General features: G+C 46.7%; 54 protein-coding genes (2 of these 54 cut by a window edge). 47 read left to right on the top strand and 7 right to left on the bottom strand.

The window, feature by feature from the left end:
- From ACKTT9_RS15490 to ACKTT9_RS15500, 3 genes are all read left to right on the top strand, one after another.
- Window positions 1-543, top strand: the 3' end of a protein-coding gene (locus tag ACKTT9_RS15490) for an ABC transporter permease (RefSeq protein WP_157324658.1). Its footprint begins 636 nt before the window's first position; 543 of the gene's 1,179 nt are visible here — the last part of the coding sequence; the start codon falls outside the window, past its left edge; its stop codon occupies window positions 541-543.
- A gap of 23 nt (window positions 544-566) precedes the next feature.
- A complete protein-coding gene (locus ACKTT9_RS15495) occupies window positions 567-2,741 on the top strand; it encodes a hypothetical protein (RefSeq protein WP_407872251.1) in 2,175 nt (724 codons plus the stop codon).
- 1,008 nt (window positions 2,742-3,749) lie between these two features.
- Entirely contained in the window at window positions 3,750-4,328 is a 579-nt protein-coding gene (locus tag ACKTT9_RS15500; protein ID WP_407872252.1) for a nitroreductase, read from the top strand.
- 46 nt (window positions 4,329-4,374) lie between these two features.
- Here the strand turns inward: ACKTT9_RS15500 and ACKTT9_RS15505 are convergent, their stop codons facing one another.
- Window positions 4,375-4,944 carry a beta-class carbonic anhydrase gene (locus ACKTT9_RS15505; protein WP_407872253.1) on the bottom strand — a complete coding sequence of 190 codons (570 nt, stop codon included), beginning with the start codon at window positions 4,942-4,944 and terminating at the stop codon, window positions 4,375-4,377.
- A 50-nt stretch (window positions 4,945-4,994) separates the two neighbouring features.
- Window positions 4,995-5,318, bottom strand: a complete 324-nt coding sequence (locus ACKTT9_RS15510) for an iron-sulfur cluster biosynthesis family protein (RefSeq protein ID WP_407872254.1) — start codon at window positions 5,316-5,318, stop codon at window positions 4,995-4,997.
- Between the two features lie 154 nt (window positions 5,319-5,472).
- On the opposite strand from ACKTT9_RS15510, the gene ACKTT9_RS15515 reads away from it, so the two are divergent.
- From ACKTT9_RS15515 to ACKTT9_RS15595, 17 genes are all read left to right on the top strand, one after another.
- Window positions 5,473-6,993, top strand: a complete 1,521-nt coding sequence (locus tag ACKTT9_RS15515; protein WP_407872255.1) for a carboxypeptidase M32 — start codon at window positions 5,473-5,475, stop codon at window positions 6,991-6,993.
- Window positions 6,994-7,141: 148 nt separating this feature from the next.
- A complete protein-coding gene (locus ACKTT9_RS15520) occupies window positions 7,142-8,155 on the top strand; it encodes an ABC transporter substrate-binding protein (RefSeq protein ID WP_157324668.1) in 1,014 nt (337 codons plus the stop codon).
- Window positions 8,156-8,199: 44 nt separating this feature from the next.
- The gene (locus ACKTT9_RS15525; protein WP_407872256.1) at window positions 8,200-8,970 is read left to right on the top strand and encodes an ABC transporter ATP-binding protein; all 771 of its coding nucleotides are present in this window, start codon (window positions 8,200-8,202) and stop codon (window positions 8,968-8,970) included.
- The gene (locus tag ACKTT9_RS15530; RefSeq protein WP_407872257.1) at window positions 8,967-9,809 is read left to right on the top strand and encodes an ABC transporter permease; all 843 of its coding nucleotides are present in this window, start codon (window positions 8,967-8,969) and stop codon (window positions 9,807-9,809) included. Before ACKTT9_RS15525 ends, ACKTT9_RS15530 begins: the two co-directional genes overlap by 4 nt.
- A gap of 69 nt (window positions 9,810-9,878) precedes the next feature.
- A complete protein-coding gene (locus ACKTT9_RS15535; protein WP_407872258.1) occupies window positions 9,879-10,838 on the top strand; it encodes an aromatic acid exporter family protein in 960 nt (319 codons plus the stop codon).
- 114 nt (window positions 10,839-10,952) lie between these two features.
- The gene (cotE, locus tag ACKTT9_RS15540; protein WP_127451622.1) at window positions 10,953-11,519 is read left to right on the top strand and encodes an outer spore coat protein CotE; all 567 of its coding nucleotides are present in this window, start codon (window positions 10,953-10,955) and stop codon (window positions 11,517-11,519) included.
- Window positions 11,520-11,627: 108 nt separating this feature from the next.
- Window positions 11,628-13,097 carry a putative amidoligase domain-containing protein gene (locus ACKTT9_RS15545; protein WP_407872259.1) on the top strand — a complete coding sequence of 490 codons (1,470 nt, stop codon included), beginning with the start codon at window positions 11,628-11,630 and terminating at the stop codon, window positions 13,095-13,097.
- A gap of 205 nt (window positions 13,098-13,302) precedes the next feature.
- The gene (gene mutS / locus ACKTT9_RS15550) at window positions 13,303-15,927 is read left to right on the top strand and encodes a DNA mismatch repair protein MutS (protein WP_407872260.1); all 2,625 of its coding nucleotides are present in this window, start codon (window positions 13,303-13,305) and stop codon (window positions 15,925-15,927) included.
- A gap of 50 nt (window positions 15,928-15,977) precedes the next feature.
- Window positions 15,978-17,417 carry a S41 family peptidase gene (locus tag ACKTT9_RS15555; protein WP_407872261.1) on the top strand — a complete coding sequence of 480 codons (1,440 nt, stop codon included), beginning with the start codon at window positions 15,978-15,980 and terminating at the stop codon, window positions 17,415-17,417.
- 6 nt (window positions 17,418-17,423) lie between these two features.
- On the top strand, window positions 17,424-19,445 hold the full coding sequence (mutL, locus tag ACKTT9_RS15560) for a DNA mismatch repair endonuclease MutL (RefSeq protein ID WP_407872262.1): 2,022 nt from the start codon (window positions 17,424-17,426) through the stop codon (window positions 19,443-19,445).
- Between the two features lie 109 nt (window positions 19,446-19,554).
- Window positions 19,555-20,226 carry a class I SAM-dependent methyltransferase gene (locus tag ACKTT9_RS15565; RefSeq protein ID WP_407872263.1) on the top strand — a complete coding sequence of 224 codons (672 nt, stop codon included), beginning with the start codon at window positions 19,555-19,557 and terminating at the stop codon, window positions 20,224-20,226.
- Window positions 20,220-21,188, top strand: a complete 969-nt coding sequence (gene miaA, locus ACKTT9_RS15570) for a tRNA (adenosine(37)-N6)-dimethylallyltransferase MiaA (RefSeq protein WP_407872264.1) — start codon at window positions 20,220-20,222, stop codon at window positions 21,186-21,188. The genes ACKTT9_RS15565 and miaA overlap by 7 nt, the downstream gene beginning before the upstream one ends.
- A gap of 66 nt (window positions 21,189-21,254) precedes the next feature.
- On the top strand, window positions 21,255-21,494 hold the full coding sequence (gene hfq / locus ACKTT9_RS15575) for an RNA chaperone Hfq (RefSeq protein ID WP_127451633.1): 240 nt from the start codon (window positions 21,255-21,257) through the stop codon (window positions 21,492-21,494).
- A 143-nt stretch (window positions 21,495-21,637) separates the two neighbouring features.
- Window positions 21,638-24,235: a PBP1A family penicillin-binding protein gene (locus tag ACKTT9_RS15580; RefSeq protein ID WP_407872265.1), complete on the top strand. Its 2,598-nt coding sequence runs from the start codon at window positions 21,638-21,640 to the stop codon at window positions 24,233-24,235.
- A 41-nt stretch (window positions 24,236-24,276) separates the two neighbouring features.
- A complete protein-coding gene (locus ACKTT9_RS15585) occupies window positions 24,277-24,987 on the top strand; it encodes a peptidylprolyl isomerase (protein ID WP_407872266.1) in 711 nt (236 codons plus the stop codon).
- Window positions 24,988-25,042: 55 nt separating this feature from the next.
- Complete coding sequence (locus ACKTT9_RS15590) at window positions 25,043-25,735, top strand: alpha/beta hydrolase (RefSeq protein WP_407872267.1); 693 nt, start codon at window positions 25,043-25,045, stop codon at window positions 25,733-25,735.
- The gene (locus ACKTT9_RS15595) at window positions 25,707-26,414 is read left to right on the top strand and encodes a YdcF family protein (protein ID WP_407872268.1); all 708 of its coding nucleotides are present in this window, start codon (window positions 25,707-25,709) and stop codon (window positions 26,412-26,414) included. The genes ACKTT9_RS15590 and ACKTT9_RS15595 overlap by 29 nt, the downstream gene beginning before the upstream one ends.
- An 88-nt stretch (window positions 26,415-26,502) precedes the next feature.
- Here the strand turns inward: ACKTT9_RS15595 and ACKTT9_RS15600 are convergent, their stop codons facing one another.
- The gene (locus ACKTT9_RS15600) at window positions 26,503-27,372 is read right to left on the bottom strand and encodes an SDR family oxidoreductase (RefSeq protein ID WP_407872269.1); all 870 of its coding nucleotides are present in this window, start codon (window positions 27,370-27,372) and stop codon (window positions 26,503-26,505) included.
- Between the two features lie 38 nt (window positions 27,373-27,410).
- Window positions 27,411-28,211 carry a GNAT family N-acetyltransferase gene (locus tag ACKTT9_RS15605; RefSeq protein ID WP_407872270.1) on the bottom strand — a complete coding sequence of 267 codons (801 nt, stop codon included), beginning with the start codon at window positions 28,209-28,211 and terminating at the stop codon, window positions 27,411-27,413.
- Between the two features lie 157 nt (window positions 28,212-28,368).
- Between ACKTT9_RS15605 and ACKTT9_RS15610 the strand changes: the two genes are divergently transcribed.
- The 14 genes from ACKTT9_RS15610 (at window position 28,369) to ACKTT9_RS15675 (ending at window position 41,351) form a co-directional block, all read left to right on the top strand.
- Window positions 28,369-28,848 (top strand): N-acetyltransferase family protein, encoded by a 480-nt coding sequence (locus ACKTT9_RS15610; protein ID WP_407872271.1) that lies wholly within the window; start codon window positions 28,369-28,371, stop codon window positions 28,846-28,848.
- A gap of 16 nt (window positions 28,849-28,864) precedes the next feature.
- A complete protein-coding gene (locus ACKTT9_RS15615; RefSeq protein ID WP_407872272.1) occupies window positions 28,865-29,866 on the top strand; it encodes a lipoate--protein ligase in 1,002 nt (333 codons plus the stop codon).
- A 37-nt stretch (window positions 29,867-29,903) separates the two neighbouring features.
- On the top strand, window positions 29,904-30,530 hold the full coding sequence (locus tag ACKTT9_RS15620) for a histidine phosphatase family protein (RefSeq protein WP_407872273.1): 627 nt from the start codon (window positions 29,904-29,906) through the stop codon (window positions 30,528-30,530).
- 26 nt (window positions 30,531-30,556) lie between these two features.
- Window positions 30,557-30,859: an antibiotic biosynthesis monooxygenase gene (locus tag ACKTT9_RS15625; protein ID WP_315949476.1), complete on the top strand. Its 303-nt coding sequence runs from the start codon at window positions 30,557-30,559 to the stop codon at window positions 30,857-30,859.
- Window positions 30,860-30,996: 137 nt separating this feature from the next.
- Window positions 30,997-31,965, top strand: a complete 969-nt coding sequence (locus tag ACKTT9_RS15630; RefSeq protein ID WP_315949477.1) for an AAA family ATPase — start codon at window positions 30,997-30,999, stop codon at window positions 31,963-31,965.
- 170 nt (window positions 31,966-32,135) lie between these two features.
- Window positions 32,136-33,617 carry an FTR1 family protein gene (locus ACKTT9_RS15635; RefSeq protein ID WP_407872274.1) on the top strand — a complete coding sequence of 494 codons (1,482 nt, stop codon included), beginning with the start codon at window positions 32,136-32,138 and terminating at the stop codon, window positions 33,615-33,617.
- 28 nt (window positions 33,618-33,645) lie between these two features.
- Window positions 33,646-34,806: an imelysin family protein gene (locus tag ACKTT9_RS15640; RefSeq protein ID WP_407872275.1), complete on the top strand. Its 1,161-nt coding sequence runs from the start codon at window positions 33,646-33,648 to the stop codon at window positions 34,804-34,806.
- A 23-nt stretch (window positions 34,807-34,829) separates the two neighbouring features.
- Entirely contained in the window at window positions 34,830-35,111 is a 282-nt protein-coding gene (locus ACKTT9_RS15645; RefSeq protein WP_407872276.1) for a twin-arginine translocation signal domain-containing protein, read from the top strand.
- Window positions 35,056-35,364, top strand: a complete 309-nt coding sequence (locus ACKTT9_RS15650) for a Dyp-type peroxidase (protein WP_407872277.1) — start codon at window positions 35,056-35,058, stop codon at window positions 35,362-35,364. The genes ACKTT9_RS15645 and ACKTT9_RS15650 overlap by 56 nt, the downstream gene beginning before the upstream one ends.
- Window positions 35,365-35,547: 183 nt before the next feature.
- Entirely contained in the window at window positions 35,548-36,876 is a 1,329-nt protein-coding gene (hflX, locus tag ACKTT9_RS15655) for a GTPase HflX (protein ID WP_407872278.1), read from the top strand.
- Between the two features lie 32 nt (window positions 36,877-36,908).
- Window positions 36,909-38,129, top strand: a complete 1,221-nt coding sequence (locus ACKTT9_RS15660) for an aminotransferase class I/II-fold pyridoxal phosphate-dependent enzyme (protein ID WP_407873047.1) — start codon at window positions 36,909-36,911, stop codon at window positions 38,127-38,129.
- Between the two features lie 96 nt (window positions 38,130-38,225).
- Entirely contained in the window at window positions 38,226-38,636 is a 411-nt protein-coding gene (locus ACKTT9_RS15665) for a MerR family transcriptional regulator (protein ID WP_127451665.1), read from the top strand.
- Window positions 38,637-38,674: 38 nt separating this feature from the next.
- The gene (glnA, locus tag ACKTT9_RS15670) at window positions 38,675-40,015 is read left to right on the top strand and encodes a type I glutamate--ammonia ligase (protein WP_407872279.1); all 1,341 of its coding nucleotides are present in this window, start codon (window positions 38,675-38,677) and stop codon (window positions 40,013-40,015) included.
- 97 nt (window positions 40,016-40,112) lie between these two features.
- Window positions 40,113-41,351 carry an aminopeptidase gene (locus ACKTT9_RS15675; protein ID WP_407872280.1) on the top strand — a complete coding sequence of 413 codons (1,239 nt, stop codon included), beginning with the start codon at window positions 40,113-40,115 and terminating at the stop codon, window positions 41,349-41,351.
- Window positions 41,352-41,667: 316 nt separating this feature from the next.
- Here the strand turns inward: ACKTT9_RS15675 and lexA are convergent, their stop codons facing one another.
- Window positions 41,668-42,285, bottom strand: a complete 618-nt coding sequence (lexA, locus tag ACKTT9_RS15680) for a transcriptional repressor LexA (protein WP_127451671.1) — start codon at window positions 42,283-42,285, stop codon at window positions 41,668-41,670.
- Window positions 42,286-42,432: 147 nt separating this feature from the next.
- Here lexA and ACKTT9_RS15685 point away from each other — a divergent pair, with 147 nt between their 5' ends.
- The 3 genes from ACKTT9_RS15685 (at window position 42,433) to ACKTT9_RS15695 (ending at window position 43,983) form a co-directional block, all read left to right on the top strand.
- Complete coding sequence (locus ACKTT9_RS15685; protein ID WP_407872281.1) at window positions 42,433-42,825, top strand: LysM peptidoglycan-binding domain-containing protein; 393 nt, start codon at window positions 42,433-42,435, stop codon at window positions 42,823-42,825.
- Between the two features lie 140 nt (window positions 42,826-42,965).
- Window positions 42,966-43,148 (top strand): DUF896 domain-containing protein, encoded by a 183-nt coding sequence (locus ACKTT9_RS15690; RefSeq protein WP_407872282.1) that lies wholly within the window; start codon window positions 42,966-42,968, stop codon window positions 43,146-43,148.
- Between the two features lie 43 nt (window positions 43,149-43,191).
- Window positions 43,192-43,983: an HAD family hydrolase gene (locus ACKTT9_RS15695; protein ID WP_407873048.1), complete on the top strand. Its 792-nt coding sequence runs from the start codon at window positions 43,192-43,194 to the stop codon at window positions 43,981-43,983.
- 76 nt (window positions 43,984-44,059) lie between these two features.
- Here ACKTT9_RS15695 and ACKTT9_RS15700 read toward each other — a convergent pair whose 3' ends face one another.
- Entirely contained in the window at window positions 44,060-44,599 is a 540-nt protein-coding gene (locus ACKTT9_RS15700; protein WP_407872283.1) for a 1,2-dihydroxy-3-keto-5-methylthiopentene dioxygenase, read from the bottom strand.
- 217 nt (window positions 44,600-44,816) lie between these two features.
- Here ACKTT9_RS15700 and metH point away from each other — a divergent pair, with 217 nt between their 5' ends.
- The 10 genes from metH to ACKTT9_RS15750 all read left to right on the top strand — a co-directional run bounded on the left by metH (window position 44,817) and on the right by ACKTT9_RS15750 (window position 56,752).
- Window positions 44,817-48,254 carry a methionine synthase gene (gene metH / locus ACKTT9_RS15705; RefSeq protein ID WP_407872284.1) on the top strand — a complete coding sequence of 1,146 codons (3,438 nt, stop codon included), beginning with the start codon at window positions 44,817-44,819 and terminating at the stop codon, window positions 48,252-48,254.
- A 109-nt stretch (window positions 48,255-48,363) separates the two neighbouring features.
- Complete coding sequence (gene rnz / locus ACKTT9_RS15710) at window positions 48,364-49,293, top strand: ribonuclease Z (RefSeq protein WP_407872285.1); 930 nt, start codon at window positions 48,364-48,366, stop codon at window positions 49,291-49,293.
- Window positions 49,294-49,578: 285 nt separating this feature from the next.
- Window positions 49,579-49,929, top strand: coding sequence for a CidA/LrgA family protein (locus ACKTT9_RS15715; RefSeq protein WP_407872286.1), 351 nt, complete (start codon window positions 49,579-49,581; stop codon window positions 49,927-49,929).
- Window positions 49,919-50,608: an LrgB family protein gene (locus ACKTT9_RS15720; RefSeq protein WP_127451683.1), complete on the top strand. Its 690-nt coding sequence runs from the start codon at window positions 49,919-49,921 to the stop codon at window positions 50,606-50,608. Before ACKTT9_RS15715 ends, ACKTT9_RS15720 begins: the two co-directional genes overlap by 11 nt.
- 160 nt (window positions 50,609-50,768) lie before the next feature.
- Entirely contained in the window at window positions 50,769-51,539 is a 771-nt protein-coding gene (locus ACKTT9_RS15725; protein ID WP_407872287.1) for a GNAT family N-acetyltransferase, read from the top strand.
- A gap of 16 nt (window positions 51,540-51,555) precedes the next feature.
- Complete coding sequence (locus ACKTT9_RS15730) at window positions 51,556-52,503, top strand: lysophospholipid acyltransferase family protein (RefSeq protein WP_407872288.1); 948 nt, start codon at window positions 51,556-51,558, stop codon at window positions 52,501-52,503.
- Window positions 52,504-52,535: 32 nt separating this feature from the next.
- Window positions 52,536-53,531 (top strand): metal-dependent hydrolase, encoded by a 996-nt coding sequence (locus ACKTT9_RS15735; protein ID WP_407872289.1) that lies wholly within the window; start codon window positions 52,536-52,538, stop codon window positions 53,529-53,531.
- 212 nt (window positions 53,532-53,743) lie between these two features.
- The gene (locus ACKTT9_RS15740) at window positions 53,744-54,313 is read left to right on the top strand and encodes a prepilin-type N-terminal cleavage/methylation domain-containing protein (RefSeq protein ID WP_407872290.1); all 570 of its coding nucleotides are present in this window, start codon (window positions 53,744-53,746) and stop codon (window positions 54,311-54,313) included.
- Complete coding sequence (locus ACKTT9_RS15745; protein WP_407872291.1) at window positions 54,297-54,845, top strand: type II secretion system protein J; 549 nt, start codon at window positions 54,297-54,299, stop codon at window positions 54,843-54,845. The genes ACKTT9_RS15740 and ACKTT9_RS15745 overlap by 17 nt, the downstream gene beginning before the upstream one ends.
- Before the next feature lie 11 nt (window positions 54,846-54,856).
- Window positions 54,857-56,752, top strand: a complete 1,896-nt coding sequence (locus ACKTT9_RS15750; protein WP_407872292.1) for a hypothetical protein — start codon at window positions 54,857-54,859, stop codon at window positions 56,750-56,752.
- Window positions 56,753-56,805: 53 nt separating this feature from the next.
- Here the strand turns inward: ACKTT9_RS15750 and ACKTT9_RS15755 are convergent, their stop codons facing one another.
- Window positions 56,806-57,671 carry the end of a DUF5057 domain-containing protein gene (locus ACKTT9_RS15755; protein ID WP_407872293.1) on the bottom strand. The gene runs 4,711 nt beyond the window's last position, so the window shows 866 of its 5,577 coding nt (coding positions 4,712-5,577); its start codon lies off the right edge, out of view; the stop codon is at window positions 56,806-56,808.

Consider the following 57,671-nt stretch of genomic DNA (forward strand, 5'->3'; position numbering starts at 1 on the left):
CGTACGACCTACGTCGAAGCCCCAACCAAAGAAGATATTTACACAGCTCAAGAAACGATGAAGCAATATTTGACTTATAAATTCAAAAGCGATACGGGCTTCGTGCTAACGAATCAGGATGAGCTGCTCAAGGCACGGACTGAAGCGACGAACACACTTACGAATCAATTAGTAGCTGTCGCACTTATTTCCTTGCTCGTCGGCGGTATCGGAATTATGAACATTATGTTGGTGACGGTCAGTGAACGGACGCGAGAAATCGGGATTCGTAAATCCATCGGTGCCAAAAGGCGCAATATTTTGCTCCAATTTCTTGTCGAAGCTGTCGTCATCAGTGGGCTTGGCGGACTTATCGGGCTTGGATTAGGGATCGGTTTATCCTACGCACTGCCTTATTTCAGCCCGAAACAAACGACTAGCCTCTCCCTGGATATTAGTTTATACGCCTTTTTATTTTCCGTATTGGTCGGTGTTATCTTCGGTTTATATCCGGCCAACAAAGCATCCAAACTGCGTCCGATCGACGCCTTACGATCTGATTGATGAACATAAGAGGAGGACTACCTGTGAAGCAACATCTTAAAATGAAACGCTTGCTTAGCCGCTCAGCACTGATGCTAACGGCTGCAAGCTTCCTAACACTACCTCTGGCCACATCGGCTTTCGCTGGCAAGGAAGGCGTCTTCCTGAGCGATTCCGTCTACTTTACATTAGACAAGGTTTCCTTGTCCTCAGGAGCGGACGACGGTTCCCTTCGTTTCTCTCTTGGGCTGAACAATAACAGCGCTTCGCCCGTGGATTTTAACAATTATGGTGTCAAAGTTATGGATACGAATGGGGTTTCCTATACAGCTAAACTGAATGAGAAAGTCAACGGCCGTGTGCAAGCAGGGGAAACCGGCACTTTCAAATTCAGCTCCGAAATACCGGCGAATCTGACACCTGGTCAACTGAAAGTGGATATCTTCGAATGGAATTACAATACGATGCACGACATCGGTGCTTTATCCGTAGAAGCCGCCATGGATGAAGCGGGACAGTCCGTGGTGCAGCAAACCGTCATCAACCTTCAAGAGGTAGATACTACCTTTGCGGATGATGCGCTGGTGACAGCTCAGCTGGGTAATAGTTACAAAGTTTACAAAGACGGTGCCTGGTTGGTTTATACAGACTTAACGTTGGAAAATTTAAGCAATACGACCCTTAAGCTGCCGGATGCGCTTGAGCTTAATTTGCAAGATAACAAGGGATTGACTTACGTCTCTCAGTTTATTTCGGGATCAGGTCAAACCTTGCTGCCGCAGCAGCCTGTTAAAACAACCATTCAAACAGCGGTTCCGGCATCCCTGGATGCGAGTGGGCTATCCCTGCTTTTCTCGCCAAAAGGTAAAGTGAAAACGACGGTGCTTGGGTCATTGAATGTAGCCAAATCATTCGTGGTTGGCAAGATCGGCGACGACACCCAATACCCGGATGCAGATTTAGAGGGGCTACATATCACTACAACGTGGGCCGCGGCCAGCAAACAATCGGATGGGCTGCATCTTCAAGCCAATGTTACATTGACGAACAAAAGTGACGGCATCATAACGATTCCTAACTTGTCTGCTTCGTTTCAAGCACTTCGCGGCAGTGTGGCGGTTACGTCTTCGGATAATGCCGCTCGGACGTCCTACTTATCGCCAAATGAATCGACGACCTTCCGTTTCTCTGGTATTTTGCCAGCCGGTCTGAGCACAGATGCTTTGCAGCTGGTCGTTTCAGAGAAACAAGGTACGGCGAATAACAGTACGCAAACGAACACAGGAACGGGTACGGATACAGGTGCTGGTTCAGGTTCTTCCGATACAGGGAATACAACAAATACAGGCAATTCCGGTAATTCTGGCAATAGCAAAACAGCGTCGCTGCCGGTTTCAATCACGACTCTGGCGGGAGCTGGACAAGGCGGGGAGAACTCCTCTTATACTTCGGCGGAAGATTACACGCTCGGTACGCCATTCAAACTGTCGTCCAATACGCTCATTGACTCGAATATTGATGTATCGCTTGTAGAGCTTGGAATGAGTGAGAACACGGACTTCGGCTTCAAAACCGTCGTTGCCAAATATAAACTGACGAATAAAGGGACGACATCGTTGAATTTACCGGATTTCCAAACCGATTTGACCAACGATGAAGGCTTTACTTATTCGGGTGATCGACAATCTACTGTCGCGAAGACGATCGCACCGAACACCAGCTACGTGTTGAATTACTCCTACCTGGTGCCTGATACAGAAACGGCAGATAAGTTGGCGCTTAACTTATATGATGCCAATCGTTTAGCGATCGGCTCCTACAAAACAGCTGTTCAACCAGTACCAACAACAGGTGCCGTATCCTTGTATCCGTTTAGTATTGCAATTAACGATTACAGGGTCAGCGCAACGTATAGTAAAGATCAATCTTACGCATACCGTCTGCGCTTGGATTTGGATGTGAAACGTCAAGAGCAGGTCATTACGGATGCTAACTTCTCATCTCTCGTCTTTGAGGTTGTCGATTCCGAAGACCGCCTGCTTAGCACGAAGACCATGAGCTTCGTAGGACAGGACAAAATTATGTCCGGCATTCAGTTTATCGATTTTGGTTCAATTAAATCCGAACAACTGAACACGAATGTTAAAATTAATCTGTACGAAGTTGTTACTACACCGAGCGGTGACGCGAAACGTTTGGTGAAGACGTTGATTATGTAAAGAAGGTGCTCATCCCTTGGGGATGGGCATTTTTTATTGGGGGTAAGCTTCGGCTTATCCCTATATTTGTGTTGGGCGCTTCACCCGATGAAATTTATAGTGATAGGTTGAGCGGTTTCTCCCTGGCCCTGGGGAAATATTGGGAGCTATTTCAGGGAAATAGGCACTTTTTCGCGCGGAGGGGAACTGTGGGGCGCTATTTGTCCGTTTTCATAAGGAAAACGGGATTTAGCGGTCAAATAAAGCCCTACAGTTCTGCTTGAACGCGGAATCGGGCTGAATTTGCTAGAATAGCGGCCTGTAGTTCTTCAAGGGTATATCGTTGACCAATTTATCACTAGTTATGAGGTTACCTCCTCCACCAAATGTCTCAGTAACGCTGGATTATTCGTTGTACTGGGTGTTCTCCACCTCAAAAATTCGCTCCAACCGAGCCCTTAACAAGCTAAACTTCATTGAAGGAGTTAACCCTACAACGGTTCCTTGACTCAACGACTACAGGGTGCCAATTCATGGTTACTTTTACTTCGCATGACCTGACCGCGAACGCGGACTCAAGTTGTGTGCTGTGGTAAACCAAAGAGGAACTAGGAATCCGGGCTTCTCGCCATTGGATGAAATCCAATAAAAGGCTGAATTTGGCGACCGTTTAGCTTATCTCATTGGACAAAATCCAGGGGGAGGAGTAAATGTAGTCGCATTTTGAGAGCTTTTATAAGAACGTATTGGATTTCGTCCAATGTAAAGCAAAGTTTGGTTAACAAAAGGGTACTCTCATTGGATTTGATCCAACATGAGTCAACCCTTCGAAGCAACGTTAGCTCAAAGTCAATCAAATGGAAGAGAATGGCATGAAAAAGATTGACAGTTAGATATCCTTTTGCGAAAATGAGAATGATTATCATGATCGTTTACGTGAATTGCGTAGCCGAATAGATCTTATATTTGTATGTTGAGGCAATTTGTATGTTGAAGGAATAGTCTAACCAAATTGGAGGCACAAGCACGATGAATACTATGCAAAATGAGAAATTAGGCGCAATCAGCGAACTGATTAAAGACAGACGTTCTGTCCGCGCATTTAAAAGCGATCCCATCGACACGGACCTTATAACTGAGCTGCTTAATGTAGCGGTATGGGCGCCAACACATGGCCTAAGGGAGCCTTGGAGGTTCATTTTATACAAAGGCGAGGCGCGTAAGCCGCTTGCTGAAGCTATGATCCGCACTTACACGGCGGAGGAGAAAGAAAGGCTCGCTGCGCAGAAACTGGACTATTTCATGCAAATCCCTGCCCATCTCGTTGTTGTTATGAACGAAGATCCAAGGCAGAAACAGTGGGAAGAAGATTTCGCCTGCGTTTGCTGCTTGATACAGAATTTTCAACTGGCTGCATGGGAAGCGGGGATTGGCGTTGTTTGGAAAACGAACCCGTTTATTCACAGTCCGAACTTCCGTGAGGCGGTAGGTGTTAAGCCAGGGGAGAAAATTGTAGGCTTGCTGCATATCGGGTACCCGGAGCAAGTACCGGCTGTGAGGCCGCGGACCGATGCAAGAGAGAAGCTGATTATTAAAGAGTCGGTATAGAAAAGCAAAAAACCTCACGGTTTCCCGTGAGGTTTTTTTATGGTGCTTATTCAGCATCCTGATAGCCATCTTTGATTAAATCCAGTCTTCCCGTTTGCGGGTCAATAATCAACCCGTGAACCGGTAAGTTTTTGGGAAGCAGCGGATGATTGCGAATAATATTTACGCTTTTCTCGATCCCTTCACGAGCATGGTCAAAGCCTATCAACCAGCTGGACAAATCGATACCGGAATGGCCGAGCGTTGTGATAACATCGTCGGAAATACCGCGTTTTTTGGCGCTTGCGATCACCTTGTCCGAATTCAGCCCCGTCATCCCGCAATCGTAATGGCCGATTACGAATACTTCATCTGCATCTAGCTCATAAACAGCTACAATGATACTGCGCATAATACTGCCAAATGGGTGGGAGACAATGGCTCCGGCATTTTTGATGATTTTGGCATCACCGTTGTGCAAATTCATCGCCTTAGGCAATAGTTCGACTAAACGCGTATCCATACATGTTAGAACAACCATTTTTTTGTCTGGAAACTTCGTAGTTAGAAATTCTTTGTATTCCTCTTTTGCAACAAATTGTTCATTGTAATTCAAAATTTCACTAATCAAAGACATGGTTTCTCCTCCAGGTAAGTTATTGTGCTGCTTATATGTTCCATGCAGCTTTATCTTTTGTCGACCAAGCTCATACCCGCATTGTAAATCTGATTATTACTCTTCAGTATATAGGATTTATTTCCTTCAGAAAAGTCAATTTTCATATTAGCTTCATAAAAAATTTCATCCTTGCTGTTATAAATCAGCTTAAAAGAATTGGTTTCGGCAGTTAAATCCTGTTGACTTTCTTCAGAAACCAGCCAGAGCGTCGGCACTCCGTTAACGGAACAACCGCATCCTTCTGTATCAAAAACAAGCTTCAACTGGGCGTCACCTTGGCCCATATATGGGGTTAATCGCTCAATTGCTGAATCAGTAAATGTAATTTTCATGGATGTCATCTCCTCACAATGTTGTTTGACAATGAATTTAACTCGCATTAAAAATAATGGCTAGTCATTATTTTAACACAAGTTCAATAAATTTGATTCTGTGGAAGGGACGAAGTATGATGAAAATAGAAATTGATGGGAGGAGTTTTGAAGCATGAGTGTGCAAACTGCCACAGCCAAGCTAGAATCGTTCAAAGCCTATGTTCGTAAAATGAAGCAGTACGAGGAGGCCATCGCCCTAATTTATTGGGATATGCGGACTGGCGCCCCGAAAAAGGGGATTGGAACACGCTCTGAAGTAGTCGGAGAGCTCTCCACCGAAGTATTCCGGATGTCCACTTCTGATGAAATGGGCGAATATGTTGCTTTTTTCACGCAGTCTGCTGAGCTTGAACAGCTGGATGCCATTTCGAGAAAGATGGTTGAAGAGTGCAAAAAAGAATATGACCGCTCCAAAAAGATACCTGCCGAGAAATATCAAGCCTATGTCGTGCTGACATCGCAAGCTGAATCCGCTTGGGAAGATGCCAAGCACAATTCCGATTGGGATTCGTTCCAGCCGTATTTGGAGAAAATTGTGGCGACAACCCAAGAGTTTATTGAACTATGGGGATATGAAGGACATAAATATAACACGCTCCTCGATATGTATGAACCTGGCATGACGGTTGAGAAGCTGGATGAGGTCTTCGGGGCATTGCGCGAAAAAGCCGTTCCCTTGCTGCAGCGTATCCAGGCGTCACCGAATCAACCGGATCGCTCTTTCCTGGATCAACAATTTGAGATCAGCAAACAGAAACAGTTTTCACTATCCATTTTGAAGCAAATGCAGTACGATTTCGAAGCTGGCCGGTTGGACGAAACGGTGCATCCGTTCGCGACGGCGCTGAATCCAGGAGATGTGCGGATTACAACGCGCTATTTGCCTAACGATATCACTTCCGCATTATTCGGAACGATTCATGAAGGCGGACATGCGCTATATGAGCAGAACATTTCCGACGATTTGGTAGGCACTAACCTGTGCACCGGAACCTCCATGGGGATTCACGAATCACAGTCCCGTTTCTGGGAAAATGTGATTGGCCGCAGCAAAGCGTTCTGGGACAGATACTATGGTGAACTGCAAACGACGTTCTCTCCGCAGATCGATCAAGTGGATGTCGATACGTTTTATAAGGCGATTAACCATATTGAACCATCGCTAATCCGTATTGAAGCGGATGAACTGACGTACAACTTACATATTATGATCCGTTATGAGCTGGAAAAAGGGCTGTTTAACGGAACCATCGCGGTAGCGGATCTGCCTGCGGCTTGGAATGCCAAATATGAAGAATATTTGGGCGTAACGCCGGCAAATAATGGCAAGGGCGTGCTGCAAGACGTGCACTGGTCAGGGGGAGCATTCGGGTACTTCCCATCCTACGCGCTCGGCAACATGTATGCCGCACAATTTACGCAAACTTTACGTAAAGAGCTGCCGGCTTTCGAAAACCTGATCGCCGAAGGCAATCTGTCGCCGATTAAGGAATGGCTCACAGAGAAAGTATATAAGCATGGAAAACTGCTGACGCCAAACGAAATTATTCGCCAAGTAACGGGCGAAGAGTTGAACCCCGAATATTTGGTTCAGTATTTGGAAGAAAAGTATAAGTCGGTATACGGCATATAAAACCATAAGAGCAGCATCCTTCGGCAGTGACAACTGTCTTGGGGTGCTGTTTTTTGTGCTGCAACAAACAATTTAACCAAAAGTTTCCATTAACCGTCTTCTGGGCTCCTGCATAGGATAGATTACTACTTTAGCGGAGGGACGTCGTATGAAGATTCGGAAAAAATGGGGAGTGGCTTTATCCGTGGTCTTGCTGCTCAGCAGCATCGTGTCGGCTTGCGGAACGAAAAGCACGGAAACAACCAAGGTTCGCATTGGCGAAGTAACGCGATCATTATTTTATGCACCACAGTATGTGGCGCTGTCACAGGGCTTTTTCAAGGATGAAGGCCTTGATGTAGAGCTTACAACAACACCTGGCGGCGACAAAACCATGACGGCTTTGCTCTCTAATGCCATCGATGTGGCGCTGGTTGGCTCGGAAACGTCCATTTATGTGTCGCAGCAAGGTTCAGATGATCCTGTTATTAATTTTGCACAATTAACGCAAACGGACGGGACTTTCCTCGTGGCTCGCAAGAAAGTGGATCAGTTTGATTGGAATTCACTCAAAGGATCTGTATTCCTCGGCCAAAGAAAAGGCGGAATGCCACAGATGGCAGGGGAGTTCACGCTCAAAAAGCACAACATCGACCCTCAGAAAGATCTGCAGCTGATTCAAAACATCGATTTTGCGAACATTGCTTCGGCTTATTCGTCGGGAACCGGGGAATATGTGCAGTTGTTTGAACCACAGGCATCAATTGTTGAGAAAGAAGGAAAAGGATTCGTCCTGGCTTCCTTTGGCGTCGAGAGCGGTCACCTGCCGTACACGGTATTTATGACCAAACAAAGCTTCATCAAGCAAAATCCGGGTACGGTTCAAAAGTTCACGAATGCGATCCAACGTGCACAGCTATGGGTTGCGGCGAAAAGTGTAGATGAAATCACGAATGCCGTTTTGCCTTATTTTAAAGATATCGATGTTGAAATCGTAAAAAGTGTTGTTAAACGTTACAAAGATCAAGGTTCGTTTGCCACAGACGGCATCGTCGATGAACAGGAATGGAACAATTTGCTCGATGTCATGACTTCTGCAGGCGAGTTGAAGGAAAAAGTGGCTTGGAAAACGCTGGTGAACAACACATTTGCTGAGAAAGCCAAATCAACTGTAAAACCTTAAGAAGAACGTGGGAAGGCAATGAAGGGCGAGAGGGGGGTACGAACATGGATTCAGCTGTGACGGTTCAAAATGTAACTCAAGTTTACGTGACCGAAGAGAGGGCGACACTTGCTGTGCAGGGGATCGATTTTGCGGTAGCGCGCGGCGAATTTGTAAGTCTCATCGGTCCAAGCGGCTGTGGGAAGACGACTCTCTTGTCGATCATTGCCGGCCTGATTCGGCCGACCGTAGGCACCGTGACGGTTGCTGGGAACGCAGTGAACGGTCCATCGACAAGGGTCGGTTACATGCTGCAGCAGGATTATCTGTTCCCTTGGCGGACGATTGAAGATAATGCCTGCATGGGATTAGAGATTGCAGGTGTTTTGACCAAAGAGAAGAAGCAAAACGTGCTTCACTTGCTGGAAGAGATGGGGCTGTACAGCTTCAAGGATTATTATCCTTCTCAGCTTTCCGGGGGGATGCGCCAGCGGGTCGCTTTGGTCCGCACACTTGCTACCGAGCCCGAGCTGCTGCTGTTGGATGAACCGTTCTCTGCACTTGATTACCAGACGAAGCTTCAGCTGGAAGATTTGGTGGTGGAAACACTGCAAGCCAAGAAGAAAACAGCGCTCCTTGTAACGCATGACATTTCTGAGGCCATTGCGATGAGTGACCGCATTATTGTCCTGGATCCTAACCCGGGGCGGATACGGCAGGAATTCCGTATTCCAGATGAAATTCGCACATCAGTCCCATTTGAAGCAAGAGAATTGCCAGGGTTCCATGCACTCTTTCGATTGATTTGGCAGGAGTTTGGAGGGCATGAGGCATGATAGAAAATCAACGCCAATCGGCTAAACATATAGCAACAGAAGATTCACTTACTAAAAAGGTTCATGAGCGGTTCGCTCAAGCAAAAAAGAAGGAAACGAAGCAAGTAAGGCTTGTTCAACTCATTATTCTACTTGTGTTTTTTGCTCTGTGGGAAGTCGCGGCCCGGTTAAAATGGATTGATGTGCTCCTGTTCAGCTACCCAACAAAGGTATTTAAGCTGCTCTGGGATAAATTGCTGGACGGAAGCCTGCTTCCTCATGTGGGTGTCACGGTTGTCGAGACAATCATAGGTTTTGTGCTGGGCACATTATTCGGCACTGCCTTGGCTGTCATCATTTGGTGGTCACCGTTTCTTTCCAGGGTACTTGACCCCTATATCGTCGTTTTAAATAGTATGCCGAAGGTTGCATTAGGGCCTCTTTTTATCGTTGGATTGGGTCCAGGATTGCTTTCGATCATTGCGACGACCCTTTCAATTACTGTCATTATCACTACGCTTGTTGTTTATGGCAGCTTCAAAGAGGTTGATCAGAATTACGTGAAAGTAGTGTCCTTATTCGGGGGTACGAAGAGAACAGTATTTCAAAAAGTTATTCTACCCGCATCGTTTCCTGCGATTGTCTCGACTTTGAAAGTAAATGTAGGCTTAGCGTGGATCGGTGTCATTGTAGGGGAATTTCTAGTCTCTCAAATGGGTCTCGGATATTTAATCATATACGGCTTTCAAGTTTTTAATTTTACATTGGTTATCTCAACGTTGTTCGTTATTGCGATTGTAGCGACTTTCATGTACCAGATCGTATCCAATTTAGAAAAAAGATTGACAAAACATCGGTAATACTTGCCACTTTGTAATCAAAATGAAATAATGGAGCCCATAGTACAACCAGTAAAGAGGTGAAACGCTATGGGCTTTCGCGTGCTCAAAACGGCCATTGCGGTGGGGATAGCGATGTATCTTGCTCATCTATTCGGGATCAAAACGCCGGCCGCCGCAGGGCTGTTAGCTATTCTCGGAATAGAAGTAACGAAGAAAAAAGGAATAGAAAGTTCATTGCACCGCATAGCTTCCTCTATGCTCGCACTGCTGATGGGCTGCCTGTTATTCAGGTTCTTGGGTTTTCATATTTGGGTCGTCGTTTTATTCATTCTGTTCGTATTTCCGGTCCTGCATCGCATGCGGATTTCAGAGGGAGCCGTGACCGGAGCCGTTGTTTTGCTTCATCTTTATGCGTATGAGGATGATAGCTGGGCAGCCATATGGAACGAAATCATTTTACTTCTTATCGGATTAGGCGTTGCTACACTTATCAATATTGCTTACATGCCAAAGGCGGATAAAGCAATGGCGGACCAGAAAAGAAGAGTAGAGGACTTATTTTCAATCATTTTTATGAATATGGCCAAGCATCTGCGGGATAATTCCATCGTTTGGGATGGAAAGGAGCTTCTGGAGGTCAGTGAACAAATTGATCTGGGTGCCGCGCTCGCCAAACGCTCGTTAGATAATACGCTTCTTTTCGGAGGAGAACCCTACTGGCGGGTTTATTTCTATATGAGGGGTGAGCAGCTGGAGTCGGTGAATCGGATGCTCGTTTTGGTCGCGCAGGTGTATCAGGCTTTACCGCAAGGAGAACTGCTCGCAAAGATTCTTGAAGATATTAGCCAATCTGTGAAGGAAGACTATTATACAGGCGAAGCGGAGAAAGAATTGCAAGAGCTGGATGCCCGTTATAAACAGATGAGCCTGCCGGAAAGCCGCGAGGAATTCGAGGTTCGATCCGCGATTTTACAGCTAAACAGAGAGCTGAAGATCTATTTGTCGATTGCCAAAAAGCAAAAAAAACACCGCGTGGGGGCGGGTTGACTCTAACAGATATTCCTATTTTTAAACAGCAAAAATAATATAAAATAATTGTCACTCTAGACTACTGTCCTGCATACACTTGTAATGAATGATTGTATGGAGGAGGTTGAAAGGATGTCATTAGATAAAGATTTGCAAAGCAGAGAGATCATTACTAAAGCTGTCTGCGGTAAAGGTCGCAAATTTTCACATGTAAGTCATACCGTGACTCCGCCCTTTTCTCCGACCAGTATATTGGGCGCTTGGATTATTAATAACCAATTCGAGGCGATCCAATCTGGAGAGGGCGTAGAGGTAGTTGGTACTTATGATATCAACATCTGGTATTCTTACGATCGCAACACGAAAACAGACGTAGCAAAAGAAACCGTTTCTTATGTAGAAGTCGTCGGTCTAAGCTATCTGGACAAAAAACATAAGCCAACGACAGCTGAAGTATCCGCTGTCGCAACGCAAGAGCCAAACTGTGTGGAAGCCAGTATCGCTACAAGCGGCGACAGCGTAGTGATTCGGGTTGAGCGCGAGTTCCAAGTCGAGCTCACTGCCGAAACGAAAGTGTTTGTCATTGTGAGCCCGTATGGTCCGGGAGATTTCGATGACAAACATGTGGACTTCGATGATAGCGGCGATGGAGATTTCGAGGATCTCGATGCCGAACTTCTTGAAGATGATCTGGATTAATGAACCCTATACGCCAGTGTATGCTGGCGTAGCAGGTTCGGCAGAGGGCATTTGCCCTCTTTTTTGTTTTATAGACATATTTGGGCTTAACGAGAAGGGGCAATCTCGATGGAATCATTTTTACTGCATGCACAGGAGAAAGAAGCGCTGGAGCTGGCTGATCTTATTCAAATTCCGAGCGGTACGAAACTTCCGGATGATTGGCAAGGACGGACCATTATACACTGGGGAGCCGCTCATGATGAATGGCCACAGAAGCAGGCGCTGCAGCCAATTCGCGCAATTCTGAGAGCAAAGGCAAGCGCCAAGCGCGACGAGCAGCTGGCCATGCATGGGTTGAAGACCTTAGCGTCACTGAAGAAACGCGGTTTGATGAAGGATGCCCCGCTGACGTTCACCCACAAATATAAAGTGGCTGTCTTTCACTTACAAACGCTTATTGTTTACGAGAAAAAAGAAACGCTGCTCCTGTCTGAGAAAACGCTGTTTAACCAGCGGCAAGCAAACGCAAGCTCCGCCTACATAGAAGTCCTGCCGGACCGAGCCAGCTTTCATGTGCGCCGAGCAAGCCGTGAGGCGGTAAAAGCCATTTATGCCCTAGGTTTGGATTATGGATTGGTTACAATTGGGGTATTGACCTCTGGGCATACCGTTGTTCTGGATGTAGATCCGGTACCTAAGCTCAATAGTAAGCTGGCGCAGTTGTTCGCACAGGCCATTGACCGGTATGAGCTCTCACTTTCGAAGGAGACGCTGCGCAAGGAGCGGGTTATGCTCGGGACCGATCCCGAGTTCCTGCTCCTGAGCCCGCAAGGCGAAGTCGTCTTCGCGGACCGCTTCCTGACACGGAAAGGCGATGTCGGCTGCGATGCCATCGTGCTCAGCGGGCACCGCCTGATCCTGCCGCTGGCGGAGCTGCGACCGCAGCCCAGCGCAGACCCGCGCGAGCTGGCGAGGAACCTGCTGTCTACGATGCAGCTCGCCGCGCGGTCCATCCCTGACGAGAGCCTGGCGTGGCTCTCGGGCGGCATGCCGGTGGGGGGTTACCCCCTCGGCGGACATATCCACTTCAGCCGCTGCTGGCTGAATGCCCATCTTCTGCGCGCGCTCGATAACTACCTCGCGCTGCCTTTGATCTTGATCGAGGGCGACACAACGGTCCAGCGTCGCCCCAGGTACGGTTTTCTCGGCGACTTCCGCAAAAAGTCGCACGGAGGCTTCGAGTACCGCACGCTGCCGAGCTGGATGCATTCGCCTTTGATTACGCGCGGTGTTTTCGCGCTTGCGGCGCTTATAGCGGATAATTACTGGCTGCTTGCAAGGCAGCCGCTGCAGGAGCTGGACATTCAAGCGGCTTATTATAGCGGAGATAAGCAGCGGCTTTACAGTGTGGTTGCCAAGCTTTGGCAGGATCTAGAGCAGTTGAAGGGTTATGAGGTGCACGCAGCCGTTCTTGACCGCTTCCGCAAGCGAATTTTATCCATGAAACCTTGGGATGAGAGAGAAGACATTCGCAAAGCTTGGAAAATTGCTCCGTACAACCGTAAAGAAGCAATTGAAGAAGGAATCATGTTATAATAGATTATCTATACAAAGATGGAAGATTGGCTAACGCTAGAGGCTCGTAGATCCGAATGTGCCCTGTCCAACAGGCAGGCTGTATTCGGGCGAGCGGGCCTTTAGCGGTTACTGCTTTTTAATATTTTGCCTGTCTATGAAAAGGGAATTAGTAGTTTCATAGTGTTTGATTAATGAATAACGTGATTGGTTGGAGGAACGCAAGGTGGCCCAATATACGCCGATGATTCAGCAGTACTTGGCCGTGAAGGCGCAGGTCCCGGATGCATTTTTGTTTTTTCGTCTGGGGGATTTTTATGAAATGTTTTTTGAAGATGCCATCAACGCTTCCCGTGAGCTGGAAATCACCTTAACTGGAAGAGAAGGCGGCGCAGACGAGAAAATTCCGATGTGCGGCGTGCCTCATCACTCGGCTGAGAATTATATGTCTCGTTTGATCGAGAAGGGCTACAAAGTAGCGATTTGCGAACAGGTCGAAGATCCTGCTGAGGCCAAAGGCGTTGTCCGTCGCGAAATTGTGAGGATTGTGACGCCGGGTACGGTCATGGACAGCAAGCTTTTAGGGGAATCCAGCAACAATTACATTGTTTCTCTGGTAAGCCGCGAAGCAGGGTATGCCTTTACGGCATGCGATATTTCAACCGGCGAGTTATATACGACGAAATTGGCTCCTTCCTGGGAGCTCGTAGTAGATGAGCTTAATGTGTACAACCCGTCCGAGATTATTACGGATGCGGCTTTATTAACGACAATTCGCGAGTCCGGCGTTACTTGGGGACGGAGCACGGTATTAACCGAGTGGACGCAGTCGGACGAGAAGCTGCTCGACGAGCATTTTGCTGAAGACTCCGCGCTTTTCGGTTTATCGGCACTTAATCGTAACGGCGTGGCTTTACTGCTTGCTTATTTGAAAGAAACGCAGAAACGCGCCCTTACTCACGTGAAACATATAAGGGTCTATGAACCTGATCAATTTATGACGATGGACCCTTTCACACGGAGAAATCTTGAACTCGTAGAAACAGTCCGAGAACGCGCAAAAAAGGGCTCCTTGCTTTGGCTGCTCGACAAAACCGTAACGGCAATGGGTGCACGGATGCTGCGCCGCTGGATCGAGAAGCCGCTCATGAGCGTTTCGCGCATTGAAGAGCGTCTGGAAGCTGTCGACTTGCTTTACAATCAGCTCATCGTACGTGATGACGTGAAGCAAGCGTTGAAGGAAGTCTACGATTTGGAGCGTCTTGTAGCGCGTATTTCGTATGGCAATGCGAATGCCCGCGACATGGTCGCTTTGAAGCATTCCTTGCAGCAGGTGCCTTTGCTGCAGGAAGTTTGCGCACAATCCGGTTCTGCAACGCTGCGAAAGCTTGTTGAGAATATGGATGTTTGCGACGATGTGATGTCCTGGATTTCGAACGCGATTGTTGACGAGCCACCGGTATCCATTCGGGATGGCGGAATGATCCGTGAAGGCTATCAGCCTTACCTGGATCAACTACGTGAGGCAAGCACCAACGGGAAGCAGTGGATTGCGGAGCTGGAGCGCCAGGAGCGGGAAGCGACGGGCATTAAATCGCTCAAGATCGGCTACAACAAAGTGTTCGGTTACTTCATTGAGGTGACCAAAGCGAACATGTCGGCGCTGCAAGAAGGGCGCTATGAACGCAAACAAACACTGGCGAACGCGGAGCGTTACGTCACGCCGGAGTTGAAAGAGAAAGAAGCGCTCATTCTGGAAGCGCAGGATAAAATGATTGATCTGGAACATGAGCTGTTCACGGAGCTTCGCGACCGGATTTCCCAGCATATTTCCAGATTGCAAAAGCTGGCGGAGGTGATTGCGACCGCCGACGTCTACCAATCGCTGGCCGCTGTCAGCGCGGCGCAGCATTTCCGCAAGCCGGAAATCGGCGATGGCTTCGATCTCCAGATTGAAGAAGGCCGCCACCCTGTCGTAGAGGCGGTCATCCAAGACGGCTCGTTCATCGCGAACGATACGCGCCTTGAAGATGAGCAAGGCCGCATCCTGCTCATTACAGGCCCGAACATGGCCGGTAAGAGTACATACATGCGGCAAGTCGCCGTCATCTGCCTGATGGCGCAGATCGGCTGTTTCGTTCCTGCAAGGTCCGCGCGCATTCCGGTTACGGACCGGATCTTCACGAGAATCGGAGCGGCGGATGACTTGATCGGCGGGCAGAGTACGTTCATGGTCGAGATGATGGACATCCAAGTGATGACGGAGAAAGCGACAAGCAAGAGCCTTGTCATCATTGATGAACTCGGACGCGGCACTTCAACAGGAGAAGGCATGGCGATTGCGCAGGCCGTTATCGAGTTCTTGCATGACCGTATCGGCTGCAAGACGCTTGTATCGACCCACTTCCATGAGCTTGCGCATCTGGAAGAAAGCCTCCGCCATCTGCGCAATCATTGCATGGCGGTCAAGGAAAGCGGCAGGCAGGTAACCTTCCTGCGCAAGCTCATTCCTGGGGCAGCAAGTACGAGTTACGGCATCTATTGTGCCGAAATCGCCGGGCTGCCGGATACGATCATTCAGCGCTCCTACGAGCTGCTGAATGGCTTTGAAGAGCGGGCGGCAGGCTCTGCCCAGGTCGCCGCCGCTGTGGCGGACGTTGTTCCTGTGTCCGCTCCGATTCAGCAGCTGTCCCTCTTCGAGGAGGACAGCGCAGCGGCTGTGTCCGGCAAGAAGAAGCCGGACACCAAGTCTCAGCTGGTGATTGATCAGCTGAAAGGGATAGATTTAATCAATATGACGCCACTGCAGGCGCTGAATTTGGTCTATGAATGGAAACAAAAGCTGCAATAATACGGATGGCATTCATCTATTCATTTTATAAAACTCAAGGAGAGACGCACATGAAAAATCAACCTAGATTGAAAAAAATGAAGGTAACCTTTGCTCTCGTCTCTGCTTTAATGGCCGTATTGCCTGCTAGCGCCGCATTAGCCCAAGAAGATTTGCAAACCATGCAAGTCAGAGAAATTATCGGGAAAATGCATGTGAGCGGGGTAACGGAGGAAGCCTTAGCCGGTCAAAGTATTAAACAAATGATCGATGGATTAAAAGATCCTTACACCGTTTTCTTTAGTAAAGAAGAGTTTGGCCAGTTCTCCAGTTTTTTGGAAAATAATTATGTTGGTATGGGTGCACGCATTGGAATTGACGAAAAAGGCGTATACTTAACGGAAATTTTTGCGGGTTCAGCTGCCGAAATCGCTGGTTTGCAGCGGGATGACTACATCCGTGCGGTAGACGGTGTACCTGCCTCGACAACGTCCATCGATGAAGTGCGCAACAAAATCATCGGTGTGGAAGGCTCGAAAGTAAAGATAACGGTGGCTCGCGGAGAGAAGGAATTGACCGTTGAGCTTACACGCAAAGGGGTTAACGTCCCTGAAGTGTACAGCCACAGCTTTACGAATGGGGTAGGATACATCCAAATTACAGATTTCTCCAGCGATGCGGATGAGGATTTTGATACACAGCTTGCCGCACTTCAAGCCAAAGGTTTGAAATCTTTGATTCTGGATGTACGCAATAACCCCGGAGGCCTTGTAGACACGGCGCAGAACATTGCCAAGCATTTCGTGAAAGACGGCGTGCTCATTCATACGAGAGACCGCAATGGCGTGGATGATCCCGTATTGATTCAAGGCGGGAGCGAGCTGTCGATTCCTGTTTATATTTTAGCCAATGAGAACAGTGCCAGCGCATCGGAAGTGCTTTCAGGCGCTTTACAGGATTATAATGTTGCGAAAGTAATCGGTATGCAAACTTATGGCAAAGGAAGCGTACAGCAGCTGTATCAGCTAGATAACGACAGCGCATTGAAAGTGACGATTGAAGAGTACTTGACACCGAACAAACGGAAAGTGAACAAAGTCGGCATTACGCCCGATGTGAAGGTAGATGGACCAGCCGCGCAATTCATTACAGCCTTGCACACAGCAGGCATCCCTGATGTTCAAGTTGACATCTCCAATCATTTGGTGACGTTCAATGGGGTTGAAGTTAGCAGCGGTTTCGGAAACTTCCATGAAAATGGCAAATTGTTTGCGACTTCTCGCGGATTGGCAGCCTTAGTCGGGGCGAACATTACTTGGAATGAAGCGAACCATACCGTCGATATTTCCGACAGCAAAGGGACTCATGCCATTCCGGTTGAGGATGACAAGTTAATCATCGAAAATGGTACAAGCTATGTGAATGTTGACCTGTTCGCGCAATATTTCCCGCAACTGCAAGTGAAAGAGCAAGGAGATCATGTTTCCATCCGAGCTGTAAAGGGGAACTAAGGTATTATGGGTAAAATCCAGCTTTTAAGCGAACATATCGCGAACCAGATTGCCGCAGGGGAAGTGGTGGAACGCCCTTCCTCCGTCGTCAAAGAGCTTGTTGAGAACTCGGTCGATGCAGAGAGCACACGGATTGATGTAACCATCGAAGAAGGTGGGCTGCAGTTGATTCGCGTGTCCGATAACGGGACCGGTATGGCGCTCGAAGACTGTGAATTAGCCTTTCAGCGGCACGCGACGAGTAAAATTGCGACAAGCAAAGATTTATTTTCGATTCGCACATTGGGTTTCCGCGGCGAGGCATTGCCAAGTATCGCGTCGGTCTCCCGACTGGAGTGTGTGACGAGCTCTACCAATGATGGTTTAGGGCGGAAAATCTCCATCGAAGGCGGGACCATTCGGACGGTTGAAGAAACAGCCGCTTCGCGCGGGACCGAAGTGACGGTAAGAGATTTATTTTATAACACGCCTGCACGCCTCAAATATATGAAAACGATCCAAACTGAGCTAGGCCATATTTCGGACTATATGTACCGGTTAGCGCTAGCTCACCCCGGCATTGCCTTTTCGCTTAAGCACAATGGCAATATGCTCCTGCAAACGCTGGGCAACGGCGATTTGCTTCAAGTGATCGCCGGCATATACGGCACAGCCATCGGCAAGCAAATGCTTCCACTCCAAGTGGATAGCTTGGATTACACCATCACGGGCTTCGTTGCGAAGCCCGAAATGACGCGCGCGAATCGCGGCGGCATATCGACCATTGTGAATGGCCGATACGTCCGCAATTTCGCGCTGAATCAAGCGCTGCTGCAGGGGTATCATACCCTGCTGCCGATCAACCGCTTCCCGGTTGCCGTGCTGCAAATCGGGATGGACCCAGCCCTGGTGGATGTGAACGTACATCCATCCAAGCTTGAGGTCCGCTTCAGCAAAGAAGCGGAGTTGACCGCTCTAATCGAGGCGGAGGTCAAACGCTTATTCGGCCGTCAGGTACTGATTCCTACGGGAAGCAAGCCGTCAGCCCCGAAGGGCGCGTATATTCAGGAGCAGCTCGATCTCACGCGAACGATTGAACCGTTAGCAGCACCGAATCCTAGCGTAGCAAAAGTAATGGACATTCCGGTGGAAACGGATGCTCCGCGGGCTCAAATCAAAGAGAGCGTGACGTCTTACAAACCTGAGCAGCAGAAGCCTGTATTTGATCCGCCGGCAAGAACGGCAGAACCCCAATCATGGTCTCCTCCTTCGGATATTCAGAGGCATACAGCCAGCCCGAGTCCGTCCTATTCCAATAGGACCTCATCAACGCAGGCGGCCAGCTCATATTCGCCGGCAGCCGCAAATCCAAGACAAGTTTCGATTCAGCAGCAGCGCCGCACGAATGAAGCCTTCATGGATTTGCTGCCTTCGAATGAAGAGAGCGAACAGCCGAAGCTGCCTGCTTTTCCAAATCTAGAGCCCATCGGCCAAATGCATGGCACCTATTTGATTGCACAAAATGGCGATGGCCTATACTTAATTGATCAGCATGCTGCACATGAGCGGATTAATTATGAATATTATTATGAGCATTTTGGCAATCCTGCTGAGGCAAGCCAAGAACTGCTTGTTCCGATAACACTGGAGTTTACGCCTTCAGAGGCTGGGATTCTCGCGGATCGATTGTCGCTTTTTGAACAAGCCGGCGTGTTTATGGAAGCATTTGGCGGCAATACGTTCCTGGTTCGCGCTCATCCTCACTGGTTCCCGTCAGGGGAAGAAAAAGGCATCGTAGAAGAAATGTGCGAATGGGTGCTTAGCGAGAAGAAGGCCGTTGATATCGCCAAACTGAGAGAGAAAGCAGCGATTATGTGTTCCTGCAAAGCCTCCATTAAAGCGAATCAAGGGCTGAGTGTCTTAGAGATGGAGACCCTTATTGACCGTCTTGCGGGCTGCCGAAATCCGTATACATGTCCGCACGGACGACCTATTGTTGTTAGTTTTACGACCTATGAACTGGAAAAAATGTTTAAGCGAGTGATGTAACCCCGTGATTGTAACGACATCTTTTGATCCTTCGGTTGAGATAGTTAGCAAAGCAGGACGATTGGCTGATACTTATGGCGGCCGATTCGTCCCCCGAAGGAAGTATTCTTTGGAACATCTTAGGAAAAATAATAAGGATTCTGCCCTTCTGCTTGTGACCAGGGAAGAGATCAGGTACTATGAAGATGACCATCCTGCAGCTTTTTTCCATCCCAGTATGGCACTCGTTCGCGTGAAGCGTATGCTTAGAGGTGAAACAGATCTATTGGTTGAAGCCTCAGGTGCGGCAAGCGGTGATGTTATTGTGGATTGTACAGCAGGTTTAGCGTCAGATTCGATCGTGTTCTCCTTCGCCGTCGGCGCGCAAGGACGCGTTACTGCCGTAGAAAGCGAAGCCATTCCGGCCATGTTGATTCAAGAGGGCTTAGCGCTCTACGAATCAGAGGTTGCGGAGCTTAACGAGGCCATGAGGCGCATATCGGTCATCAAGCAACATCATCTTGCCTATTTGCAACAATTAGGTTCAAAAAGCGTGGATGTTGTATACTTTGATCCGATGTTTCGCAATCCCATCGAAGAATCCCAAGCGATTTCTCATCTTAGAAGGAATGCGAACGATGAGGCCGTCACGCTGGATTCTATCGAAGAGGCCAAGCGTGTTGCACGCAAAAGCATTGTGCTCAAAGAAAACAGAGACAGCAAGGAATTTGCGCGTCTTGGTTTTGAGCATGTATTACGATCGACGACCAAAACAACGTATGGAGTGATTCGACTGTGTTAGCCCCATCAGCCAAGCCGAAATTACTCGTGCTTCTTGGTCCCACGGCAGTTGGCAAGACCAAGCTTAGTTTAGAAATTGCCCAGAAGTTCGGGTGCGAAATTATTTCCGGAGATTCCATGCAGGTCTACCGGGGGATGGATATTGGAACAGCCAAAGCAAGCGAAGCTGAACAGCTCCTTGTTCCGCATCATTTGATTGATATTCATGATCCTTCCTACCCCTTTTCGGCAGCGGAATTTCAAGAACGTGTGAAAGCATTAATCCTTGATATCCACTCGCGTGGAAAGCTTCCATTTATCGTTGGCGGTACAGGCTTATATATTGAATCCGTCTGTTATAACTATCAATTTACAGATGTCAGTATGGATGAGGCGTTCCGTCTCGAGCAGGAGGCCTACGCGATTGAGCATGGCGACGAAGCCTTGCACTTAAAGCTGCGTGAAATTGATCCAGAAAGCGCAGACCGCCTGCACGCAAATGACCGTAGACGGGTGATTCGGGCTATGGAAATCTATCATGTCTCCGGTGAGACCATGACTTCCCATTTGGCCGCCCAGAAAAAAGAGTCCCCGTACGAACTATGTATCATTGGACTGACGATGGATCGTGCGCTTCTCTATAAGCGCATTGAAGAGCGCATCGACGAGATGATGCAAGAGGGACTCGTGGAAGAGGTTAAGTCGATTTTGTCCGCAGGTTGTCCGAAGCAGGCTATTTCTATGCAAGCACTTGGCTACAAAGAAATCGTCAGCTATTTGGAGGGCGAGCTCACTCTTGATGCGGCTGTGACGCTGCTGAAGCGAGATACACGCCGTTTTGCCAAGAGGCAGCTGTCCTGGTTCCGGCATATGAAAGATATCAACTGGGTGGATGTAACGGAGCCGGCAAATTTTTCTGCCCATTTCGAAAAGATTAGTGATATACTAGCAGGAAAGTTTGTACATAAAATTGAATATAATTAACAAATATGACCACTAGAAAATAGCGCCGTCAGGCGATAGTTTCATTCCATTAAGGGGGACCTACTGATGAACCGATCCATTAACATTCAGGACAACTTTTTAAATCAACTTCGCAAAGAAAGCATTCCCGTAACCGTCTATCTTACGAATGGGTTCCAAATCAGAGGGCTTATCCGCGCTTTTGACAATTTCACGATTATCATTGACAGCGAAGGCCGTCAGCAAATGGTGTACAAGCATGCCATTTCTACGTTCACGCCGCAACGCGCTGTTTCTTTAATGGCTGCAACGGAAACAACGGAATAATATTCCTTTACTCGTTTGGTTTTGCAACTTTTTAATGGACTGAACCGTCTAACCGAATAGACACTTGTGGGAGCAACCTTGTTTAAGGTTGTTCTTTTCTTGGTTAATAGATAAAGAATTGTACAACGAGGGAGTCGGTGGATTTGGAGAGACCTACGAATAAACAGTCAACAACGAATACCAAAACGAAACCACAAGGCAAGAAGAAAGGTCCTAAAAAGAAGAAGTTTAATTTTCGCAAATTAATCTTAGGTACCATTATAGCAACGATATTGGCAATCATTTGTGCAATGGCTATTTATATTGTCGTTATTATGAACGGCTTTAAGATTCTGGAAACGAATATCGATAAAATCGAGACGACGACGGAATCAACCCTTATTTATGCGCAGGAAGAAGGCAAGGATGCACAGCCTAAGGAAATAGCCAAGATTTATAAAGGCGAGAACCGGGAGAGCGTGAACATCAAAGATGTTCCGGAACGATTGAAGCAGGCGTTTATTGCGACGGAAGATCGCCGCTTTGAGCAGCACTCCGGTGTAGACTTCTGGGCGATTGGCCGAGCGCTGGTTAAGGACGTTATTCATATGAGCGCGGTTGAAGGCGGGAGTACCATTACCCAGCAGTTAGCCAAAAACGTGTTCCTCAGCTCAGAGAAAACAGCGTTCCGTAAAGGAACAGAGATGTCCATTGCGTTTGCTTTGGATGAAAAGTACACCAAGGATGAAATTCTTGAGCGTTATTTAAATCGCATTTTCTTTGGCAGCAATGCTTATGGCATTAAAGCGGCAGCCAAGGTTTACTTTGGCAAGTCCAATTTAAATGACTTAGAGATATGGGAAATGGCTACATTAGCCGCTTTACCGAAGGCACCATCGAAATACTCGCCGTTAGCGAATCCGGATCTGTCTAAGGAGCGAAGAGGAGTCGTGCTCAAATTGATGGCAGATCAAGGTTATATAACAGAAGCTGAACGTGCGAAAGCAGCTGCTGTGGATTATACACCTCCTGCGGCGGCCGCTACGAGCACCAAGGATTACGCCAGCTACGTGGATTACGTGATGAATGAAGCGGAAGATATGTACGATATTGATGAAGATGAATTGTTGACGAAGGGTTACCGCATCTACACAACGATGAATACGAAGGCGCAACAAATCATGGAGACAACCTACGCGAATCCGAGCTTTTTCCAGAAGGATGCTACGGATGGACAGAAAATTCAAAGCGCGATGGTTATTGTAGACAACAAAACAGGCGGTTTGATGGCGATGATTGGCGGCCGTGATTACAAATCGCGTGGATTCAGCCGTATTTATTCCAAAAGGCAGCCGGGTTCTTCTTTTAAACCAATCGCTGCATACGGACCTGCCCTAGAGAGCGGGGATTATACGCCATATTCCATATTGGATGATTCTCAAACTTCATTCGGGAATGGGACTTATTCGCCACGCAACTATGACCGTGTAACACATGGTCAAGTCACGATGCTTGAAGCCGTGAAAAAGTCGTATAACTTGGCTCCAGTCTGGCTGCTAGATAAAATGGGCGTAAATGCAGGAATCAATTTTGCTAAAAACCTGGGTATCCAGCTAAATCCTACGAAAGACAGAAACTTGGCTATCGCCCTTGGAGGTCTTACGGATGGGGTTTCACCATTGCAAATGGCAACTGCCTATTCAGCCTTCGCAAACCAAGGATCACTCAACAAAACCCATGCGATTCTTCGCATAACGGATGCTCAAGGGAAAGAAATCGCTGCTTATAAAGCAGAGAAGAAACAAGTGATTCAGCCGAAAACCGCTTATTATATGACCCTGCTTCTTCAAGGAGTTGTCGAAACAGGCGGCACAGGTACGAAGGCGAAATTCAATCGTCCTGTTGCAGGTAAAACAGGGTCAACCGGTTTGGATATTAAAGGTATCGAGCAGTATGACCGTGACGTTTGGTTCGTTGGTTATACGCCGGAGTGGACGGCAGCTGTGTGGGAAGGCTTTGATAAGGTAGATTCGAAGCATTACGTGACCGTCGGAAGCGGAGGCACGGCGGGAATTTTCAAAGAGATCATGTCCAAGTCGCTGGACGGCGTTCCTATCACCAATTTCGTAAAGCCTGCGAATGTGCCGACACCAACGGAGACGCCTACAGGAGTTACCGATCTAACGGCTGTTTATGAGATTGATAAGAAATCTGTTAAACTAACATGGACACCGGTTGGCGAGAAGACGAGTTATAATGTGTACCGTAAGGGTTCAAAGGAGACGGATGCTAAACTTCTGATCCAATCACCTACGCCAATCGTGAATGATTCGTCGGTATTCAGCGGGGAAACGTATCAGTATTATGTTGTTCCGTTCAGTGCAGACACGAATGTCGAAGGCGCTAGATCGAACGTGGCTTCTGTGGATGTTCCTAAGGATGACACGCTTCCGGACGGAACGAAGCCGTCTACATCACCGGGAGTGTCACCTACGCCTTCACCAGGTAATGGGATGGACCCGACAAATCCAACGCAATCACCGGGAACGAAGCCTACACCTACACCAACGCCGGGTAACACGGTCAAGCCAGGTGGAAGCCCGAGTCCTAGTCCAAGTCCAACTCCGAGTTCAAGTCCGAATTCAAGCAATGGACCAAGTCCGACACCTACGCCACCAACCAAACCGGGAAATGGAACTCCGGATAAACCGAAGGATGGCAAGCCGGATGGGGAACAAGTCATTGTTCCCAAGACGCCGTAATGCAGCTATTTGAAACCCACCACTAGACGGAGGAATTTACAATGAACTTGCTTAAACCAGCGAAACTATTACCACTCACATTGATCGCACTTACGATGCTTGCTTCGGCCTGCGGTAACAAACCAACGGAAACTGCTGGCGGTACAGCTACGCCAAAAAGCGGCGCCACAGCGCCGGCTGCTTCTGCTGCTGCCTCACCAGCGGCTACTGCAGCGGCAAAGCAATGGAGCAAAGCTCCGGATATGACGATTGATACAAATAAAAACTATCAAGCGGAAGTGACGACGTCGAAAGGCTCATTCACGATTGATCTTTATGCGAAGGAAGCTCCCAAAACGGTTAACAATTTCGTGTTTTTATCCAAAGAGGGCTTCTACAATAATGTGACGTTTCACCGTATTATCAAATCATTCATGATTCAAACAGGGGATCCGCTAGGAACGGGTACGGGCGGACCTGGCTACAAGTTTGCGGATGAGCTCAAAACCACGCACAAATACGAGCTCGGTACAGTCGCAATGGCGAATTCTGGTCCCAATACGAACGGTAGCCAGTTTTTCATCTGCTCAGGTGATGATTGCGCGAACTTGAACCAAATGCCGAACTATACCATTTTCGGGAAAGTGACGCAGGAGAGTATGGCAACAATAGCCAAAATTGCTGACACCCCTGTAGAAAAAGGCGGAGAACCTACGCCAAGCAAACCGAAAGAAAAGGTAACGATCAATTCCATCACGATAAAGGAAAAATAGAATAAATTACAATGTATTGACATTACAATGGAAAGTTTGACGGGAGGGATGCCGGGTGAAACAACCCTGTTTATTGTTCCACGGATTTACAGGTGGGCCTTATGAAGTTGAGCCGTTAGCTCGGCATTTGCGTGAACGCGGTCAACTTTGTAAGGTGCCGGAGCTCCCATGGAATGGGGATGCCAATAACCAACTGAAAACTTCCCGCTGGGAAGATTGGGTGAGGGCTGCCGAAGAGCAAGCGGAGAAAATGACGCAAGAATACGGCGAATTTGACATGGTAGGCTTCTCGATGGGTGGTTTGCTGGCAGCGTATTTATCCGTGAGATATCCGATTCGCAGACTCATTTTATTAAATACGGCAGTGATTTATGTAAGTCCAGGCCGGATGCTGGAAGTGATGCGTGATGAATGGAAATATGAGCGGAAAATTTCGCTCGACAAGGCCAAATCAACACCACTGAGAGCCACTTGGCAGTTTGCGCGGCTAGTTAACAAATTAAAGCCCGAACTGAGTCAAGTGAACATTCCTACGCTAATTGCACAATCCGAAAAGGATCAAGTGATTCATCCACAAAGTGCGCGTTATATTTATAGCAAAGTGAAGGGTCAACGTGAGCTCCATTGGCATCCGAGATCCAACCACCTCATTTGCCATAGCGATGATGCGGCTGCATTGTTCCGGCAAGTAAGCGCATTTTTGGATAAGGAGCACCTGGATGACAGCCAAATCAAATATGAACCATAAGCAACGAACGGTTTCCCCAAAACCGCGCAAAGCTGCGAAACCATCTTCAAAAGCGGGTCAAAAGTCAAAATTTCGCAGAAGGCTAGCTTATTTTTTCCGAACATTTATCGTTTTGTTCCTACTCGGTGTAGCTTGGATCATTTACGTACAGTGGAAGGTGCAAGTCGCTCCAGACCAAGTTTTGCCTAAGCAGGTTGACGTCGGCATTGTATTAGGAGCATCGCTGCGTCAAGATATTCCAAGCCCTGGGCTTCAGGAACGGTTAGATTTAGCTGTTAACTTATATAAACAAGGAAAGTTCAAACAACTAATCGTAAGCGGCGGTTTGGATCATAATGGCTCTAAACTGACTGAAGCAGAGGGCATGCGCAATTATTTAGTCCAAAAGGGGCTGCCCGCCAAAAGCATTCTGATCGAACCACGGGCGACAAGTACGTACGAGAATTTGTTGTTCTCCAAGCAAATTATGGACGAGCAGGGCCTTGTGAGCTCTATCATTGTGACGCACTCTTATCATGGCTCGCGATCGCTTGATATTGCGGAAACGGTAGGATTGAAAGAGCCGCTCGTTTCATCCATCGATTCCAAAGTCCTGTTCATGCCGTATCATGAAGCTAGAGAAACGCTTGCTTATACGAAATGGATATGGGACAAGCTGCTGCTCAAGGTAGGCGTCTAAGTGGATCGGACTCCAGTTCCGCTGAGATGCACGTTAAACCGAAAAGAACCGTCAGGATGTGGATTTCCCTGACGGTTCTTCTTATTCTTTAGCCGTTAACAATTGTTCCACCATTAACGTGCAGCACCTGACCCGCCATATAGGAGGAATCCTCGCTGGCCAGGAAGACGTAGCTTGCAGCAAGTTCACTTGGCTGCCCCGCACGCTTCATTGGCGTCGTTGAGCCGAAGGTCGCGACTTCCTGCTCCGTGAAAGTAGACGGAATCAACGGTGTCCAGATTGGACCCGGCGCGACGGCGTTCACACGAATGCCCTTAGCGTTCAGCTGCAAGGAGAGGGAACGTGTGAAAGTAACAATCGCGCCTTTCGTGGCGGAATAGTCGATTAACTGCTCATGACCATGATAAGCTGTGATGGAAGCCGTATTGATAATGGCGCTTCCCGATTTCAGATGGGGGAGTGCCGCCTTGGTTAAATAAAATTGTGAAAAAATGTTCGTTCTAAAGGTTCGTTCGAGTTGCTCGGAGGTCACATTCTCGATGCTTGGCTGCGGATGCTGCTCGGCGGCGTTATTAACAAGAATATCAAGTTTCCCGAATTGTTGAACGGCTTGCTCGATAATCTTCTTGCAAAAGTTCTCATCGCCAACGTCACCTGCGACATGGAGACATTTACGGCCTGCCTTCTCCACATGCCGCTGCGTTTCTTCCGCATCTCCGTGTTCATTGAGGTAGACGAGCACGACGTCGGCGCCTTCTTTGGCAAAGGCTACCGCAACTGCCCGGCCTATCCCGCTGTCGCCTCCGGTAATTAATGCGACTTTATCCTTCAGCTTGCTGGCTGCTTTGTAAGCAGCGTTGTCAAACTCAGGACGCGGGTTCATTTGTGACTCAATGCCAGGTTGTGTATTTTGATGCTGTGGTGGAAAAACAGGTTTTGGCGTAGTAGCTGTTGCCATGCACTTAGACTCCTTTCATATCCTTAACAAATTCTTAGTTAGGATGATGCAAAGGGGGCCAAATCATACTTCATTCGGTAATGATAGCGGTACTTGGTTTGGTAACCAAGTTTTTCATATAACGAAACAGCGGTCGTATTGGAAGCGACAACTTGCAAATATTGCTGGGTTGCGCCATGCTCCAGACTCCAAGACGAGAGGGCGTGCAGAAGATAGTAACTCAGACCTTGGCCTCGCTCTTTCTCGCTTACAACCACATTCAGAAAGCCGGCATATTCACCTTCGACGATAGCTGTGGCGACGGCAATAATTTGATGATCTTTTTTTAATTTTACAAAACCTTTAGTTTGGGAGATTCGATCACATATTCCTTTGTAGCAGTCTTTGAGCGTTTTGTCGTAACGTTCAAGTTCAAGAAAAGCATCCAACCATTCCTCATCCACTTGGCTGATCCATTCGGTCGTAATCGACAAAGGGGGTTTCAGCAAAAGTTTCTCCTGTGCGAATGTGGCCGTTTCTTGTGCGTTAGCAAACATCATGAGACATGGAAGCTCAAAGGCATACCCTTGTGCATCCAACATCTCGTCCAACCCAGGAGGCGATGCATCGCTAATATGAAAAATGGCAGGAAGGCCTTTATCGGCATAAAATTGTTCGATAAGCGGCAGCCAATTGGCGGTTTTCGGATAATCACCGATGGCAAGCACACTATTGGCACGTTTCGTGACACCTTGGGTGGCTCGCAATTGCCAATTATCAATATAAGCGGTAATTTCGGCAGGCCATGTGTTGGACGCAATCGTATCGATTTCATTGTAAAAAGTGATGGAATCGTTCATCAAACGTAGACTCCTTTCGATTCTTTCGAGGTATTTTAAATAAATATACATATTAATGCATAAAAATACAATATCAAAAGTGGAAAAAAACAGTCCATTGATGTAAGCTATGAAACAACGGAAAGTTTAAGGCAAACTGGCAACAGGAGTGGATGATTTGGAATTTATCATACGAGTGGCGCGTTCCGAAGACTATGAGGCAGTCAACGCCATCATCCGTTTCGGCCAAGAGGAGCACGCGGCTGCTCTGCCTAAGTATTTTGCAAGATTGGATCGCGTCGTTGCCATGGGCTGGTACCGCAGCTTTTCCGATCAGGTGAACAAGGTCATATGGGTCGCTGAGACAAGCGGGCAAGTGGTCGGTGTAGCGATGCTGGAGATGAAAAAAAGCCCATCCTATGAGGCGCTGGTGCCACGCTCTTACGCCTATTTAAACGAACTAGCAGTATCTCCTGACTTCCAGCGGCAAGGCGTTGGAACATTGCTCTATCAAGCATCGGCAGAGTGGGCGCGGGACCATGGGGCTTCCTCCCTTGAGCTTAATGTGTGGGAATTTAATGAGAGCGCCATCGCTTTCTATCGTTCTTTGGGCATGTCCACACTCAATCGAACGATGACGTCCGATTTATCTAACTAGCTAAAGGAGCATATGCATGCGATTTATAGATAACGAAGGAATTACAGATCCACGGATCAACTTGGCAATAGAGGAATACGCGTTAAGGCATCTTCCTGATCAGGATAGTTACCTGCTTTTTTATATGAACGAACCATCCATTATTATTGGCAAAAATCAAAACACGCTGGAAGAAATCAATCCGGAATATGTAAAAGATCATAACCTGCATGTCGTTCGCAGACTATCCGGCGGCGGAGCTGTGTACCATGATTTAGGCAATTTGAATTTTAGCTTCATTACCAAAGATGACGGGAATTCTTTTCACAATTTTCAAAAGTTTACGGAGCCTGTCGTAGAAGCCCTTCGCAAACTCGGGGTAGAAGCGGCATTAACAGGACGAAATGATATCCAGGTCGGTGAACGTAAAATTTCAGGCAATGCGCAATTTGCAACCAAGGGCCGGATGTTCAGCCATGGCACGCTTTTATTCAACTCTGAGATCGAAAATGTCGTGTCTGCGCTCAAGGTTAGCCCGGATAAAATTCAATCCAAGGGGATTAAATCGATTCGCAGCCGAGTCGCAAACATCGTTGAGTTTCTGGATGCTCCGTTAACAATTGAAGAATTCCGTTTGAAACTGTTAGCTTCTATATTCGGGATGGAGGCATCGCAAGTGCCGACGTACAAGCTTTCAGATGAAGACTGGCGCCAAATTCGCAGTATATCCGAAGAACGTTACGGGAACTGGGACTGGAACTATGGCAAATCGCCGAAGAGCACGGTTCAGAACTCCAAACGCTTTGAAGGTGTTGGGAAATTGGATGTACGGTTAGCAATAGAAGAAGGCCAAATTCAAGATATCAAAATTTACGGCGATTTCTTCGGCGCTAGTGATGTAGCTGAGCTGGAAGAAGTGCTGCGCGGCTCCCGTTACGAAGAAAAGGCTGTACGAGAGCGGCTGGAAGGCGTCGAAATGCGGCGTTACTTTGGCGCTTTGGAGCTTGACTCTTTCGTTGCTCTGCTCATGTTAACTTAAGTAATTGTGATTCATCCTGGGGGAGGAAGATCCGGTAATGACGAAACTATATTTGATCCGGCACGGGGAGACGCTCTGGAACGAGGAGCGACGCATGCAGGGGCATATGGATTCACCGCTGTCTGCTTTAGGCGAGCAGCAAGCTTTATGGTTGTCCTACGCTTTAAAAGATGTTCCCTTTGAAGCTATGTACGCAAGCACCAGCGGTCGAACGCTGCAAACTGCACGTATTATCAAGGGGGATCGCGATCTGGCGATTCAACCTTCAGATGAATGGCGGGAAATGAATTTAGGCGACTGGGAGGGGCGCATCTCGGATGAAATTGAGCGATTAGACCCCGATAATTTCCATGCCTTTTGGCGTAATCCTGAAGCGTATCGTCCAGCGCGAGGTGAAACCTATTCGGATCTGCAGAAAAGGGTGACCCCGGCACTTGAACAATTGCTTGCAGCACACGAGGGGCAGACGATTGCGCTGGTCTCACATACCGTCACGCTGAAAGTCATTATGGCTTATTTTGAGCGGAGAGGACTTGCTGAGCTTTGGAATCCGCCCTATTTTCATCCAACGTGTTTAAGTCTAGTTGAAATCGTAAATAACGAGCTGCATATCCGTCTTCATGCAGACACTTCGCATTTTCAAGATGAAGCCTTCGGGTACTAACATTCAACAATTAGGAGGAATCGACAATGATCCTGGAAGTAGCCATTTTACCTGTGATTGCCGGGAAAAATACAGAATTCGAAGCGGCATTTCGCGAAGCATCATCCCTTATTTCGTCCATGAAAGGTTATGTTTCGCATGAGCTGCAGTCATGTATCGAAGATGGGAACAAATATCTGCTCTTGGTGCAATGGGAGACGCTTGAGGACCATACCGTAGGCTTCCGAGGCTCAGCAGAGTACCAGGAATGGCGCAAGCTTCTGCATCATTTCTATGATCCTTTCCCGGTTGTAGAGCATTACACGCTGACGCAAACTTATGGCAAATAAAGCAGATAAGCTTCCGACTTGGTTCGGAGGCTTTTTCTCTTGGTATAAGCTCTAACGATCGGTCTAAAAAACGAGGAATGAGCGTAGGATGGATAGATACCATCCATCGAAACCAACTTGTAAACGAGGTGATCCTCATGAGTGGTCGGAGCTTGCCATCCAGACAGATCAACATCGTCTTGCGGCAGCCAGAGCAGCGGCGAGCGGTTGATAGCGCCGGCGACCAGCTTCATGCTTCGCCGCAGGCCGAAACAGAACCGCAGCAAACCGGAAAAAGGACGCCGCTTGAGGGTCCGTTATCGGATATTTTTAAAGAGCTGAATCAATTGATAGGGCTTGATAATGTCAAAGAATTGGTGCATGAAATCTATGCGCTGCTCCAAATTTCTCAATTCCGCGCAGAGGCAGGATTAATCAGCAATGCGCATGTGTACCATATGATTTTCAAAGGGAGTCCCGGAACGGGGAAAACGACGGTAGCCCGGCTGATGGGACGCATGTTTCACGCAATGGGTGTGTTAAGCAAGGGGCACTTTATTGAAGTGGAACGGGCAGATCTCGTAGGTGAATACATTGGACATACAGCTCTGAAGACGAGGGAATTGATGAAAAAAGCGATGGGCGGGATCCTGTTCATCGATGAAGCCTACAGCTTGGCGCGCGGAGGGGATAAAGACTTCGGGAAGGAATCGATCGACGCGTTGGTCAAAGGTATGGAGGATAAAAAAAATGATTTTATTCTGATTCTCGCCGGCTATAGCGACGAGATGGAGCAATTCCTTGCTACGAATCCCGGGCTGCCTTCCAGGTTCCCGATTCAAATTGATTTTGAAGATTATCCCATTGAACAATTAATTCAGATTACGGAACTTATGGCCAAAGACCGTGAATATGTGCTTATGCCACAAACGGTAATGAAACTTAAACAGCATTTGATGGAGGAGAAGGCAGCGACTTGGCGGGCTTTTAGCAATGCAAGATATGTTCGCAATATTCTGGAGAAGGCGATGAGGCATCAAGCGGTGAGGCTGCTCAGTCAATATGTGAATGCTCCTTCCAAATCGGAATTAATGTCGATACGACCCGAAGATATGAAATTTAAATGAACATTTGGAAAGCTGTTTAACTTTTTTAAAGTTAAATGGCTTTTTTTCTTGTTGAAATGAATTGACAGGTTGAAAGAATGGAGTAAAATAGACAGAGCAATTAGATATTGATAATGATTATCAGTCTTAATCGGATTGGTGATTGATTGGCCAAGGAGGCTTTTGCTATCATGCCTAAAATGTTTATTGCTAGCTGGATCGCATTGGTCTTATTTTTAACGGTCCCCTTTTCTGTTTTCGCTAAAGCAGAGGATGACCTCGCGAAAGAAGACGAGAGTATTGTGCGTGCTATCCAAGCTGCAGAGAGCGGGAAGATGGAAGAGGCTTCCAAACTGTTCGATACGTTTCAAATGAACTGGTTGTCTTATGAAGGAGGCGTGAAGGAACGCTCGTTTGCGGCTTATCAGAAGATTGAGCAGGCGATGGGTGAGGTATCCTTTCAAACGGTAAAGCAGCCCATCGATGAGCAAAAGCTTCTAACGGGCTTGAAAGAGCTTCACACGCTAAATAAGAACTTTATCGAAGGGAATTTGGATGCTTTCGGTCAAGCTTCTAAGGGCGATGGCCAAGTATCGGTTGCTGATTTGGTTGCACTTTTGGACAAAGCAGCCGGACAGTTAAAAGAGAACGATGTGGAAGGGGCTTCGGCCAGTATTCAAACGCTTCGAGATTCTTGGCTGCAGATAGAGGGGATTGTTCTTACACAGTCTTCCGCTGTTTATACATCCATGGAAAGAGACATGGTCACAGCCTATGCACAGCTGTCTGCGTCGCCTGCTCAAGTCAATGAAGCTTCAGCAACGATTGCACGTATGCATGCAGATCTGAATCCGTTAGCTGCCAAAACCAGATACACCATGCTGGATGCAACGACGATATTGCTGCGAGAAGGGCTTGAAGCTTTATTAGTCGTCATTGCCTTGCTCGGGTTTCTAAATAAATCGGGTCATAGTGATAAAAAACAATGGATTTGGTACGGGGTGCTCGGCGGACTACTGGTAAGTATCGCTCTAGGCATCGTCGTTCAGCAGCTGTTCTCAGCTAGCGCTTTTGGCAATAACAACTTTTTAATTGCTGGCTGTACCGGCATTTTCTCTGCGGTTATGCTGTTATATATGAGTTATTGGTTGCACAGCAAGTCAAGCATTTCGAACTGGCAAAAATACATAAGAGATCAGAGCGTCAAAGCGCTTGCGACAGGGAGCTTGGTTTCATTAAGCTTGTTGGCTTTCCTGGCAGTTTTCCGCGAAGGTACAGAGACGGTTCTCTTCATGATCGGAATGGCATCCTCGATTTCATTGACCTCTTTGGTCAGTGGCATCGCCATTGGTGTAGTCATTCTGATTATCGTGGCATTCCTTATTTTAAAAGTCGGCTTGCATATTCCGATGCGGCCTTTCTTCCTGGTTTCCAGCTTTTTCGTATTTTATCTGTGCTTCAAGTTTGCCGGTATGGGCGTCCACGGTCTGCAGCTAGCCGGTTATCTGCCTGCTACGACGGCATCTTGGCTGCCTAGTTGGGATTTCGTTGCTCTTTATCCGACATTAGAGAGTGCGATTCCTCAATTTATTCTTCTCATAGCGGCATTGTTCACCGTCATCTGGGAACGCCTAAAACTGATTCAAAACAAAAATCGTACGGTCTATAAATAATTTTTTAATCGAAAAGGGGCACTCATTCATGAAAAAGAAACTTATTATTTTAGCGGCAGCAACAACGCTAGTACTCGCAGGCTGCGGAAAAACGGAAACAGCGGAGGTTACGAAAGTGCCTTTTAAAGAAGGTTCCGCTGCGCTCCTTACAAGCATTGATCAACTAAAAGGCCAATTAGATGCCAATAAAATTAAAGATGCGAAGAAGCTGTCAACACAATTGGAAGATCAATGGGCCAGCTTCGAGGACGAAGTGAAACCGAAATTCCCGGAACTCTATTTTAAAGTGGAGAAATTTTTGATTACTTTGGAAGCCGGTTTGAAACAAGACAAGTTGGATTATCCGACATTATCAGCGCTCAACACGAACGCGAAAGCAGCGATGGCGGAGTTAACGACAGCTTTTACGGAGAATAAAGGAGCCGTCAATAAAGAGGTCATCGAGGCTTCCAAAGAGCTTCAAGAAGCAGCGAAAGCTTATAATAAATATGTACAAGATCAAGGGAAACAACTTGTTACCCTATTGGAACAGCTTGATGCAGCAGTGAAAAGCGGGGATCTGAAAAAAGCGCAGGAAGCTTATGGACAGTCCCGTATGCCGTATGAAAGAATTGAACCGATCATTGAGACATTCAGCGAGTTGGACGGCGTGATGGATGCTCGTGTAGACGATTTCAAGAACGAAAAAGATCCGGCATTTACAGGCTATCACCGAATTGAGCACTTGCTTTTTGTGAAAAAGAATGTAAAAGATGCTGAACCATTCTCTGCCCGCTTACTGGAAGACGGCAAGAAAATGCAGCAGGCAATCGCAGCTACAACAATCGAACCTTCAGACTTTATCGCTGGTGTCGGGGAACTGATGGAGGAAGCGCAGTCCAGTAAAATTACAGGTGAAGAAGAACGCTGGAGCGGAGCTACCGTGCCTGTTATCCGGGCGAATGTTGAAGGCACCCAAGCGATTTATGATCTTGTCAAAGGTGAACTGAAGAAGAAAGATGCAGCCTTAGATGAGAAAATTTCAAAGAGCTTGGCAGCTGTCATAGATACAATGAACACATTGTCGCCAGTTGGACCAACGTGGAACGATTTTGGAAAACTTGATCAAGCCAAACAAGTTGATTTGAAAAATAAATTGGAAGCTTTGGCAGAGCCTCTGGTAAAAATGCCGGGAACGTTAAGTAAATAAACGAGCGGAGAGGAGAAGCGGCAATGGCGGATAAAATGAATCGCAGAGCTTTTTTGGGGATGACTGCGGCAGGAGCAGCGGGAATCGTGCTCGGTGATTTGCTGGGGAAAGCGCAAGGAGCGGTTCCTAATGCGGCAGAGACGAATGTTAACAAAGCCAATGTTGAGAGTGAAACGATCTCTTTTTATGGCACTCATCAAACGGGTGTCGTAACGCCTGCTCAGAACTTTGCCAATGTGGTGGCTTTCGATGGATTCCCACATTCGCCTTTCGAATCCGCGCACAGGCGAGAATTCCGAACGTGAACGTATTTTGCGAAGAGGCTATAATTTCATGGAGAACCTGGACAGCGTTGGACGGTTAAGCGCCGGTTTGTTGTTCGTATGTTTCAATCGGAACATTCAGACGCAGTTTGAATCGATTCAGAAAAGGCTGACGAATCCGAAGCTTCCCGATCAAATGCTAGCTTATACGGATACGACAGGCGGCGGTTATTTCGCTGTGCTTCCTGGTGTTCCTTCGAAAGGTTCCTACTTAGGCCAAAGTTTATTTGCGTAACATTTGTGGAAAGATACCGGAAGGCCACGTGCCTTTCGGTTTTTTTGATTATCATGGCTATAATTGAATTTTCCTTCACAGTAAATTGACTTTCCCAAGCATTTCCTACACAATAATGAAGGAATCTGCCGATTTTAGTGGATTTCAATCGTGATAGTGCAAGGTAAAGGAGAACAATTACTTATGAAAACAACTTCACATATGGTTGAAAAAGAAATCGATGACCGTGCTGTGCTTGTAAGTCTGGTCACACAAAAGCAGAAGCGCAATGAAGCGATTGCTGAGTATTCGCTGCAGGAGCTCGTGAAACTGGCTGAAACCGCCGGTGTGCAGGTTCTGGAAACCATGACTCAGAACAAAGAGACGAAGGATAGCAAATGGTTCATTGGTAAAGGGAAAGTGGATGAACTCAAGGCAATGCTGGAAGAGTTGGGAGGCAACACGGCGATATTTGATCAAGAGTTATCGGGTGCTCAAGTCCGTAATTTGGAAGCGGCTCTCGACGTCAAAATCATTGATCGCACACAGCTTATTCTTGATATATTCGCGCAGCGTGCGAAGACGCGTGAAGGCATTATCCAGGTTGAGCTGGCACAGCTCAGCTATTTGCTTCCTAGGCTTTCCGGCCAAGGGAAGAACCTTTCCAGGCTGGGCGGCGGTATCGGTACGAGAGGGCCTGGGGAGTCCAAGCTGGAGACAGATCGCCGGCATATCCGGGGGCGTATAGACGAGTTGAAGGCGCAGCTTGAAGAGGTCGTTCGACATCGTACGCTGCATCGGGAGCGCAGGAAGAAGACCGGTGTGTTTCAGGTTGCCCTGGTCGGCTATACGAATGCCGGCAAATCAACCTTATTGAAACAATTGACGCAAGCAGACGTCTATATTGAGAATCAGCTTTTTGCTACATTAGACCCGACATCACGGACAATGGAATTGCCAAGCGGCAAAGAGATCGTTCTTACAGATACCGTAGGTTTTATTCAAAACCTGCCGCATGATCTGGTTGCTTCATTCCGTGCTACATTGGAAGAGGCTAATGAAGCCGATCTCATTCTTCATGTCGTTGACAGCTCCACAGATATGCGCAACGAGCAGATGCGCGTCGTAGGCGAGGTGCTTCAGGAGCTTGGCGCTCATCAGAAGGAACAGCTTACGATTTTCAACAAAATCGATGCATGTTCTCAGGAAGAGCGAGAAATGCTGACGACTGAAGGAGAGTTTCTGAAGATCAGCGCTTTCGATCAAGCGGATTTGGAACGTTTGCGGATCGCTATTCAAGAGAAGCTGATGGGGGAGAGCAAAGAGTTCCGTATTCCAGCTAATAAAGGAGACGTTATCTCTTTGATGTACCGAATCGGCGATGTTCTTGAGACGGATGTGGACGGCGAGGATATGATATTCAAAGTCCGTGTGAACAAAGATGATTATGTAAAAGTAGCGTATCAGCTGGTTGCATATGACCAGCAAGCGAAACAAGGGCAGCAAGTGGACAGCGAGGGAGAGATTTATTAATCATGCAATTTGGGGATAAAGTCATGTCGTTGATGGAAAGTGCTGAACGCCAAGTCGAAAGCGCTTTTCGTCACATTGAAAAAACAATCGATCTGAATCAATGGAAAGTGATCAGCGCTTTTCAGAAACATAAAGTAAGTGATTACCATTTCGCCTCCTCCACTGGTTATGGGTACAATGATCGCGGCAGAGAGGTGCTCGATCTTGTGTATGCGGATAGCTTCGGGGCAGAGGCAGCGCTTGTTCGACCGCATTTTGTGTCAGGAACGCACACGATTGGGACTGCATTGTTCGGTGTGCTTCGACCAGGCGAACATCTACTTTACATCACAGGGAAGCCTTATGACACCTTGCATAAGGTGATTGGCAAGCCTGGCGACGGTACAGGCTCACTGCAGGACTTCGGCATAGGCTATGATGAGGTAGCCTTGCTGGAGGATGGATCGCCCGACTGGGCGGCTATCGCTGCAGCTATTCAGCCGAACACGAAGGTGATCGGCATCCAACGCTCGCGCGGCTACTCGTGGCGGCCGTCGTTCACAATCGAACAAATCGGAGAGATGGTCCGATTCGTCAAAGAAATAAACCCTAATCTTATCGTTTTCGTCGATAATTGCTATGGGGAGTTCACCGAGCTGCAGGAGCCGACACAGGTTGGTGTCGATCTGATGGCTGGCTCACTGATCAAAAACCCCGGCGGCGGCATAGCCCCATCCGGCGGCTACATAGCCGGGCGGCAGGATCTCGTGGACCTCGCCGCCTATCGATTGACCGCCCCTGGCATCGGGGGCGAGGTCGGGGCCATGCTCGGTGCAACGCGAGCCATGTTTCAAGGGCTATTCCTTGCCCCGCATCTCGTCGGGCAAGCGGTTAAGGGCTCGGTGTTCGCAAGTGCCGTATTCGAACAGCTGGGCTTCGAGAGCCATCCGCGTTGGGACGCGCAGCGGACGGATTTAATTCAAGCGATCCGCTTCACGTCGGCGGATCATTTGATCACGTTCGTGCAGGGCATCCAGAAAGCGGCTGCCGTGGACTCGCACGTGGTGCCTGAGCCGTGGGATATGCCCGGCTATGAGCATCCCGTCATTATGGCGGCCGGGACCTTCATCCAAGGCGGCAGCCTGGAGCTGTCCGCCGATGCTCCGATTCGCGAACCGTTCATCGCTTATATGCAGGGAGGACTTACCTATTCACATTGTAAGTTAGGGGTGCTTACGGCAATCCAACATATGGTAGACAAGGGATTGCTTTGAAAAATAAGACTGTGAACAAACCTTACACTCCTTGACACGTTTTTGTTACTTAGGTACAATATAGGAGAGTTACTTAACTTTGCAGGAGTGATTAGCATGAGTGATGAAATACGTAGAAATATGGCGTTATTCCCAATCGGGATCGTCATGAAGCTGACGGATCTAACCGCAAGACAAATTCGATATTACGAGCAGCATGAGCTTATTATTCCAGCCAGAACTGGCGGCAATCAACGACTCTACTCCTTTAATGATGTTGAACGACTACTTGAAATTAAAGATTTGATTGAAAAAGGCGTGAACATCGCAGGGATCAAGCAGGTGCTCATCCCAGTCGATAAAGATTCGGAAGATGCTACGATTTTGAACGAGCATACGGAAGTTAAGCGTAAGGAACTAACCGACTCCCAACTGCACAAAATGCTTAAACAGCAGTTGATAGGCGGGGGCAAGCGTCCGGATCAGGTTTCCCTTATCCAAGGTCAGCTTTCCCGGTTTTATAAATAACACTCCGTAAGCGCTTGTAAAATGAGAGGAGAATGAACGTGACTTACAACAACAACTATACCAAAGAAGATATTTTGCGCATTGCTAAAGAACAAAATGTTCGCTTCATTCGCTTGCAGTTTACGGACTTGATGGGAAGTATCAAAAACGTTGAGATTCCTTTCAGCCAGCTTGAAAAAGCGTTAGATAACAAAATGATGTTTGACGGCTCTTCCATCGAAGGTTATGTGCGGATTGAAGAATCAGATATGTACCTGTACCCGGATTTGGATACTTGGGTAATCTTCCCTTGGGTAACGGAAAGCAAAGTGGCTCGCTTGATCTGCGATATCTACTTGCCGGATGGCCGTCCATTCCCTGGCGATCCTCGCGCTATCTTGAAAACAGCACTGAAGCAAGCCGAAGAACTTGGCTACACAGCGATGAATGTTGGTCCTGAACCGGAGTTTTTCTTGTTCAAAACCGATGAAAAAGGCAATCCGACGACTGAACTTAATGATCAAGGTGGATACTTTGATTTGGCTCCGATGGATCTTGGTGAAAACTGCCGTCGCGATATCGTGCTAACGCTGGAAGAAATGGGCTTTGAGATTGAAGCATCTCACCATGAAGTAGCTCCTGGTCAGCACGAAATCGACTTTAAATATGCGGATGCAATTAAAGCGGCTGATCAAATTCAAACGTTTAAACTCGTTGTTAAAACGGTTGCCAGACAGCATGGTCTGCATGCTTCCTTTATGCCTAAGCCATTATTCGGCATGAACGGTTCTGGTATGCACTGTCACCAATCTTTATTCAAAGGTGAAACCAACGCATTTTACGATGAGTCCGACAAGTTAGGTTTAAGTAATGTTGCAAGACATTATATGGCAGGTGTACTTCGCCATGCCCGTTCCTTTGCAGCCATTACGAATCCGACTGTTAACTCCTATAAACGTCTCGTGCCTGGCTACGAAGCACCTTGTTACGTTGCATGGTCTGCGAGCAACCGCAGTCCGATGATTCGTATCCCGGCTTCCCGCGGCTTAAGCACGCGCGTTGAAGTTCGTAATCCGGATCCAGCGGCGAACCCATACTTGGCGCTTGCTGTTATGCTTGCAGCTGGTCTGGACGGCATCAAAAACAAAATGCAGCTGCCTCCTCCAACGGATCGCAACATTTATGTGATGACGGAAGAAGAGAGAGAAAGCCAAGGCATCCCAAGCTTGCCACTCAACTTGAAACAAGCTTTGGACGAGCTGCTGCGCGATGATGTGATCTGTGATACGCTTGGCGAACATGCTTTAGCACATTTCTATGAGCTCAAAGAAATTGAATGGGATATGTACCGCACCCAGGTTCACCAATGGGAAAGAGATCAATATCTGTCCCTATACTAGGATCATCAGCAATGTTTGAAAATTAGATAAGATAGCCCGTCATGATTCAGGTAAATCCTGAACTGATGGGCTTTTTCATGCGAAGGAGCAGGTACTCATGGATAATTTTTTAGTCAACTTAGAGAAATATGCGGAACTAGTGGTAAAAATTGGCGTTAATTTGACCAAAGGTCAAGACCTAATGATCGAGTCACCGATGGAATGCGTGGACTTGACGCGCCTAATTGTTAAGAAAGCTTATGAGGCTGGTGCGAACTATGTGCAGGTGAATTGGCAGGATGATTTCCTGACGCGTGCGCGCTTAGAGACGGCTCATGATGATGCACTCGACTACTACCCAGTGTGGTACACGGATATGTTGGAGCGTTTTGTTGAAAATGGCGGCGCACTTCTGAATATTAAGGTGCCAGATCCAGATTTGTACGCCGGTATTGACCCTGGCATGATTTCCAGAGCTTCAAAGGCGATGGCAACAGCACGTTCTAAGTATCAAAAATATGTAAGAACGAGCACGTTCAGCTGGTGCTTGATTAAAGCTCCAACTGCTGCTTGGGCATCCAAAGTGTATGCGGATCTTCCTGAAGAAGAGCGGTTGGATGCGATGTGGGATGCTATTTTCCGTTTTAATCGAGTGTATGAAATTGATCCGGTTAGCGCATGGCGTGCACATATTGAGCAGTTGAAACGCGTTCGCAAGGTACTAAACGATAAGCAATATGCAGCGCTGCAATATCGGGCTGCAGGGACTGATTTGCGCGTAGAGCTGCCAGATGGCCACATTTGGCTTGGCGGGGATAAAGCGAACGCAAGAGGGATTCGCTTTGTTGCGAATATGCCGACGGAAGAAGTATTTACGATGCCCAAACGGACAGGCGTTAATGGGACGGTAACAAGTACCATGCCGCTGAATGTGAATGGCGCATTGGTTGACAAGTTTTCGTTCAGGTTCGAAGACGGGAAGGTCGTAGATTATAAGGCAGAGGTCGGCCATGAGCATTTGACCAGGTTATTGGAGATGGACGAAGGCGCTCGTTATTTAGGCGAAGTCGCGCTTGTTCCCTATGATTCGCCGATATCCAATCTAAAACGGATTTTTTACAATACAGGCATTGATGAAAATGCCTCTTGCCATCTTGCTTTGGGTAGCTGCTATCCAATCAATATGAAGGATGGGGCTTCTTTATCCAACGAGGAGCTGAAAGTAAGAGGCGGGAACACAAGTCTGATCCACGTGGATTTCATGATCGGGACGGCTGATCTTGAGATTGGCGGTGTGCTTCAGGATGGCAGTTTGGAACCTATTTTCCGTCAGGGGAATTGGGCGTTAGCATTTTGATTAGTAAGAAAACCGAGGGACGAATTGTCCTTCGGTTTTCTGTCTTTATAGGAGGAACTATAGTCCCTTATTTGCGAGAAAAAGCACATTATCCACTAGTGAGGGGAACTGAAGTTCGCTATTTTGTTGATTTCACTGGTAGAATGATTGTTGGACGTCAAATAAAGACCTGTAGTTCCTCTACGAGATTAAAATGGCTATATTTCTCCAAATAGAGTATTACAGTTCCCTTATCCTGTTTCGTAGACCCTTAGCTGGATTCGCTCGCACCTAAAAAGGACCGTCAGGCTGATTCACCTGACGGTCCTTCTTAGTCTTACATATCGCGGAATAATCCGATGACTCGGCCTAGAATCGTAACATTCTTCAGTAGAATGGGTTTCAAAGCAGAGTTTTCCGGTTGAAGGCGGATATGATCCTTCTCTTTGTAAAAACGCTTGACCGTCGCTTCATCGTCTTCCGTCATCGCGACAACGATGTCACCGTTGTTCGCTGTTTGCTGCTGCTTGACGATGACATAATCACCGTTATGTATGCCGGCTTCGATCATACTGTCTCCCATGACGCTAAGCATAAACACATTGTTATCTCCGACCATGCTGACTGGAAGAGGGAAGTAGTCTTCGATGTTCTCTGTCGCCGTAATCGGTACCCCGGCGGTAACTTTACCTACGAGCGGAACACGTGCAACGGAAACAGCGAAATGAGTTTCGGCACCGTCTAAGCCAAGAATCTCGATAGCGCGAGGTTTGGTTGGATCACGACGAATCAAACCTTTCTTCTCAAGACGCTCCAAATGACCGTGTACGGTTGAACTGGAGGCTAGTCCGACAGCCTCGCCGATTTCGCGTACGGAAGGCGGGTAACCCTTATCTTTCACTTCGTTCTTAATGTATTCTAAAATAGCTTGTTGACGCTGCGAAATCTTACTCAATAGTTATCACTCCAATACTGGGAATCATTACCCAAAGTATAACATAGAACCCGAGTTCGTACAAACATAAGTTCGAATAAATCGTTGACTCAAACATGTGTTCGTGTTATTCTAAAAACAGAACAAATGTTTGGGGGATGATTATTCATGTATATGGCCTACTCACACACGACCAATTCACGCACACCTCATAGATCAACTGCCGCGTCCAAAGGGATTGCAACCAAATCACGTAATACGAAAACAATCATTCGATTTCTTTTTATTGCATTAATTCTGGGGACTGTGTTCTCATTCGGTGCCATGGTACAAGCATATGCGGCGGCGTCTTCACCGACGAGCAGTGTATTAAATAACGCTGAAACTAAGAAAGTTGTCCAGGAGCAAGTTGTCATTCAAGAGGGGGACACGCTCTGGGGCATTGCGACTGCTCATAAGAAAGATAGAGAGAACATTCGTTCCTATATAGATGAGATTAAGACGAAAAATCATTTAACTACGAGCTCCTTGAAAGAAGGACAGGTTTTATTGCTCCCTTAATCAGTACTTTCCTATGGAATGGAAATAGACGAATAGAGGCTAGGAATTATTCCTATGTCTCTTTTTGTTGTTTTCTTGACATTCCACTAGAGGGATGGCAAAGTAATAGTCATATTGAATTTTTGAACTGGAGGATCACTATGAGTGACAGTATGGAAAAAACCATCGAACGCATTAATGAGCTTGCTCGTAAAGCGAAAACCGTTGGCTTATCGGATGCGGAAATCGATGAACGAAATGAATTGAGAAAAAAATATATTGAGGCTTTCCGAGGCAATCTTAAAGTTCAACTTGATTCCATCAAGTTTACGGACGAAGAGTAGTTGCTTTTTCACATAGAAACAACATTCAAAGGGGAAATGAATGATGACGTTGAAGGCTGTACTTTTTGATTTAGATGATACGCTCTTGTGGGATGACCGCAGTGTACAGGAAGCTTTTGAAGCAACTTGCGTGGAAGCAGCGAAACACGCGGCAGTGAATCCGGAAGAATTGGAAGCCGCTGTTCGTAAAGAAGCCCGTGCTTTATACGAATCCTATGAACCTTTTCCATTCACCAAAATGATTGGAATTAATCCATTTGAAGGGCTTTGGGCTAATTTCACACAAGGTGAAAATGAGAATTTTCGCAAGTTGGAAGCATTAGCACCAGGTTATCGCACTGAAGCGTGGACTCGCGGGCTTCGCGCGTTAGGCGTAGAAGATGCAGAGCTGGGGTACAAGCTGGGCGAGCTTTTTCCTGCTGAACGCCGCAATCGTCCCTATGTTTATGAAGAAACTTTCCGTGTGCTGGACGCATTGAAGGGTAAGTACAAGTTGCTCCTCCTAACAAACGGATCACCTGATCTTCAAAAAGAAAAATTAGCTGGCGTGCCAGCCATTACGTCCTATTTCGATCATATTGTCATTTCCGGGGAATTTGGAGTGGGTAAACCGGATGTTTCTATTTTCCACCATGCGCTGGAACTTCTAGGGATTCATGCGGATGAAGGTATCATGATCGGTGATAAACTGACGACGGATATTCTCGGTTCCGGACGTGTAGGTATGCGCAATATTTGGATTAATCATCATGGGCTACAAAGTGGAGATGAGATTGTTCCTGCGAATGAGGTATCGCGCTTAGAGGAAGTTTTACCGATTATCGCTAATGCTTAATACAGCATAACGAAAAGCCCAACAGTGGTTTGGACAAGGTGTCCTGCGCTGTTGGGCTTTCTTCTAAGAAAAAGTATTAGGCTTTGATGAAAGCTGGATCTTCCACGTTATAAGCGACCCATCCATCTTTTTCAATGAATAGACGTACGGCAACGATTTGACGATTATCCATCAGTGTGAAGAAGTGGTTTGTGTTCTCAGGAACCGAGATGACATCCCCTGGCTCAAGTTCAACATCGAAATAACCGAGTTCTTCGGATTTAATGATGAAGATCCCTTTACCGGAAACGATAGCGCGAATCTCATCTTCTGTGTGTGTATGAACTTGCTCAAATTTCTTAAGCAGTTCTTCGATATTCGGTGTAGCATCGGAAAGGGAGATAACATCCCAGATTTCGTAACCGCGTCTAGCCGCTAAATCACGGATTTCCGGCTCATACGCTCTGATGATTTGAGCTTTCTCTTCATCATTCAGTACGAATTTCTCGCGCAGTGCTTCAGGAAGCTTGTTCGCATCCCAATGTTCATATACAACTTCTTGGCTATCCAAGAAGGCTTTGACTTGCTCTTCGCCTTCGATTCGTTCATTCGTATTGCGAATTCTAATTTGTGCCATGCAGCATCCCTCTTTCTTAGTAAATATACTTGTATTATAGTGGAAATGGTGTGCCCTGTCGATGCATGATCATAAGTTTACCCGATAAATCCTATAGGTTTTTATGATAATTCAAAATCTTTTCATAGAAGCCGTATTCTGTTACACTAAATCTTAACATAATTTGTCGATTATTTATTATTTATCGCTTCAGGATAAGTTGAAAGGGAGTCATTTCATGTCTAAACCACCGATTCAAGAACAGCTAAAGAAAAAGATCATGATCCTCGATGGCGCCATGGGTACCATGATTCAGCAAGAGAATTTAACAGCTGAAGATTTCGGCGGCGATGATTTAGACGGCTGTAATGAAATTCTATGCGTAACTCGCCCGGATGTGATTCGTAAGATTCATGAAGCTTATTTCGCCGCAGGCGCGGATATGATAGAAACGAACACGTTCGGAACGACAAGTGTAGTACTTGCCGAGTATGATCTGCAAGACCGTCACCGCGAATTGAATCTCGCTGCAGCCAAGTTGGCAATCGAGGCAGCGAACAAATATTCAACGCCGGAATGGCCGCGATATGTCGTAGGGGCTATGGGGCCAACAACCAAAACCTTATCAGTAACAGGTGGCGTTACGTTCGACCAATTGGAAGATAGTTACTACGAACAAGCTTTAGCTTTATGTGAAGCAGGGGTCGATGCGATTCTTCTGGAAACGTCACAAGATACACTGAACGTGAAAGCAGGGAGTATTGGGATTCGCAGAGCTTTTGAAAAGCTGGGCTTCGAGCTTCCGATTATGATTTCGGGAACGATTGAACCGATGGGAACAACGCTGGCCGGGCAGAATATCGAATCCTTTTACATCTCACTTGAACATTTGAAACCTATTTCTATGGGATTGAACTGTGCTACGGGCCCTGAGTTCATGCGGGATCACATCCGAACGCTTGCGGGGATTGCGGAGACCGCCATCAGCTGTTATCCGAACGCTGGATTGCCGGATGAGAATGGTCACTATCATGAATCGCCGGAATCCTTGGCCAAGAAAATGGCCGGTTTTGCTGAGCAGGGCTGGCTGAATATTGCCGGTGGATGCTGTGGAACAACTCCTGAGCACATTCGTGCTATGGCAGAAACGCTTAGCGAGTACAAACCTAGAACGGAATATGGAACCCATTTACCCGCTGTTTCGGGAATTGAAACCTTATTTATCGAACCTGAGAACCGCCCCATCATGGTCGGTGAACGTACGAATATTTCGGGATCCCGTAAATTCAAACGCTTGATTAAGGAAGGCAAATTTGAAGAAGGCTCAGAAATTGCACGTAATCAAGTGAAAAACGGTGCACATGTCATCGATATTAACTTACAGGATACGGATATAGATGAAGCTTACGCGGTAGAAGAGTTCATGCAGCAGGTGGTCAAAAAGGTGAAAGTGCCTTTGATGATTGACTCCACGTATGATCACATTATCGAGCTGGGACTTAAATATTCGCAAGGTAAAGCGATTATTAACTCCATTAATCTAGAGGATGGCGAATCGAAATTTGCTGGGATTTTACCTCTCATCCATAGATATGGGGCCGCCGTTGTTTGTATTCTCATTGATGAACGGGGTCAGGCCGTTTCGCGCGAAGCGAAGATTGAAGTAGCAACACGTTCTTATGAGCTGCTAACCGAGAAATACGGGATGAATCCGGAGGATATCATTTTTGATCCGAATATGTTCCCTGTCGGTTCTGGAGATCCGCAGTATATCGGTTCTGCTGTGGAAACGATCGAAGGAATCAAGCTGATTAAAGAGAAATATCCAAGAGCCAAAACCATTCTTGGTTTAAGTAATATTTCATTCGGTTTACCGGATGCTGGACGCGAAGTGTTGAACTCGGTTTATTTGTACCACTGTACCAAAGCAGGCCTTGATTATGCGATTGTGAACACAGAGAAGTTGGAGCGTTATGCCTCTATTTCAGAGGAAGAACGTCAACTGGCTGAGGAACTGATTTACAATACGAACGATGAGACTTTGGCGAAATTTGTCGCTCATTTCCGTGAGAAGAAGGTCGAGAAGAAGGAGAAAATCTCCAATCTGACCTTGGAAGAGCGCCTTGGTTCTTATGTGGTGGAAGGCACGAAGGAAGGATTAATTCCGGATTTGGAAATTGCGCTGCAAACTTATTCGCCTCTTGAAGTCATTAATGGACCGCTTATGAGAGGGATGGAAGAAGTAGGCCGCCTTTTCAATGGCAATGAATTGATTGTTGCGGAAGTACTTCAAAGTGCTGAGGTCATGAAAGCGTCTGTTAATTATCTGGAACCTTTTATGGAGAAATCCGAAACGGCTGTTAAAGGTAAAATTATTTTGGCAACCGTTAAAGGTGATGTGCATGATATCGGTAAAAACCTGGTCGAAATTATCCTGTCGAACAATGGCTACAAGATTGTAAACCTTGGGATCAAAGTACCGCCTGAGCAAATTATTGATGCACAGCGCAAAGAAAACGCAGATGCAATCGGTTTATCGGGTCTATTAGTAAAATCCGCTCAACAGATGGTTATTACCGCACAGGATTTGCGTACTGCAGGTGTAGATGTGCCAATTCTGGTTGGTGGCGCCGCGCTGACACGGAAATTTACCAAAACGCGTATTCAACCGGAGTACGAAGGTGTTGTTCTCTATGCGAAGGATGCCATGGACGGTCTGGATATTGCTAACCGGTTAAGCGATCCTGAGCAGCGCAAACGTCTCATTCAGGAACTAAGAGAAAATCTGGAATCCGATGTCATGGATACAGGCAAGAAGGAAGAGAAACTGCCGCAGCTAACGCGCGTGAGTTCGTCTGCAGTGTCGAAGGATTTGCCTGTACAAGTGCCGCAAGATACAGAACGCCATATCATGAGAGATTACCCGATAAGCCATCTCATGCCTTATGTGAACATGCAAATGCTGCTCGGCCATCATCTCGGTCTCAAAGGGAAGGTTGAAGCCCTGCTTAGCGATCGGGATGCGAAGGCCATGCAGCTTAAAGATACGGTCGATTCCATTCTGTACGCGGCTCAAAATAACGGGATTATTAAAGCGCATGGTATGTACCGCTTCTTCCCGGCGCAATCCAGCGGAAATGATGTTATTGTCTACGATCCGCAAGATCATAGCAAGGTTCTTGAGACCTTCACATTCCCACGTCAAGACAAAGAGCCGTATCTGTGCTTAGCTGACTATTTGAAATCCGTAGAGAGCGGTCAGATGGATTATGTAGGCTTCTTGCTTGTGACAGCTGGGCATGATATTAATGAGCTGGCTAAGGAATGGCGCGACAAAGGAGATTACTTGAAATCTCACGCGCTGCAAGCGACTGCACTGGAAGTAGCGGAAGGTTTTGCAGAGCGTATCCACCATATTATGAGGGATGTGTGGGGAATCGCAGATCGCGTCGATATGACGATGCAAGAGAGATTTGGAGCCAAATACGTCGGCCAACGATTCTCATTCGGTTATCCGGCATGTCCGAATCTCGAAGACCAAGCCAAGCTGTTCAATCTTCTGAAGCCGGAAGATATTGGCGTTGAGCTGACAGAGTCATTCATGATGGAGCCGGAAGCATCGGTATCGGCTATCGTGTTCGCCCACAAAGAAGCGCGTTATTTCAATGTAGGCTAAGAAAAGTTATGGCATAAAGCGAGGCAGCTTACTCGAACACCTTGTTCGGCAGCGACCTCGCTTTCCGTGTTACCAACAGTGATTTTCAGAGAGATTGGGGTTTTAGAACGTGGAACTATATTTTTTGGGAACAGGGGCAGGCATGCCTTCCAAGCAGCGCAATGTCACATCGATTGCTCTTAACTTGCTGGATGAACGGGGAACCTATTGGTTATTTGACTGTGGTGAAGGCACCCAACAGCAGATTATGAATTCTCCTGTGAAACTCGGGCGGACAGAGATGCTGTTCATCACGCATTTGCATGGAGACCATTTATACGGATTGCCAGGCTTGTTAACCAGCCGCTCGTATTTGGGCGGCGATACACCGCTTACGATGTTTGGCCCTCCGGGGCTCAAACGATTTGTTGACACGGCTCTAGAAGTTAGCGGCGCGCATCTGACCTATGCATTGAAGATTGTGGAAATCGAGGAGGAAGGACTCCTCTTTGAAGATGACACATTCTTGGTGGAGACTGCGCGTTTGGAGCATCGCATTGAGTGTTTCGGTTATCGGATCATCGAGAAGGACCAACCCGGGAAGCTGATGTTGGATAAGCTGACGGCGCTAGGTATCCCCGCCGGGCCGATCTACGGGAAGCTTAAGCAAGGGCAGACGGTTCAGCTTGAGGATGGGCGTACGCTGCATGGCGCCGATTTCCTGGGTGCGCCGATTCCCGGACGCATCGTCGTCATTCTCGGGGATACCCGCTACTGCAGCGGGGCTCAGCTTTTGGCTCGAGGCGCCGACGTGCTTGTACATGAGGCGACATTCGCCATGGATAAGCAGGAACTAGCCTATTCTTTCGATCATGCGACATCTACGGATGCGGCACGGATTGCGCAAGAAGCAGGAGCGAATGCCTTGATTATGACGCACATTAGTTCGCGCTACCAAGGGGACGCAGTGTTGGAACTGCTGCAAGAAGCACAGCATCATCACAGCAACAGCCACATTGCCAAAGATTTTTGGAGCTTTGATGTGCCACGAAAAGGTTAGAGAGCATGGAATGGGACTATTTCGGAAGGTCAGTGATGGCCGAACGGATAGTCTCTTTTTTTATCCGGTTAGTCGTGTCCATCCGTCGAAAAAAGTCATTTTCGTAATTCTTGCTCATACACTATCCAAAAGGTGTGTAGACTGAGGTGACGAAATGGGGATTCCAGCAGCAGAAATACTGCTTTCTATCTTTATGTCCTCGATTTTTTATGTTATGTTAAGGGAAATAAGAAATGCTTATAAAGATTCTGGATGAACCGGTTTTTGAGCGGAAAGGAAGACAACATGCTTGGTTTTGCAATTTTATTGGCTTTTAATTTCATAGGGTATGTGATCCAAATGGGCCTGCACCTGCCGCTACCTGGCAACGTGATCGGGCTCATGCTATTTACAGCGGCTTTATTCGCTAAGCTCGTTAAACTTGAATGGGTGGAAGACGCCGCGTCGCTGCTGACCAGGCATATGATGCTTTTTTTTATCCCCTACACGGTTGGTATTCTCTTGTTTCTGCCTATTATTGGTGCCAATCTGGTTGCGATTTGCGGTGGTATCGTCGGTGCGACGGCTGTCGTTCTGATCGTTACGGGATGGGTATCCTCCAAGCTAGGTAAGGAAGGGGAAAAATATGGCGGGTAATATGCTGCAGAACCCCTTATTCGGTTTATCATTAAGTGTTTTGATTTATGCGTTCGCTAATGTGATGTATCAGCGATGGCGGTTTATGCATCCGCTTTTTGTATGTACAGGACTTATAATTCTTATTTTAGTTGGTTTTCGAATTCCTTTTGAAGATTTTAAACGAGGGGCGGACGTTCTCACGCTTCTTCTTGGACCGGCAACCGTTGCCTTAGGTGTCCCACTGTATAAATACAGATCCTTAATCCGGTCCAATTTAAAGCGCGTCATGCTTAGCGTATTGGCAGGATCCATCACTGGCATAGCATCGAGCGCGGCTATCGTTGGACTCCTTGGCGGCAGCCAGTCAATTATTCTTAGTATGCTGCCTAAGTCGGTTAGCTCGCCAATCTCCATTGAAATCGCTACGCGGTTAGGGGCGATACCGGAGCTTACGGCCGTTCTGACGACGATGACGGGTTTGTTTGGCAGCATGTTTGGCACGCGCTTGTTGAATTGGCTAAAGATAAGAGACGACATCTCCATCGGGATTGCTTTAGGGACGGCCGCACATGGCATTGGAACAGCGAAGGTCGTCAAGGATTCAGAGCAGCAGGGCGGTTTTGCCGGACTGTCCATGGCGATCTGTGGCATCATGACATCTATTTTATTCATACCGATCTATTACTGGCTCCAATGACTTTGTAAATGAACAGGATAAACCGTATTTCGTCTTCGCGGCGAATGCGGTTTATTTTCATTTTCCAAACATTACAATTTTTTTACAATACGAAAACGAAACCATAATAAACCTCTGCTACGATGGAACAGTGAGAATCCAGTAGAAAGGCGTGAAGAAGATGAGTGGACCCCTTCTGAATACGGCGCCTCAGCAGGCCAAACTAGCGGTTAGGCTTGCAAGCAGCGCAGATGAAATTGAGCAGGCCATGAGACTAAGGTATCAGGTTTTCGTTGAAGAAGAGAAAAACATGCGAATGCTCAATGAGGAAGGTCTGGAAAAAGACGCTTATGATGCGTACTGCGATCATCTCATTGTGAAAGATTTGGACACAGATCAGGTTGTAGGGACTTACCGTCTGCTACCAGGAGATCGTGCCCTTCAAGGCATAGGCTTTTATTCGGAGACTGAATTTAATTTAGCGGCTTATACCGCGTATAAAGAACAGACGCTGGAACTGGGGCGCAGCTGCATTGCACCGGAGTATCGCGGCGGGAAAGCGATTCAGCTTTTATGGGAAGGCATTGCCGGTTATATTACGGAGCGAAATTACACTCATTTAATTGGCTGCGCTAGTGTACATATGAGCAATTTAGAAGATTTAAATCTCATTTATACGATGCTGCTTCAAAAACAGGTTATTACAAACCGATACGGTATCGAACCGCTTTCCACCCACCGGATACCAGGGCTTGCACGTTTGGAAGTTGAATGTAACGAGAAAGATGTGTTTCGTAAGCTTCCCCCACTCATGAAGGGTTATCAATGGCTCGGTGCTGAAATTGGCGGCGATCCGGCGTATGATGAGCTATTTGAGACCGTTGATTTTTTTATCATTTTGGAAAAAGATCGGGTCACAAGACGGTACAAACGTCATTTTCTAACAACGTAGGCAAGGAGGATTTGCTTTGTATGATTGGATCGCCAAACTAACTTCTGATGAACATAAACTGGCGCGTATCGAACACAAGCTGCGAATCATTCCGCTTTGGGTTTTGCATGCGGTGTGTGCGTTTATCTCTTTTGCCGGTCATGCTGCTTTGCGTAATAGCTTAGTTAGACGAGTGGAGCATAATATTGCTGATTTGCTTGATGACATGCCGAAACGAGCCATTCGTGCGACTTCCAAGAATTATATGGAAAATGTTGTGTTTACGCTTGTTGAGATTCTTTTCTTATCTCAGCGGCTGTTAAAATTGCAAACGCATCATTTCAATGTGCAGGGCGAGGAAAACCTCCGAGAAGCTCAAAACCGATCGAACGGAAAGGGTTTTATCGTCTATACGCCGCATATAGGCAATTTTTTTTACTACTACTGGTATTTGACCCGGAAATATGATTGTCTGACCGTCGCTTCAGCAGGCAGTCAGGAGCTTAGACCTCTTTATCTGAAATTTGCTGCCATGGGCTGCAAAGGACTGGATTATGACAGTGTTCCTCCTCTGGAGCTGTATCGGACCTTAAAAAAGCATTTGCAGAACGGTGGCATCGTTTTTCTGCTAGGGGACTTCTGGCGCGCTTCCTTTCCGTTATCCCGTTTCTTCGGGAGATTGACTCGAACGCCTGAAGGTGCGGCAATGCTTGCTCATGATTTGCGAATCCCCATTGTACCGTTCTACGGGCATCGTACCCACGGTTTCAATCATAAGCTGATCTTTGGTTCGCCTCTTGAACTTCAAGATGAGTTATCCGGGCGTATCGCACGCGCTGAGGTAAACCTGCAGTTGAATGGGTTCATGGAGCGGGTCATCCGAGAGCAGCCGGGTTCTTGGTTCTATTGGTTCAATGTGCATGAACGTTGGGAAGAAACATCTGTCACAAATGCTGATCAAACGACATCATCTGAAGTAGGATAGCACACATATGACAAAGGATGGGTGATTGACACATGGACACAGGAAGCCATTTATTGTTCGGCGTCACCTTAGCAGGTCTTGCTTGTTTGGAGCCTGTCGTATCGCAAGATCCGAATTTGACCCACGCAATTCTGGCAGGAACGCTCATTGGTTCGCATGCCCCTGACTTTGATACGATCGCAAGAATCAAAGGGTATACGAACTATTTGCGTGTTCATCGAGGAATTACCCATTCCTTGCCGGCACTTTTTATTTGGCCGATTGTGCTCAGTTTGCCTCTTGCAGCTATCTTTGGCGTATGGGATCATTTCTTTAGCCTGTATCTGTGGACTTTGTTGGCCGTTGTTTTTCATGTGTTTTTGGACTTATTTAACGTATACGGCGTGCAGTGTCTCCGCCCGTTCTCTTCCAAATGGCATCATCTCGATACCCTCTGTCTCTACGAGCCTTTCCTGTTCGTCCTGCATACCGTTGGCGTCCTTATTTGGATTTTTGTTTGGCGCGGCAGCGGTGGGCTTCATATCGGAGAGATGTTCGCGCTGATTTACGTGGCGACCTTCTTTTACATTGCCATTCGGAGCGAACAGCGGAAACGATTTGTTAAATTGGTGAAAAAGGAACTGAACCTGGAAGACGGGATCTGCCATCTCATCCCCAGTCTCAGTTGGTTCCGTTGGCAATTCGTCATTGAAAGCGATACGCGGTTTTACTTGGGCGAAATTCGGGATGGTTCTGTCGTGACGGAAGTGGAATATAGCAAAATTGACTATAACCAGGAACAGTCACACCCGATCGTGCAAGCTACCCTGGCAACGGATGGCGTCCGTGCCTTCTTGCACTTCGCGCAGCGCATTCATGTGTGCTGGACCGAGAAAACGGACGGCTATGAAGTGCAGTGGCGAGATGTCCGATTCTGGCATCAACGGAAGCTGCCATTTGGCGTAAATGTTCATCTGGATCGCGATATGAATGTGGTTAGCGACACGCTGGGTTGGGATAAAAAGGCGTGGGACCCGCCCTATGTCTAAGGTCGAGAACAGCTTAAGAAGCCTTGCTCCTATATGGGAGTGAGGCTTTTTTAACATTTCGGGAAAGGGACACAAATTGAGCCCTGATTGTCATTTTTTATTCAGGAAATCAGTGATAAGAGCCGAAAATATGGTACAATAGTCCTATATTAAAAGTCCTATATTTGCAGATGCGTGACAGGTTGAAATTATTAATCTTAGGAGCACATGAGATGAGTAGAAGAGAGCCCCGTGAAGAGGGATTTACGCTGATAGAGGTTTTGGCTGCGACGGTCATATTGTCTGTGGCTTCCATGGCGATGCTGGCGTTTTTCATTAACGCGATGTCGTATAACAAAGGAAATCAGAATAAAACGGTGATGGTGAATTTGGCGAGGAACGCTTTGTTTTATATGGAGAAGCAGAACTATGCAACGATTCATAATTATTTTATTGATCCTAGTACGGGTGACCTAAAGGATAATCTAGATATTTCACCCAAGAACTGCAGTACTAGAAATATTTGTGATAAACCTGATTTACAAAATTTATTTCTAAACCCGAATATGAAGCTCCTCTGGGATGTGCTTAACCCCAAGGTAAATGATATTGAATATCAAATATCCGTGTCTTATCAGGTAGATATTACAAATGAGTTGAAGGATGATCCTGTAAAAAAAGGGATGGCGAATTATTTGCTGCCTATTCATGTTGAAGTGACTGTCAAAGATAACAACGTGAATAACGGAAGAAATAAACCTGTCATTGTGGAGGGCTATATTGCAAATGAGTCGATTCGTTAACAGCATCAAAGAGCAAAAGGGTTACTCGCTGGTCGAGCTCATTGCTGCTTTAAGCATTTTCTCTTTGATAGCTGGATCCATTTATGGGGTGATTAATTTTGGTTTCAAAGCTTATGATCGAGTGAATGTCGAGAATTCTCTGCGGGATGAAGGCGATATCATTATGTCGGCGATTATGAGTGAGTTTTATACACAAGGCCCCGAAACCGTTGAGAATTTCAGCACGAACAGTGAAACGGAAAATGGCATTTTGATGCATATAAAAACAAGAGATAAAAATAATGTTGTGCATGATTCAGTTAGTCATGTGGTTATCGATAAAACGGACCATAAAGTTTACATCTATAACGATCAGAAAACGGCCAGCAGTGCTATAGAATTAAAATCTCAAGTTATGAGCGATTCTATGATTCACATTAACAGCTGTACAAATGGATGTACGAACGGGCTTATCAATGTCACATTGGAACTGAGTCAGACTTCTAAAGGAAGAGATCACAAGCTCAAGCTGCAAAGCCAGTTCGGTTTCTAAGGAGGAGTAGCATGTTTCGCGAGGAGCGCGGTTCAGCATTGCTGTTAGTTTTATTTATGGTTCTTATTTTTTCGATATTAGGTTTGGCTGTGTTGAGTGCAAGCATAGGCGGTGCAACAAGAACGGAGACGAAGCAAAAGGATGTTCAAAGTTTGCATTTGGCTGAGAAGGCGTTGAATGAGGCTGCTGCTTATATCATGTCCGATTTTGAAAGTCAGGATGGCGTTAACATTGATGAAGTTCAAAATAGGTTGGATGACATTACAGTGAAGTTAAATGGGAGAGCGACCAGTACTTTATTGGATCATGATGTAGGTGCAGCCAGAGGGAAAATACATAGTATCGAATTCAAAGAAAATAAAAAAGAGGACAGCTCGCTGAATTATAAAATTACGATTGATGCTGAAGCTACTGTGAATAATGTCACGCGTCTACTTACCCAGGATATTGTTTTGGACACGTTTCCAGATTCACTGAAATATGCGATGGGTTCGGAAGGAACTGTGCTGATTAATGGATCGCCTTATATCATCGGGGATATTTATGCGGGAGAAGCTTTAAAGGTTAAAAATGAAGCTGAATATTTGTACCTTGGTACGCCGTTATATCAGTCGACGAAATTCCCGAAGTTGGAGGGAAGCGCCTACGTTCAAAAGAATGCATCCGGGGACGGGTTAAATGCTTATTATTGTGAGACGGTAAGCGCAACAGTTTCTCAAACCAGTCCGCAATGTGACACACTTGAAAATGTCGGCAACAGCAATAGTGGTTATAAAAGTATTAGTGAAGAAGAGGGAGAGGGCGTAAAAACAATCAAAGAGGTGCTGACTAGCACGGATCCAGCGAATATACATGTCAAAGACCAGAGTAAATTTGCAGGGATAGAAGTCAACGAAGCCTTCGTGGATAAAATGGTTCAGGCCATCGGGAAAAACAAGTTAGATCCAGATTTCCAAAGAACGAACGTGAAGACGGCGTTGTCGTCACGAGAGAGTCTGACGAACTACTTGCGTCCATTGATTGAGGTTATTGATCCGCTGGATGAAGTAGAGCCTGATCCTGCTAATGCTCCTGAGTATGCCGCATACGAGGAAAAGAAAAGAAATCTTACGGCTTTGTTTTCATCCGAGCTTGAGAATACGATGATGTATAATGGCAATTTAACGATAGATGGCGGCGAGGTATTCAGTAAATTGCTTTACAAAGAAAGTGTGAAAAACCCCGTTCCTGTTAATTTAAATAAAAGCAGCTGGTTCATTGTAAATGGTGATTTAACGATTAATAATACGAATATAGATAAAGGCAACCTTGACATTAAAGCTAATATTCTGGTTACAGGGAATTTATCTATTCATAACACCGTTAATATGGATTCCACCATCTACACGTTAGGTAAAACGGAGATTGTGGATGCTTCTATTTTAGGTTTGAAGGGTATAGATAGTGGCGGTAAACTTGTTGACAAAGAGTTAGTTCTTATTTCTAAAGGAGCTATTGATATTTATCGCGTGAATTCGTTTCGTGATATTAAAGAACCCTTTACGTATAATTCAAATGAACCTGGAAACCCGCCAGTGGAGACGCATGGTGCTAATCCTCCAATCTTAAAAGCTTTTTTCTACACGGATAGTGATGCAACGATTTATGGGGTAGGTTCCGTATTTTGGGTATATGGCGGCTTTTTTGCCAAAGGTAACTTGACAGTCAATGCCATTCGTGGGAATGCTACAGGCGGAGTAGAAAGTATTAAAATGGATGATCAAACACAAGTCACTTCGGAGAATCTGTCGCGTCTCATTATCGATTATAACAGTAAGATTTTTGAGAATCAGAAGGTTGGTTTGCCTCGCGTTTCTAAGGTAGGTTTGACTGTAGGGAAGAAAAAGCAAGTGACGGAGTTTAAATGATACTGGTAAAAAAAGAGGCTGTCCCAATGTGATTGGGGCAGCCTCTTAGCGTTTTAATATCTGTCGTCAAACTCGATGACGTTCACCGTAATTTCGTCTTTCACCGTTTCATCGTCTTTATTCGTGACGGTAATCGTTGTTGACCCTTGCTTGAAGCCGGTTACCAGGCCATTGGAGTCAACATCAGCGATAGTCGAACTACTACTTTTCCATTGTAATTGACCATTTAGGTCATTCATCCATTCTTTTTTCCACTTGTTTGGCGTAACGGTTAGATATTTAAGTAAGTCAAACGATCTTTGAGCAGCTGTACCTTTTGCGTATAAAGTGATCGTCGAATCAGGAAGTTCCAACTTCGTCAGGTCTTGCCTCACGTCAACAACCTTGGCTGCTGTTTTGGAAGGGAAGCCAGGGCCTCCAGCCACGTCTACTTTGATATGGATAGTGCCTTTCTTAACCCCTATGAGTGTTACAGTTTGCTTGTTGTCATCGCCAACAATGGCAGCCTCACCATTTTCTCCAGGTTCACTGATTAATCTCCACTTAAACCCATTGTTTAATGCTGTTGAAGGATTCAAAGCAGCCTTCAGCACGATGGACTCACCTTTGTCCATTGTAATAACAGAGATGCCGCTCTCAACACCGTCGATCATCCTGACAATGGCTAAGGATTCGACGGAGATGCTAAAGCTTTGTTTATACGTGATGTCTTTATCCGTCACAATGCTGACCGTTCCTGTTACTAAGCCAACATTTTTACCTGTAAAGTCTCTGGAATCTTCTGCAGATTTCGTTACATTTGCAAAAGATTGATTTGGGTTATCTAAAACCCATGTGAAAGTCTTAGCTTTCTGATGTGAAGATCGCAACCATGCCCGAAGCGTTGTTGTTCCGGAGATATTTACGACTTTATCTCCAT

This window comes from Paenibacillus sp. P36 (assembly GCF_045866505.1).
GTDB classification, from domain to species: domain Bacteria; phylum Bacillota; class Bacilli; order Paenibacillales; family NBRC-103111; genus Paenibacillus_E; species Paenibacillus_E chondroitinus.

Excerpts from the sequence above, each read along its gene's own strand:
- ACKTT9_RS15700 (WP_407872283.1), bottom strand. The coding sequence starts at position 44,599 with ATGGCACAAATTAGAATTCGCAATACGAATGAACGAATCGAAGGCGAA.
- ACKTT9_RS15555 (WP_407872261.1), top strand. The coding sequence starts at position 15,978 with ATGAAAAATCAACCTAGATTGAAAAAAATGAAGGTAACCTTTGCTCTC.
- ACKTT9_RS15615 (WP_407872272.1), top strand. The coding sequence starts at position 28,865 with ATGCGATTTATAGATAACGAAGGAATTACAGATCCACGGATCAACTTG.
- ACKTT9_RS15600 (WP_407872269.1), bottom strand. The coding sequence starts at position 27,372 with ATGGCAACAGCTACTACGCCAAAACCTGTTTTTCCACCACAGCATCAA.
- ACKTT9_RS15525 (WP_407872256.1), top strand. The coding sequence starts at position 8,200 with ATGGATTCAGCTGTGACGGTTCAAAATGTAACTCAAGTTTACGTGACC.
- ACKTT9_RS15740 (WP_407872290.1), top strand. The coding sequence starts at position 53,744 with ATGAGTAGAAGAGAGCCCCGTGAAGAGGGATTTACGCTGATAGAGGTT.
- ACKTT9_RS15715 (WP_407872286.1), top strand. The coding sequence starts at position 49,579 with ATGCTTGGTTTTGCAATTTTATTGGCTTTTAATTTCATAGGGTATGTG.
- ACKTT9_RS15745 (WP_407872291.1), top strand. The coding sequence starts at position 54,297 with ATGAGTCGATTCGTTAACAGCATCAAAGAGCAAAAGGGTTACTCGCTG.
- ACKTT9_RS15625 (WP_315949476.1), top strand. The coding sequence starts at position 30,557 with ATGATCCTGGAAGTAGCCATTTTACCTGTGATTGCCGGGAAAAATACA.
- ACKTT9_RS15695 (WP_407873048.1), top strand. The coding sequence starts at position 43,192 with ATGACGTTGAAGGCTGTACTTTTTGATTTAGATGATACGCTCTTGTGG.
- ACKTT9_RS15635 (WP_407872274.1), top strand. The coding sequence starts at position 32,136 with ATGCCTAAAATGTTTATTGCTAGCTGGATCGCATTGGTCTTATTTTTA.
- ACKTT9_RS15665 (WP_127451665.1), top strand. The coding sequence starts at position 38,226 with ATGAGTGATGAAATACGTAGAAATATGGCGTTATTCCCAATCGGGATC.
- ACKTT9_RS15545 (WP_407872259.1), top strand. The coding sequence starts at position 11,628 with ATGGAATCATTTTTACTGCATGCACAGGAGAAAGAAGCGCTGGAGCTG.
- ACKTT9_RS15500 (WP_407872252.1), top strand. The coding sequence starts at position 3,750 with ATGAATACTATGCAAAATGAGAAATTAGGCGCAATCAGCGAACTGATT.
- ACKTT9_RS15515 (WP_407872255.1), top strand. The coding sequence starts at position 5,473 with ATGAGTGTGCAAACTGCCACAGCCAAGCTAGAATCGTTCAAAGCCTAT.
- ACKTT9_RS15630 (WP_315949477.1), top strand. The coding sequence starts at position 30,997 with ATGAGTGGTCGGAGCTTGCCATCCAGACAGATCAACATCGTCTTGCGG.
- ACKTT9_RS15660 (WP_407873047.1), top strand. The coding sequence starts at position 36,909 with ATGGAAAGTGCTGAACGCCAAGTCGAAAGCGCTTTTCGTCACATTGAA.
- ACKTT9_RS15675 (WP_407872280.1), top strand. The coding sequence starts at position 40,113 with ATGGATAATTTTTTAGTCAACTTAGAGAAATATGCGGAACTAGTGGTA.
- hflX (WP_407872278.1), top strand. The coding sequence starts at position 35,548 with ATGAAAACAACTTCACATATGGTTGAAAAAGAAATCGATGACCGTGCT.
- ACKTT9_RS15605 (WP_407872270.1), bottom strand. The coding sequence starts at position 28,211 with ATGAACGATTCCATCACTTTTTACAATGAAATCGATACGATTGCGTCC.
- ACKTT9_RS15505 (WP_407872253.1), bottom strand. The coding sequence starts at position 4,944 with ATGTCTTTGATTAGTGAAATTTTGAATTACAATGAACAATTTGTTGCA.
- ACKTT9_RS15720 (WP_127451683.1), top strand. The coding sequence starts at position 49,919 with ATGGCGGGTAATATGCTGCAGAACCCCTTATTCGGTTTATCATTAAGT.
- ACKTT9_RS15640 (WP_407872275.1), top strand. The coding sequence starts at position 33,646 with ATGAAAAAGAAACTTATTATTTTAGCGGCAGCAACAACGCTAGTACTC.
- ACKTT9_RS15650 (WP_407872277.1), top strand. The coding sequence starts at position 35,056 with ATGGATTCCCACATTCGCCTTTCGAATCCGCGCACAGGCGAGAATTCC.
- ACKTT9_RS15685 (WP_407872281.1), top strand. The coding sequence starts at position 42,433 with ATGTATATGGCCTACTCACACACGACCAATTCACGCACACCTCATAGA.
- hfq (WP_127451633.1), top strand. The coding sequence starts at position 21,255 with ATGAACCGATCCATTAACATTCAGGACAACTTTTTAAATCAACTTCGC.
- ACKTT9_RS15750 (WP_407872292.1), top strand. The coding sequence starts at position 54,857 with ATGTTTCGCGAGGAGCGCGGTTCAGCATTGCTGTTAGTTTTATTTATG.
- ACKTT9_RS15735 (WP_407872289.1), top strand. The coding sequence starts at position 52,536 with ATGGACACAGGAAGCCATTTATTGTTCGGCGTCACCTTAGCAGGTCTT.
- ACKTT9_RS15585 (WP_407872266.1), top strand. The coding sequence starts at position 24,277 with ATGAACTTGCTTAAACCAGCGAAACTATTACCACTCACATTGATCGCA.
- cotE (WP_127451622.1), top strand. The coding sequence starts at position 10,953 with ATGTCATTAGATAAAGATTTGCAAAGCAGAGAGATCATTACTAAAGCT.
- ACKTT9_RS15725 (WP_407872287.1), top strand. The coding sequence starts at position 50,769 with ATGAGTGGACCCCTTCTGAATACGGCGCCTCAGCAGGCCAAACTAGCG.
- ACKTT9_RS15535 (WP_407872258.1), top strand. The coding sequence starts at position 9,879 with ATGGGCTTTCGCGTGCTCAAAACGGCCATTGCGGTGGGGATAGCGATG.
- ACKTT9_RS15510 (WP_407872254.1), bottom strand. The coding sequence starts at position 5,318 with ATGAAAATTACATTTACTGATTCAGCAATTGAGCGATTAACCCCATAT.
- ACKTT9_RS15645 (WP_407872276.1), top strand. The coding sequence starts at position 34,830 with ATGGCGGATAAAATGAATCGCAGAGCTTTTTTGGGGATGACTGCGGCA.
- ACKTT9_RS15620 (WP_407872273.1), top strand. The coding sequence starts at position 29,904 with ATGACGAAACTATATTTGATCCGGCACGGGGAGACGCTCTGGAACGAG.
- metH (WP_407872284.1), top strand. The coding sequence starts at position 44,817 with ATGTCTAAACCACCGATTCAAGAACAGCTAAAGAAAAAGATCATGATC.
- ACKTT9_RS15595 (WP_407872268.1), top strand. The coding sequence starts at position 25,707 with ATGACAGCCAAATCAAATATGAACCATAAGCAACGAACGGTTTCCCCA.
- ACKTT9_RS15520 (WP_157324668.1), top strand. The coding sequence starts at position 7,142 with ATGAAGATTCGGAAAAAATGGGGAGTGGCTTTATCCGTGGTCTTGCTG.
- ACKTT9_RS15530 (WP_407872257.1), top strand. The coding sequence starts at position 8,967 with ATGATAGAAAATCAACGCCAATCGGCTAAACATATAGCAACAGAAGAT.
- mutL (WP_407872262.1), top strand. The coding sequence starts at position 17,424 with ATGGGTAAAATCCAGCTTTTAAGCGAACATATCGCGAACCAGATTGCC.
- ACKTT9_RS15690 (WP_407872282.1), top strand. The coding sequence starts at position 42,966 with ATGAGTGACAGTATGGAAAAAACCATCGAACGCATTAATGAGCTTGCT.